This window comes from Acutalibacter sp. 1XD8-36, assembly GCF_009917525.1.
Taxonomy (GTDB): Bacteria; Bacillota; Clostridia; order Oscillospirales; family Acutalibacteraceae; genus Acutalibacter.
Genome location: NZ_QZDU01000007.1, coordinates 57,672 through 115,342, shown reverse-complemented (window position 1 = coordinate 115,342; position 57,671 = coordinate 57,672). Strand labels below are relative to the sequence as shown.

Below are 57,671 nucleotides of genomic sequence, written 5' to 3'. Positions count from 1 at the left end.
GATTAAAAAGCCGCTTAAATACCAACTAAGGAACCAACACCGCTGAATCCAAAATGCGAATAGACCAACAAAATAAGTAATTTCAAACATCAACATAATTCCCAAAGATGCGGACATTATGAATAACGCCAAATGAGTAAGATCCGGCAAAGAGTTAAACTGTATTAAAAAAAAGCTAATCGTAATAATTGGTAAAGCTCGGATTACCGCATTGTAGACGTTTTTCCCAAATAAATTTGCTAGAGTAAAAAGTTTATAAGAGATTGGACGCAATAATTCCACTGAAATTGATCCATCAATCATAGATGCCTCAATCATGTTAGCCACGTTTCCTTTGGTAAGTTCAATCATCACAGTATTAACAAGGACATAAATCAACATTTCAGAGAAATTAGTATGATTCTGTGTCCCGGCTCCTAACAGAGCATGCCAAAGAAAAATCTGAATTAAATATGTCAACAACGAACTGGTCATTCCTGTTATCGCAGCAGAATGGTATGCTGATTCCGATTTTAAGGATTTTTGAATTATAATTAAATATTTTTTCATAATATCACCATCACCCATCAAAAACACTTAACATAAAATCGAATGCGTCTTGTTAAAAAAAGTTTGGTTTATAGGTAGTGTTTAGTATATGTACATATACTAAAAAGAAATGTTTAAAGAAAATATAAACAAACAATCTTTAAAGATATGACAAAACTAACCGCAAAGCTTTTTTTACAACGAGAAAACCAGAAGTCGGTATCAAAAATGAAATAGCAAACATTATAGTCGTGTTTGGTTGTGATAATGACGAATCATTTCACTACTTCTTTTGTCTGATTCTATGTCCTTTATCCCAGAATATTTTACCACTATAGATAAACTTTGTCAAGCTCATCAAGCATAAAATCTCTGTCCTTCCAGCTTTGGAGCAAACTACAGAGTGTATGCGGCTGTTTGTTCCTAGAAAAGAATTCCCATATAGCCTCAACTTACAGGGTCACATTCACTCCTTCCTTTCCTGCATCCTATATAGCTAGTGGATTAGATGTGCGTCATCACATGAATCTAATACTATCTTCAGTCTTTCTAGATTTCCAAGATTTTCAAAATCGCCCTACTCGAACAACTTCATCCTTGATATAATGTTAATTGTAAAAGCCGCTCTTTTAATGTTTGGACATAACCCCCAGCATTCATTCCTTTCTTCTGGAACATGAACGAATACAAAAACATAGTTAATGCACCAACAATGCCCAGAAAGCACCCTAACACAATTTGTGGGCCGACCGCTCCGACAAGGTTATGACGCGAAAACGTTTTATCGTGTTCTCCTTAATCCTTTCTGCAAGCCAGTCTGGTACCAAAATCAAGTGACTTCTTTTATTACTTCATTTGTCCCGCTAAAACCCAAACAGTTGGGAAAAGGATATCTCATACCTTTCTCCTGACTGAAAACTTCCTTTGCGCTCATATCGCATCGGGAGAACCATGAGCGGGGCTTTGCGCCTCGTGGTCAAACGCCTGTTTTGACCATAGAATCGAAACAGGAACATGTGAACATGATCTCCGCCATTTCAGAAGAAGGTGCTGCACGATTTATGGCCTATGAGGACAGCATGACGCAGTAGCGTTTGCTCACATTTATGCATGCATCGGTTGATCTCCCGTTCATCGCACAAAATATTCCTGATTTTGGACAACCTGAAGGTTCATTGCGAGAAAATGGTTACGGCTTGGCTGGAGAAGCGCCAGGACAAAATTGAGGTGTTATATTTGCCCCCATATTCGCCCGAAATTGAATCCGGATGGGTACCTGAACCATGCCTTAAAACTTGACGTCCATTCTGGAAATCTTCCTGTTTCTGCGGCGGATATTGACCATAAGATACGTTCCTTTATGGCGCGCATTCAATTAAACACTGCGCAGGTTAAGGCTTTCTTTCGTCATCATGGAGTTTCCTATATTTCGCTGCGGTAGTAATATGAAGTGGGTTCACTCTTGCTCTGGTATGTAGTGTAGCTCTTGATCAGCGAACTCTCCTCTCGATCTGGCCAGAATGCGTTAAAATGGTCAACAACACCATGAGATCTATATTCATAATACCCCTAAAAATCAAGTATAGAATATGTATTCTTAGATTGTATAATATGTACGCCAAACAAGTGAAGGAACCGAATTGGTCCTTTCAGAATGTGGATTCCAAAAGATAAACCAGATGCTGAAAAACACTCACATAGTGTAATGAAAAGACTGTCGCGCTCATTTCACTCATCATCCCTTGTGCGGTATTCTTCGATGATCCCCTCTAGGTCCCGGAGCAGCGCATCCATCCCTTCCCTGTCCTCATCCTTAGCCATGGCAACCGCTTCCGCCTTGGCCATCTCGCCTATGGTAAGGCCGCCGCGCCTCCTCAGTTGGTTGTAGTACTCCGCCTTGGAAAACATCGGCCGCATCCGCCGGGAGCATCGGCTGCCCTTTTGCTTTAAGTCGGAAAACTTCAAGGCGCCTTTTTCTTCCATCGCATGGACAATCGCCCTCATGTAGTTGTCCTTCCATGTCTTTTCCTCTCCGTCCCAGTTTTCCAGCATTTCCTGGACGCTGAGGGCCTTTCCCTGTCTCCAGAGAAAAAGCATAACCTTCTCTTCGGTCTTTGTAAGTGCTGGAATCTTGTTCAATATCTCACCTTCCTTCTGCTCTGGATTGCTTGATTCAAGTAACGATGACTAAATCGTCATATGTTAGATCAAGTATATGATATAGCATTGCTTTTGTCAAGCGGATTTTTTGATTTTTTCGATTGTTTCCGTCTCAATTATTAGGCAAGATATCTCTTAAAGGTGTGCCATATCTCTCTAAGGGACGGTTGTATCATTCGTTTTGTAAAAATTCCAACGGCACCCCGTATTTATGAGGTCATAAGTATCGCATACACATTCTCTTCAGAGACAAACGGATACTCCCAAAACCTGGAATCCCAAGAGTTCCTCTCATTGTCCCCCAATAGATAGAGCTCCCCTGCTGGCACAGTCTTTTTTTCACCCCTATGCTCCACTATATTACCTTCCACCCTGGCAACCCGCTTCACCAGCAGCTTCTCCTCATGCCGGAACACCACAATATCCCCCACCTCCAGCTCGCCAAAAATCCGACTGCCGATAATAAAGCTTCCTTTGCGTAGGGTCGGCTCCATGGACTCGGTCGGCACATAGCCAATAAACAGCACAAATCGAAACATGAGCAATGACATCACCATTATAAAAAGGGGAACAACAATTTTTCTTTTGTGTTTTCTCATAGAGTTTTCCTCCAATACAAAAAAGCGGGGTACCGAGCTTCAACGCTCAGTACCCCGCAAAGTCTTATGCCGCGTACAACTCAAGCACTGCCGCCGACTGCGGCCTGCCCTTCAGGAACTTTCGTGCCTTAGATACCCAGGCGCTTACCAGATTATCTGTCGCACCCATTTTCTCACCGATTTCCCTGCAGGTGTACCCCTTGGCCATCAGAATCATGGCATCTATACCTTTCACCACATGGGGCGGGGCGACTTCTTTGGCATCCAGCAGCTCCCGAAACACATCCAAGTTCAGCTCAGCCTTCTGCTCCTCATCAACTATTACGTCAATAAACGAAAGCTCATTCTCGTCCAACACCTCCCTGTTCACCTGCTTGTTAGCTTTAACCAGCTCATCACATATTTCATGCCAAATCAGCCGGTAGGCGTATGTAGAGAACGTGCCGCCCTTATCGGTAGCCGCTGCCTTGCACAGCCCAATGCACCCAACCTGGAACAAATCCTCACGGGTATAGCTCCCCACGGCGGACTGCCCACGCAGCTTGTCCTTCAGCACCTGACCCACCAGGCCCATATTCTCCTCAACCTTAATCTGCTGCTCCCTCGTCAGTTTCATGACGCCCTCCTTTCTCCCGGGCCGTGCCGGGCCTGCGCCCCCAAGAGTTCCCTGCTATCCTGGATCACCTGCTTGCAGTAATATTCACCCAGATGACCGATATGCGCCTCGCTCATGGGCACACATATTCTGTCTGCCAGCCAACGGTAGGACTGTTCCCGGGTCATTCTTCCAGACTTATACAACTGGTCGAAGTAATAGTGTGCCGTCCGCCGAAGAGTGCGCAACTCCGGGTTCGCCAACGTTCCCATGGGGCGGTTCGTACCGGGGTGGGCTTTCACATAAGCATCGCACTTTGGATAATTACTGCAAACATAGAGCATGGTATTGTTCTTGTTCTCACGGTAAATACCGTCAGCGCTTCGCAGAATCACCGGGCTGCCACAGTACGGACACCGCATTTGCTGCTTCCTTTTTGTTGTTTTATGTTTCTTCATATCGCAATTCCTTTCGATGTAAGCTAAAAATGAAAATAAAAAAGCCGGAAGCCCGCAAAGAACATGAGGTTGCCCGGATAGCGGGGAAACCATTTCATGTCCTATTGCAGCCTTCCGGCCTTGTCTTCAAAACAGCAGTTACCTGCTGTGGTCTACGCTATTGGGGGCCTTCCTTTCTCTGGCCCGTCCCGGTATGCTATCCACCTGGGAGCCTGAACGTAGCGGTCTTAATATAAATAGTATAGCACATCACAGCCGCAAAGTCAAGCTATTTAGATATAAATATTTAACATTTTATCGATAAAGAGTGTTTATCGCCTATTCTTTTTCGAGCCAGTTCTACGGTCGCAAAACCGGTACCAGAAGAAGATGGCAGCCAGCAAACCTGCAAAGAACACGCACATCATGATGAGCGGCATGGTCAGGCTTCGGTCGTCGCCTGTCTTGGGAACATCAGTAGTCGGCGTCTTAGGCTTTTCGGGCACCAGGGTAACAGTCTGGTCTTTGTCGTTGATGTCTGCATGGGAGGCAATTTCTTTGTCACCCAGGTACAGAGTTTCAAACACGACAGTCTCAATCTTCTCCTTAAACCCGCTGGCATCGAACTTGAAACTTACGGTTACCTCACCATCGGGCTTCTCTGGAGTAAACGTAGTTTCTGCAGTGACCTCTTTCCCATCTACCAGAAGCTTCTCGCCGGTAGATTTGTCCATTAGCACACCCTTGACGGTATACTCCTTGCCGGGGGTCAGGCCGGTATAGGCAATCTTATCATCCAGCACGATTTCCTTGGAGATGGTAGCTTCTTTTTTGCCGCCGATAGTGGCGGTGGTCTTCAGCTTGGGGCCGTCCTTGATGGTGACCGTCTGGTCTTCGTCGTCAATGTCAGCATGAACTGCGACCTCAATATCCTTGTGGTACAGTGTTTCATAGGCTACGATGGATTTCCCGGCCAAGCCGGAAGCATTAAAGGTAAAGGACAGCTCTACGGAGCCTTCAGCCTTATCCGGTGTGAAGGTGGTCTCAGAGGTGACTTCTTTGCCGTCCACCAGCAGTTTCTTGCCGGTAGATTTGTCCATGAGCACACCCTTCACCTGGTACTCCTTGCCGGGGACTAGATTGGAGTATGTCACCTTGTCAATTAGGGTGATTTCCTCCAATGGGTCTGCCTCTTTCTCGCCGTTGACGGTGGCCTCGGTCTTGATTTTAGGCTTATCCGGTTCCTCAAAGGTAACGGTCTGATCCTCATCGTTGATGTCGGTGTGGGCAGTTACCTCTTTATCCTCATGATAGAGGGTTTCAAAGACGACCACCGATTTTCCAGCCAGAACTGAGGCATCAAAGGTAAAGGTGATTTCTTCAGTGCCGCTGGCTTTCTCAGGTGTGAACTCCTTTTCAGCAGTAACCTGGTTGCCATCAATCTCCAAAGGCTTTCCAGTCGCTTTATCCATAAGAATACCGGACAGCTTGTAGGTCTTGCCAGGAGTCAGACCGGTGTAGGAAACGGTGTCAACGATAGTAACCTCGCCCGCGGGCTCGGCTTTCTTTTCGCCGTTCACTGTGGCGGTGGTCTTGATCTCCGGCTCGTCAGGCTTCTCGAACTCTACAGTCTGGCCCTCATCCTTGATGTCGGCGTGAGACGTTACCTCTCTATCCTCATGATAGAGAGTTTCAAAGACGACCACCGATTTCCCTGGCAGGGCGGTGGCATCCAAGGTAAAGGTGATTTCTTCAGTGCCGGAGGCATTCTCGGGAGTAAACTCCTTTTCAGCAGTGATTTTCTGCCCGTCCACCAGGAGGGGCGCATTGCTGGCCTTATCCATGAGAACACCAGACAGCTTATAGGTCTTGCCAGGAGTCAGGCCGCTATAGGTAACAGTATCAACGATAGTAACCTCTCCCGCAGGTTCGGCTTTCTTTTCGTCGTTCACGGTGGCGGTGGTCTTGATCTCCGGTTTCTCGCTGAAAGTAACCGTCTGCTCTTTGTCCTCAATATCGGTATGGGCGCAGACTTCCAGCTTGTCCCGGTACAAGGTTTCAAAGGCCACCACAGTTTTACCGGCCAAAGCAGAGGCATCAAAGGTAAAGGGAATGTCGATGGTGCCCTCCGGCTTGCTGGCCCGGAACGTGGCCTCGGCAGTGACTTCTTTCCCATCCACCAGCAGTTTTTCGCCTGTGGCCTTGTCCATGAGCACACCCTTGACCGTATACTCTTTGCCCACAATCAGCTCGGAATAGGCTACAGTGTCGATGATGGTGATTTCGCCGATCGGCTCGGCGGTATGCTCGCCGTTAGCGGTGGCCGTGGTGCCGATTTTCGGCTCGGTAAAGGTGACAGTCTGGCCCTCATCCTCAATATCCGCATGGCTGGTGACTTTCTTCTCACCCTCGTACAAGTCCTCGAACACGACCACGGACTTCCCAGCCAGAGTGCTGGCATTGAAGGTGTAAGACAGTTCCACGGTGCCGCTGCTCTTGGTGGGGGTAAATTCTTTTTCCGCCGTGACCTGCTTACCGTCAACCTCCAGGGGCTTGCCGCTCTCCTTGTCCATGAGAACGCCAGACAGCTTATAGGTCTTGCCAGCGGTCAGGCCGGAATACCGCACAGTGTCAACGATTGTTACCTCGCTCAGAGGTTCGGCCAGTTTTTCATCGTTAACGGTAGCTGTAGTGCCGATTTCCGGATTCTCCTCCTCATGGTCATCGATAGTACCCAGCTCGATTACAGTGCTGTCACGGGAAATCGTGATGTTGGGAACCGTCACCAGCTCATAGCCTTTATTGCCCTCACAGCGCAGTTCTTCAAGGCAGTATGTGTCAAAGGGCAAAGCGCAAAGTCCGTCCTGGGTTTCCACGATCCAGCCCTCCGTGGTCAGACCGTACCAGGAGCCGGTCAGGTCGTCCCATTCCAGCTCGGGCTTCTCATCGTTGCCGTTGGTGTTGAGGCTGTGGGCGTTCCACTGGTTCTCGGTGCGCACTTCTCCGTTCTCGTCCGTGACAAGAATATGGCTCTCACCGGTAGTCTGGCTGGTCAGCTTAAAGGCCACGTTCGCAAAGCGGTGCATATTCTTTTCGCCCACCTTGACGAATTTCAAATCGCCGCGAATGACCTGATTGTAAGCTGCATCGCCTTCGCGGTACTCGGTAACCTCGCCATCCTTGCGCACAGTAAAGTCACGCACCTTCTTGTCTGTCCAAAGATAGCCCTTGCCGGGCTTGCTCTCCACCATGGAATAGGTTCCGTAGGGCAGAGCCCGCACGTCAGACTGGGCCACGCCATCCTTGACCTCGATGGTCAGGCAGACGGTATCGGGTTCATACAGAGCGCCGTCCACATAGACAGCCCGCTTGCTCTTATTGGTAATCTCGAACAGGGTGCCATCCAAACTCGCGCCGCCCAGCGGAGTCAGGAGCAAAGATTCCAGGTCGCGTTTCTCAATGAGCACACCGCCCCGCACCACCTCATTATCCATGTAGAACGGATACACCTTGAGGTGTTCGTCAATGGTGACAGGCTGGTCGGGAGCGGTGTTCAGCATGGATTCATTCGTGGTTTTTTCGTGGAGGATATAGGCTCCATAGGGCAGAGCGTCCGGAGCGGAACTGCACTTGCCCTCTGCATCGGTAGTCAGGGTCAGGGCTACTTCACCAGGAGCCACGCTCTTATCATTGACGATGACCGGGTTCCGGCTGTCGTTGATGACCTCAAAGACGATGCCCTCAAAGTCGGCATCGCCCTGGGGTGTGCTGCCGGTGATGGTGTCCCGCTTCTCAACAGAAATACCGCCCCGGACTACATCGTCCACGGCGGTAACAATATAGGTTTTCTTGTTTTCTGAAACTGTGACCTGCTGCTCCGGCCAGGTCAGCAGCATGGATTGATTGGTTTCTTTCTCTCTGACAGTATACCGGCCATAGGGGAGAGCGTCATCCGCAGTTTCAGCATGGCCGTTTTCGTCCGTAGTCATGGTGGCTACCACCGACCCGGGAGCGTAGGTCGTGTCTCCCACGACCACCGGGTTGGCGCTGCTGTTGATGATCTCGAACACAATACCTGCGAAGTCAGCGTTACCCTGGGGAACCTCGCCGGTCTTGCTGTCCCGCTTCTCAATGGCAATACCGCCACGCACCACATCGTTGTCTGCATAAAACGGATAAACCTTGCCATCCTCAGAAACAGTTACCGGAATTTCCTCCATAAAGGTCTTGAGCATGGAACTGTTGGAGGATTTTTCTCGGATAATGTAGTCACCGTAAGGCAGGCAGTTGGGGCCAGTAGTGGCAAAGCCCTGGGCGTTGGTAGTGATCTCCTTGGCCGCCTTGCCGGGAGCAACCTTCACGCCATCGACGTCCACAGTATTCGTGGAATCATTGATGATCTCAAACACGATACCTGCGAAGTTAGCGTCACCCTGGGGAACTTCCCCGGTCTTGCTGTCCCGTTTCTGCACCGAAACGCCGCCGCGTATGACCTCGTTGGTAACGGTTACAGTATTATCATTAAATTCCTCGTTGGAGCCAGCGGGGATCTCGCACAGGTCGGTGACTACGGTGCTGACCTTGTAGCCCTCACCAGCACTGATTTCTTTCAGCGTCCAATCTTCGCCAAAGGGATAATAGTCGGTAGTAAAGGTCAAATCCTCACCCACGGTGTACTCCTTGACGAGAGTGCCGCCCTGGTACACGCCAAACTTAGCGCCTTTCAGAGAGCCGTTGCCCTGGGCGGTAGAACCGGTCTTGCTGTCGGCTTTGGTGACCGTCACCCGCCAGCGCTTGAGTTTGTTCTCAAACTGGATGGAGGCTGTCTGACCCTCGGTAAGCTGGAAGGTTTGGGACTGCGGTTTGACATACCGATTTGGCACATTAAGCTCCGTGGCCGTGTAGGTGATCTTTGAACCGTCAGCGGCATAGATGGGCATACCCTCCAAGTCGATATTGCCGTTGGCGTCGGTAGTCTTGGTCACGCTGCTGCCGTCGCTGCCGGTGATCTGGAATTGGATGCCGGACACCTTACCGTCCTCGCTGGTCTTGACCAGACCAGCGCTGCCCACTGCATCCGTTTTGACCTTGATGTAGCAGCTTACAGGATCGCCGCCTGACACATTATAGGTAGCGAAGTTCTGTTGGGAACTATCACTAGTGCGCCAGACTGCTACAGCACCTTTGCCTCCCAGCATAGCACTGTCGCTATCCACTTTGTTTGACGTCTTGGGGTTGATGATCGCTTGAGTAGTAGAAAGCGTAAGAGTGTTCCCATTTGCTCGGATGGTCACGCCTGGAATTGAGTTCTCAAAATGATAATTTTTGAGAACCGCTCGAGAATCTGTGACCGTGGCACTATATCCGTTCCCATCCCATCTAAGAGTGATCGTTTCTGTTTTATCAGGTTCTTTACTGGCAAAGCTGGGTACCTTCATGTAGTCGTTGAGCCGCTTTTTCAGGTCCCGGTAATACTCCAGGAACTTCGTGGGGTTATAGGCATGGGGAGCGCATTTCTCCATATCCGCATCTACCGCCGCCTCTACGCCAAACAAGCCGTCTCCCTGCATAAAGGCGTGGCCGTTGATGGTTTCCCAGATCAGAAGTTGGGTCACGGCCCATTTATCGCCGTTATCGCTGGGGCCCACCCAAAAGTCCGGGGCGTTCCACTGGAAACCCAAGGCCATGATCGTACCTACCGTATCTTGAGCGTTCACGGACAAGTCCACCCAGGTATAGGGTGTTCCCCCGGTTGCGCCCTTCTCATGCTCAAGGCAGTACGCGGCCACATTCGTTCCGTTAATGAGCATAGTCTTGGCAGGCATCTGACTGACATACTCCCCCAAAGTGGTGAGAGTGCCTACATCGGACTTGAAACAATAATAGCCCATCTGCAGCACACCGCCTGTGCCAACCCCTGCCGCTGCCCTGGCTCTGGCTCGCTGAAGCGCGGGCCAGACCTGCTGAGCGTCCACTGAGGCCATTTCCGTATCGTAGATGCTTTCCGGTTCGTCTGCCGGCGCGGCGGACAGTTCCGGGGTCAGGGTAGGTTCGCTGCTTGGGCCTGGGGAGGGTTCCTCCGGAGCGGGGCTGCTGTCCGGTTTTGATGAGGACGCAATATTCGATTTCTCTGGTTCGGCAACGGCTTCAGAAGATTTACTGGTGACCTCGGCAGCAAAGACCGGGGCAGGCACCATACCAACGCACAGCACCAGTGTAAGGATCAGGGCAAGAAATCTCTTAATGTTTTTGGTCATGTAGCCATCCTTTCTTTTCTTAAAGTCATGGTTCGTTAAAAAAACTACCAGTGGGAGCCTTCAAGTGGCTCCCACTGGCAGCGCTGTAGTGTGGGTATCACGCTCCTTTTTCAGTGGATCTGATAGGGTTATCACCGCCTTTATGAATTAAATTATATTAGCCATACCACCTCCCTGGATTCTTATTGAATGTTGACATCACCCCCTTCCGTGGGAAACAGACAAGTGGGCATCACCCCCTTTCATAAAATTGGCATGAAAAAGGGCACCTGCTGTTTCCAGCAGATGCCCTCAACACTTGTAATGATTTAATCTGTGCGGGTATAGAATGTAGCCTTCCCTCGCCCATGTCGTTCGATCACTTTTTCCTGGATCAGCACGTTCAAAGCGTTCTCCACAGATGATTTGCCGATGGACGGTACCTGTTCCATGATTTCGCTCTTTGTAAACTTGCCGATGGTACTGGTGACAGCCTTCCTAACCAGTTCCAAAGACGAGAGCCGCTGGGCAAAAATATCCACACGGCTCTCGAAGTCCCGGTAGGCCGAAAGAATTATGCCAAGCAGGTACTTCACAAACGGCACCGGGTCATTCTCCCCCTCATGCCAGCCAATACCGCTCTGTTGCAGAGAAGAATAGTAGGTCTCCTTCGTCCTCTCGATTTTGCTCTCTATGCTGACATACCGGCCTACCACATAGCCACAGCGGTAGAGCAGCAAGGTCGTAAGCAGACGCGCCATGCGGTCGTTTCCATCGTTAAATGGGTGAATGCACAAAAAATCGTGGATAAAAATGGGAATCAGTATCAGCGGGTCGATAATGCAGTTGTCCACAGCCCGGTTAAAGCTGTCGCATATCTCATCAACTGCACCCGGCGTCGCATAGGGCTCCATCGGTATAAACAGCACTGTCCGGATGCCATCTGGCCTGGTTTCCGCAATAAAATTCTGCGTATTCTTGAACCGTCCCCCGATGGACTTTGCCGAATATTGGTACAAGTCCCTGTGCAATTGCAAGATGTAAGAGGAGCGTAGCGGGATGTATTCGTAACTTTCGTGAATGGTATTGAGCACATCCCGGTACCCCATGATCTCCTCCTCGTCCCGGTTACGGGGCGTGGTCTTCTCCAGGTACAATTCCTTGATCCGCATGCTGGTGGTCACAATGCCTTCGATTTTGTTTGAAGCCTCGGTGCTTTGAATTTTGGCGACCACCACTAGTTTGTCCAAGACTGCGGGCCTTTGTTTCAAGTAAAGCTCCTGCCGGCCCTTATATTCATGTATTTGTGCCACCAGATCCAAGACTTCGCCGTCCCACTGGCGGTCTTTCAGAAGTTCATAGTTAAACTGCCGCATTCGCCCACCTCTTTTCTTTACGCCTAATCCTATCATATTATTAGGCGCAAATCAATAGGGTATGTGCTAATTATGCCCACCCTGACTTATATTATAGGCGAATACGACAGAACAATCCATGTTGTCAACCGTAGAGCAGGAAGAAAACACCCGACTCTGGTTCGGTTATATAATACTCCGTGGTGTAAGGGTGCATATCGCAAAGATAATACTCAATTTTTTCTGCAACACCACGGGCCCCTCCGTATGCTTCCAAAGGAATGGGGCCGGCCCATCCGGCACCTTCATAGCAAAGCGAACGGGCAAGTTTCTTTGAATCCGGAAGTTTTAATGCTGCCTTAACCTCTTTAAGCCTTTGACTGTCTGGAACTTCCACGGGGTGGTAGTACAGGCAAAAGCATCCGTCTGCCACATCCGCAGTGATATAAAATCTGTCACTGGCGGTACGAGTAAGCATCTGAACAAATCCATTTGCCACTGCACTTGATCCCCGTATTTCATCTTCGACATTTTCCCAGCTACCAAGATATTTACGGCCGGTGTCATCGGCAGATGTTAGTGCAGGATCCCATTTTGCTGTAGTTCCATCATACGCAAAAGTCGGGTCATCATGTTTGCCGTACAGCACATAGTCCAAAAGCTTTTCCGGGTCTTGGTTGGGCTTGAGCTTGGCCCGTACTTCGTCTGTAATAAGAATTCTGGGTTCATCCGGGGCAGGCGAGGGAGGGGGGGTAGGCACAGGGGATGGAGTTGGGTCAACGGGTTTATTCCCGCTGCCTGCCAGCAGCTCCCGGCTGTTATAAAAAATCCGCGCCACCTGGGCCCTGGTAGCGGTGCCCTGGGGGTCCAGCTTTCCATCACTGCCGCTGAGCAGGCCATGTGTTATGGCCCACTCCATGGCATATTTGGCATAGCCGGAGGTCTTGCCCCCATCCGGGAACTTATCCAGCATCCCGGCCCGGACTGTCATGTCACAGTCTGTGAACTCCGCGTACTTATAGAGGATGACCGCCATTTGCTCGCGGGTCACGCTCTGGTCTGGACTAAAGCGGCCATTGCCCGTACCGTTGACGATCCCATTTTGCGCCGCCCACTCCACACAAGGAGCATACCAAGCGCCTTGTTTCACGTCAGAAAAGCTACTGGTTGGGTAATCCGCCGAATCAATCTGAGCTTTGTTTCCCAGCACCTTGACAAACATCCCACGGGTCATGGGGCTGTTTGGAGCAAAGGTGGTGGCAGAGGTACCGCTGAACAGGCCCTCCGTCACGGCGTAATCTACCGCCGTGTAATACCATGCACCCGGCTTCACGTCTGTGAAGTTTTCAGCCGCCGCGTATCCGGGCATAGCAAACATATTGACAGCCAGAACACAGACAGCAAACAATGCGAATAGCCTTTTAACTTTGCGCTTCATTTGGATCACTCCTATTTGTTTTTTGCACATCGTTTTGCTATTCGCAGCCAGCCGTCAGGAAACGCTACAGCCCATCGTCCTCGTCTTCATCCTCGCTGACGCGGCGTTTCTTCAGCACCGCCATGACGATCAGCGCTCCAATGGCGACGACCATTCCGCCGCCCAGTAAGCCTAACTGCCAGATGGGAATATCCGCCAGGGTGAACGCCGGGTCAACTGAGCCTGTTTCTGTGGCGGTGATTGTCGCCTGCGGCTGTGAACCCGGCTGCTGTTCTTCACCTGATTCAGCCTTACTGTCAGGTTGGTTTGTGAGAACAGCGGACGTAACCGGTTCAGGTGTAGGCTTTGGCGTTGGAACAGGCGCCTTTGAGGTAAGGCAGGTCAACTGATAGCTGGAACTGCCGCCAATTTCCAATCGCAGTACGCCGTCGTCCCCAACAGGTATCGTGCCTGGATATAGGCCGTGCTCCGTTTTGAGCTGGAACTCTACTCCAGCCCAAGCTGTGCCCAGTTGTACTTCCAACTGCTCCGGCGTGGCGATCTGCATCTCCGTACCGTCAGTGCCATCCCGTGCCTGAGCGGAAAGTGAAATCGTAAACAGCAAAAACAATGTGGTCGCCAAGCTGATCAACAGCCTGGCCTTTGATGCTTTTGAACTCATATATTTCCTCCTGAAAACTGGCAAGCAGCGGTCAGGATAGCATCTACCTATATTAGACCACTGCTTGTCGGAATTTACAACTGTTTTTTCAAAATTTTTTCAAAACCTCTTTCGGCCTCGCCTATGCAACGTGAAAGAATCTCCATGAACCGCTCATGGGTCAGTTCGGTGTCCAGCCATTGGGTGGCCCGGTAGGCGTAACAGCCGGTATCGCTGTTGATGGTATGGCAGCCCAGGATGCTGTGCAGGTTCATGTCGTTAGTGTCAAGGTACTGGGCGATGGCCGCTGGGGTCTTGATTTGCCTTGCCAGACAGATTACCATGAGCGGGTGGAGAGGTGAAAAGGACACCTGCACATACCACCCGCTAAGGTTGATAGACAGACACATCCCATCCTGGTACTCAATGGGCATGGATTCCAGCAGCATCTGGCGGGCGTGGGCGGCCAGATCGGCACGGCGGTTTTGTTCCTTTTTAGTGATGTTAGCTATACGCGCCGCCTCCTATCTCGCCGCCGCAATATGTGTAATGGCACCCCAAATCCGGTTAGACTCATGATTGATACCCAGAATCCTCACCGTGACCCGGGCGCCCCTGGGCGGCCTGCCGCGCTTGGGATAGCTGCACAGACAGTCAACGCCCCCGTCCAGCGCTACGAACACACCATTTACGTCCACCATGCTGACGGTACCCACATAGCAGCTGTCCACCGAGTACATCCGCAGGGCCTTCTCATATGGATTCTCCCCGGCCTGTTTAACCGAAGCGACCACACGCACGTTGTCCCGGCCGCTGCGTTCCACCTCCAGCACCTTGACCAGCACCCGCTGGCCAGGCTGGAAATACAGCCCCGCATCCATCCAGCGCTGGTAGCTCAGTTCACGCAGAGGAATATACACCTCCAGCCCGAACAGGTCAACAAAAATGCCTGCCCGGATAACAGATACAATGCGGGCTTCGGCGCAAACATCGGAGTAGATACGGTTGTTTCCGTCCCGGTCTGCGCCGAAATAGTAGGTCTTACGCTTGGCTGCCATAGCCTCAAGCCTACTGCCCACTGCCAAATTGGACTGCGGGTCCACGCCTTTCACGATGTAATCGACCTCCGCACCCAGGCGTTTGGTGAGCATATAGTGCAGAATTTCGTCCGGGGAGCGCCCGCGGGTATTGTCCGGCAGAACAACTGCCTCCTCGGCGGGAATGATCACCTTGAAAGCTCCATGATACAGGACTGCCAATGATTTGGTATCAGAGTTCGCAGCCCGTTCCACGCCTTGCAGCGTGCCTGTAAGTATGCGCCCGGTTTTCTGGGACTCCACCAGGTCTAACAGGTCGTTACGGGCTTTGTCCGCAGCGGTTTCCACAGTACGGCCCTCGTCGATTGGTATAACTGGAATTGTTTTGACAGATGAACGCCGCCGCACGCGTCTTCGGCTGGCGGAAGGCGTGCTTCCGGCGGCCTCTGTGTCAGACTGGTTTAAAACTGGAGCCGTCTTCCTGCGGGGACCGCGTCTTGCCGCAGGGTCTATGTCGGTTTGATGGGAAAAGCCTTCCGCCTCCGGAGCTGCGGTGGGATCGGAGCTTTCCAGAGTCGGTTCCGGGGAATCCTGTGGAACTGGCTCTTGATTGAACAATTCAGGCGCCTCAACGCGGACCTCTTCAGCGCTGAGCGCCATATCAGAATCGGTTTCACAGAGAGGAGCGTTTTCCTCCTCGCAGGGCCCCTGGATCGAAGGGGATACCTGATCGGGGGTTAATTCCATGTCGGTTATGTAGTTAATAAAAATTCCTCCTTTTTTATATGAGAAAAGCGCCCCTTAAAAAGAGGCGCTTTCGCTCTACATTATTCTTCCATTTTGCGGATCCTTCGCTCTGCTTCCTTGTACACTTCATCGTCATCCCGGACGGAAATCACAATGATCCGCATGACTTCGCCCTGTATGACCAACTGGTACACCACACGGTACCCGAGATTCTTCAGCTTGATCTTGTAGAACCCGCTGAGCTTGGAACTGGCATGGTTGCCCAGTGGCTTGCCGATCCCGTCTGGCGGTGGCAGCGGGCGCTCCGCAGTCTTACTGATGGCTTTCAGGATAAGCTTCTGATTGTAGGGGTCAAGGCGTTTCAGATCACGCAGCGCCTCTTTCAAATACTCCACCCGCCACTTCATTCTTCAATCTCCACATCGATTCCGTCAAGTTCGGCCTGAGTAATTCCCAGCGACTGCATGACATCATCCTGGGACAGAGTTTCAACCGATCCTTCACTAGCTAAGCGGCGTTCAGCCTCCTCCTGGAGAATGTAGTCGGAGAGCATCTCCATCAGGGATTCATATTTTTCGGGGGACATAAGCACGCAGGCAGGCCGGTTGTTCTTCATGACCACCTTCGTACCGCCTGACTGGACCTCCTCAAAAATCCGACTGGCCTCGCCCTTATTAAACCGGGTGATTGGTACAATAGACTTCATCACGCTGAGCACGGACATCTCTTCCATAGCGTATCCCTCCTGAATATAGCCTTTCTATCTATATTCATATTATACTGAAAAACGCCATTAATGTCAATCTTTATATCGATAAATAAATTGACACTTAAAAGTCTCCGGGCGGCTTTGCCGAGCTGTATAGGTTTGGCTTTGACTTGGCTTTTGGTTCAGCCTTCTTTGCATCTTTGGCCGGGGTAGAAACAACACTTACAACTGGCTCTGGTGTGGCTTTTGTCTGCTCAGACCGGTACTCCAAAATAGAAGTCCTCGCCATCTCCCCAGACATGGGGTGTCTGGTATAGTCCAATTTCCGCAGCTTGAGCACGTTGCACCCCCGTATGATGCACAGCAGCTCCTCATTGGGCATCCGCAGCACCTCATCCGGGGTCAGCAGCCTGCGCCGCCCCTGACCCTCGGTCTGGCGGTATTGGGGGATAAACTGGGCAACGGCCATGGTCTGCCGGGTGGTGGACGTGGAATCTACTCTGATGCTCATATCCCCGCTGCGGGCCGAGAAATACTGGGCTGTCACATCGTCGGTGCAGCCCAGCATGAGCTGAATGTCGCAGTTGCCGATGATTTCACTCCAGAGGTTGTTGGGATAGCGGTTCTGTAACTGGCCCAGGCTCTGTACCGCCAGCATGACCCGGATATCCCGGGAACGTATCACCGAGAGCGACCTGGCAAAATCCGAGCCGTCTGCCGCTCCGCCGATTCTGCCGACATTGTTGAACTCATCGAGAATCAGATTGACCGGCACGGTGCAGCGACCATTGGGTTGACTGTCAGCAAGCCGTGTCAGCCGTATGAATAGGAACGAGAAAAACAACGAGGACAAAAATGCCATCGTTGTGTCCTGGTCGCTCAGTATGATGTAGTAGGCGCACTTGCGCTGGCCCGGGGCCGTCAGGCTGATGTCTGACCGGGTGATGATGTTCCGCACAGACTGGTTCTGTAAGACCTGCAGCCGGGTACCCAGGCCCAGCACTATGCCAGAGCGCACTGTGTCGCTGGATTGGGAGAACAAGTTGTAAGGGGCACGGGCCGGATGGCCCAGGGGCAGTTTTTCAAACATGGCGGTCAACTGCCGCTCATTGTTCTGAGTGAGCATTTGGTAAACTGTGGCCAGGTTCTTCATGTTGGAATCCAGGGTGTTGTCCTGGTCGATGTAGAGGATGAGTGCCTTGAGGAGGTTGCCCTCGCCGTTGTCCCAGAAATGGTCGCTCTTGCCGGAGCTGGTATTGCCAATAATTACGTTTGTCAGCACCTGGGCCATGAGGGTATCGCCGTGGAGGTCTGCCATGCAATTCCAGGAATCACCGTGGGCAGGGTCTACCAGGTTGAACACTTTGACCTCGTAGCCATGCCTGCGGTATAACTCTGAAGTATCACCGAAAAGCTCGCCCTTGGGGTCAGTTATGACCACCGACTCGCCCCGCTTGATACTCTGGAACAGGGCGTTGCGTATGACTGCCCGGGACTTCATGGTGCCGGATGCCCCGAACACAGCGATGTGCCGGTTGAACCGGGTGTCTTCCGGCATACAGACAGCCTTGCCCCGGTGCTCGCCGAGGATGGTGCCTTTTGCTTTTGCGATGGGGGCGGTCTCCAGAACCACCCCCATCTCCTTCTCGCTCATCCAGCCTGCGGTACCGTAAGCCCCTGTGGAACTGGTTTTGAATCCGCGAGGGTCTTGGGACCTGCAGCCGTGCCGGCCTTGAAATTTGAAATAAACAACCAGCCCACCGACGATCAGCAGGATAGCTGCCATTCCCTTCAGACCGTTCACTGTGAAGGCCGCCGGAAAAACTGCCAGCGGATTCCAGTTGAATGAAATCATGACTGCCTGCCCATTCATACCGCCATCCGCCAGCCATATCTCATAGTTTGAGAGGAACTGGCCCAGCATCCCTCCCAGATATAGCAGCATCGTGACCGCCATGATGATACTGGTGATCACGGCCGCCCGGCGTTTGTTCAAAAGCATTCCTTCCTTGCTTTAATGTCCAATGCTGATTCTATCGCCTCCAATTCTATTGTTTTGATTGTCCCATTGCCTGCCAGGCACTCCCGCAAAAACTCCACTTGGTGGGGATAACACAGTACCTCGAAAGGGCCAGGTATCTGCCCCATGACTTCCCGGAACCGTATCAGCCGGTTCAGATCGCCGTCCAGGTGGGAGAAAACATAGCCGCCGTCCACGCAAGCGTCATACTCAAACCTCCCGCTTCCGTAGGACCGGGTTTCCGGCAGGAACAGCGCGTCAAGGATACGTTCCTTCCAGACGGGCGAGGCCATGATCCTCAGTTGCCGCACGCCGTTCTCATCCATGGGAATGAAATGCACGCAAGGGTAGACCGCATCAAACCGGAACTCCTTGCGGTGGGGGTGGGCCGCATCCAGCACAGTATCCAGGGCAACCTTCGGGGAATTGCCAAGGAGAATCGCGGAATCCACCCGGTCTATCCCCGCATTGAGCCGGATAATGTCGGTCAGGCTCTGGAGAGCTTTGAACTCTCCGCGGCCCTGCCACTTCATGACGGCACCGCGTGCGTTGTATACCACATAGGGACACTCCTCAGAAAAGGCAGCTCCTGTGATTCTTGTAAACTTGGTTTTATTTGCGTCATCCATACCCACGCTTTTCAAAGCCCTGCTCAGATACAGGACCGGCTCGCCGGGGACAATGTTCGCCCGGCTCTGGTTCTGCAGCTCAGGCAGCAAATATGGGCAGACCTGAAAGCCTGCCCGCATGAACATCGCCGCCATCTCTGCCACCCGGAAGTGGCGCTCACGGTGTCCATCGTCCCCGGGGAAGTGGTGCTGCCAGAACGCCTCCATATAATAGGAATACGCGTCGGGATGCACCCAGTCCAGGATATGTAACGCTTTCTTATAGAGCCGCACGGATTTTGCCTGCCCGCCCCCATTGAGGGTGAACAGGCGGCAGTCCATCTCCTCGCCTGTCTGGGAATTGACAAAGTGCTCCGGCTGGGTCAGCCTGACGATGAGCGCCTTGTAGACCCGCTCACTCCCCAAAAGCTCCAAAGACTGGAAGGGGAACTCCCCCACAAATGACAGAAGAGCCACCAGATTTGACACATGACTGCCGGGGCGGAACTGTACCATTCTACCTCATCTCCTTTGAGAGAAATCCCGACATCTCTACAACCCTCAACGTCGTTTTTTGTGCATTTGAGGGAGCAGAAAAGCCAGAAAATCCCAGAATCATAGCCTTGGCATGGGCTGTGTATTTTGAAAGCCTAAAAAATCAGCCCTTTTTACATATCGGTTTGCATGGCGAAAACTGCGGATAAATGTCCAGCCCTCCGCCGTTCGGATGATTTTTCTCGACATCAAGCCACAGCGGGAAGTCCTCTTTGGGCACCACATATACCTCCGTGCGTTCCTGATTTCCGGCGGCGCTGCAATAGTAGTGGGTGCAGACCGTGGGATTGTCGTCCGGCAGTGTGTAGAGAGCCACAATGTCTGTGACGATATTCACCTCGATGTTGTCGTGGTCCCGCCAGCGGCGCTCGGGCCTGTCCCGGGCGTAGACGTGTCGGAAAATCAGCACACAATCGGTATAGCACACTGGTGGATTTTTATTGAAGAACTCCTGCATGGCAGGGTAGAGAAAGCCACGGATAAACTCGGTGGAGCCGGTTTCCTTTTTGGGCAGGAGCATAGGCAGACGCAGGGTGAACCAGCCGTTTTTGGTAAATCCGATCTCCACTGGGTGAACCTTCTGGACGATCCTCTCCACCTCCCACTTGGCATTGGGATAGCCTGTATACGCCGGGAGCGCCCGGCCCAGGAGCGTGGCCCGCTCCAGATTGTCCTCCAGGGTCATGGCGTGCTGGTACGCCGCATCAAAGCGCCCGGAATTTGCCAGCCAGCGAGTGCTTTCCACCTGCTCCGTCATCTGCTTCAGCTTGGCGTCGATTTGGCCAAGCACCTCAAGAAATATGCTCATATATCTGTCCTTTCCGATAATCACGAATAGAATTTTACCTCCGGCACCTCACTGCCCTGGAACTCCACCGTGGTGAACAAGCAGGGGACAGGAGGCAGCCGAAGGCCCTCCGCCATAGAGATATGGGGCAGAACAATGATGTACTTCAAGTCATCCTGGGGCTGGAGCAGCCGCAGCTGGCTCTGCTCGCCCTCATACAGTACCACGATCTCATACCCAACATCTTCCTTCAGAAAGAAAATCTGGGAGGGGTACACCGCCGGGTAGTGGTCCAGCGGCCCCACCTGGTCAAGGAACTGCAACAGCACCCATACGGCTATAATCGTCCGCTGGTCTGGCTTGCACATGGGGTCTAGCCCCACATAGTACCCGCCGGAAATATCCTCAATCTGCCCCATTCGGCGCAAGCTGCGTAAAATCTTCTCGGCTGCACCCGCAGGTTTTCGCAGCATCCGGGCAACCTGCACCCTGGGCAGAGCCCCGTACTGGGACAGCCATTTCACCACATACCGCTCCTCCTGAAGCAGCATGGGCATCACCTCCTTGATATGTGCGTATTTTTTGGTCCAATACGTATAAAACTCAAAATGCGCTTTGCGTTTTACTCATTTTCCGAGTTGTGCGCATTCCGCTGTCTTTCCCTCAATATCGCCTCCAATTCTGCCCTGTCGGTGGTAATCATTTCCTGCTCCTCCCTGGAAGCCTTTATCACCACCGGCACCTTATTGTTGTTGGAATAGACCAGCGCTTCGCCCCGCTCAAATCGGGTAATGGAGCGCGTCTCCGTCTTTGTTAGTTTCAACACCTCCTGTACATACCGGGCCTCGTCCGGCTCCAGATTCAGAATTATCTTGTTCTTGGAGTTGTTGATGATGGCCCTCCCATACTTGCCGTCCTCCAAGCCAAAAAAGTCGGATAGGTCTTGGGTAGCTGAAATTGCCGCCCCTCCGAACCCACGGATAGTCTTAAAGATAGTCAGGCAGAAGTCAGCAGCCTGCTTATTGGAGGAAGCTCCCACAAGCTGCCATATCTCGTCTATCATAATGGCTTTTTTCTTAGTGCGGTCAGCCTTCACGTTGTCCCAGACGTAATCCAAGGCGATCATCATGCCCACCGGGAGCAGCTTGCCCTTCAGCTCGGATAGGTCCAGCACGATGTATTTGTTGCTCAAATCCACGTTAGTCTGCTGGTTGAACGACTGTGCCGACCCGGTTACGAACCGGCTGACGATGATAGCTACCCTTTTGGTCATGGGATTCTCCAACAGATTCTTGTGGAGGTCACCCAGGATGGGCATTTTCTTCATCTTAGGAGGGCTGCACTTGCTGTCAATGTAGAGTGAATCGTTATCGTGGGTAATGCCAAAGTCAGCGTAGGTCTTGATGAGCGCCTCGTCCAGCATTTGCTCCTCCTCGTTGGTCATGTCAGGAATCAAGAGCGAGAAGAAAATCATCAGCTGCTGGATCTTCCGTGCCAGCATGGAATCCTCCTCACCGCTGTCGCCGTCAATCAGCTCCATCTCTGGGGAAACCGTGTGGCGTATCTCCATGACGTTGATACAGTGGGGCGAGCCAGGAGCAATCTTAATATACTGCCCACCAATACGGTTGCACGCCCGCCGGAACTCGTGCCCCTTGATGGGAGCCAGTATATAGCACTGGATACCCCTCATCCTCATGCGCAGAGCCAAGAGTTGTAAGGTAAAGGTCTTTCCTGCCCCGCTGGTACCCAGAAGGTTGAGATTGGCATTTTTATTCTTTCGCGTGTCGAACAGGTCAACAATACACAGAGAGTTATTGTGCCGGTTGACCCCAAGCAGCACCCCGGTATCATCCGACATCTCAAAGCTGGTAAACATATAGGTGGACGCAGCCCCGCTGGTGAGCACATTCCGCTGGGATTTGCGCTCCAGTGAGCTGTCTAGGTGCAGAAACGGCATGACAGAGCGCAGCGCTTCCTCCTGCTGGAATCGACAATCGCTGACCTGCATATCCATGGACTTGAGCATATCTACCATCTGCTGTTTGCGCCAGAGAAGCTCGTCATAGGTCCGAGCTGATACTGTGATGAACACGGACATATAGAATAAGTCCTCGTTGTTGTTAGCAATGCCTTGTTTAATGAAGTACCCGGCCTGGATGGAGTTCGTCAGTTCCTCGTAGTCGGTGCTGGTGTCCTGCATACCCCTGAGCTTGGTGCGATTCAGCCTAATACGTTGGGCTACCTTGTCAATCGTCCTACTTCTGTTCTCCCGGCGCAGATGTACGTCCACGTCAATGCCCTCGCCAGCGTTAATCAGGGAGGACATCCACCCAGCCCGAACCGCCCCCGGAAAGCCGTTGCCCTTTATATATAGAAAGGCGTAGTACAGGCCATCCATGACGGTGTAGTTGAAGTGGGTCAGGTCAATCCCCCGTGGTGCCAGAAAGTGTGCCACATGGATTTTCGGCACCGGGTCAATTCCAATCACCTTATCCCGAGCCGCCATCGTGTCTAACACCACCCGGCTGACCCGTTCCGAAAACGGCTCGTCCACGCAGGACTGCCGGTTGAAAAACATATACAGTATTTCAGCGACAGTTTCATCCGGGTCTGCGGGCTGTACGATGGAGTTTCCGCACTGGAGAAAGTAAGCCCGGGCATTCTGCTCGGCGGTCTGTAAAGCTCCGTAGACCTGGCCCAAATCCTCCGAATCCCCCCGGCGCTGTTCCTCATACTGGAATATCAGGAAAAACCGGCGGGTCAAGGCTTCTCTGCTACCTACGTCCTTGATGAGCCGCACATAGCCCTCGCCCAGAGAGCGGCACTGGTCGTTCTCCTCAGTTTCAAGCTCTTTGCGCACCATAGCGACGTGCTTATCCGAATCCGCCTTGCGGGTGATACTCTTGAACTGTAACCGCATAGGTGAGATTTTGAGCCAGCTTGCGAATGTGGAAATGATGTTGAACTGCTCTTCATCCGAGCGCAGCATGAAATTGATAGGCTCAATCTCCAGAATCTTCAGAAACCTGCCGTCTGTTGTTTCCACCACGCCGCGCTCGATTTTTTTCACCGGCAGGAACCCCTGTGCGGTGAGCTTTCTTTGCTTTTCTCTTTTCTTGCTTTGGGTCATATCTGAAACCAACCCTCTTCATATGGATTTTTCTTCTGCATTTTGCGAACTTCAGTACATGGGCCAGGCACTGGAACAGGGAGTCGCCGTCTATTCCCATGACCGTTATCACTCCAAGAGGGAGCAGAGTAACGGTCATAATAACGATTTTGACCGTGCCTGTCACCGGGAGATACATAAGCTCCGGGTAGCCTGCCAAGAGCAGCAGAAACGCTGCCTCGACAGCGTTACGAAGCTCCAGCATACCGCCCAGTATCTTGCCAGAATCGGTGTAGTTCGCCGGGATAGCGAACACGTTATTGTAAGGCTTTTCGTCCATAAGCTATCTTCCTAATCTGTAAATTTGCGCTGTGGTCTTGAACCGTCCCAGCCGCAGTGCTTCATTGTGGTCGGGGACATAGATGTCAACCCGGCTTATATCGTTCTCAATGCCAGAGCCGCCTCTGTCCTCCACGGTGTACATGGTGCCGTTAATCATGATTTGCGTACCAAACGGGTAATGACTGGACATGGCGACCATCCCCTGTGACACCCGCTTTCCGCTGGCAGTGATTCCGGCGGCGTTCTCGCCACAGCAACGGGTGCAGGCGCAATAGTGTGTCACGTCTACCTCTAATGTAGAGATTGGCGTGCCGTAGCTCCCGCCGCCTGATACTGGCGCGTCAAAGTCAACTCCGCTGGGCCGACGCAGAGAAAGCGTGCCCTCATAGCTGGGTGTGTTGAGGATAACCCCCTCACCTCCAGATGAGTGAACCCACATTCTTTGCCCGCTCTCGCCGTAACCTGCGAACATAAGAACGTGCGTCCAGTCCTCCCGGCCGCCCAGGAATCCCAGATCACCTGGCTGCAGTTCCGCCGCCGTGACCGCAAAAGAGTTATCCCACTGGCTCCAGTTTGTGCCATACAGGCTCATGCCCACGGCGGTTTTGTAGACCCAATCGGTAAACCCCGAACAGTCAAGCCCGTATGGCTGAATCGTGCCGCTGGTGTGGTCGCCAGCCGCTGTCACCAGCCGGGGGGTATTCCAGGCGTCGTTCCACCCGGCCTCTGATTTGCCGCCCCAGAAGTAGGGCACCTTGCCTACCAGGGACAGCCCGGTAGAAAGAATGTGCTTGCGCATGGCACTGCAGTTCTGGCTGTTGACGAAAGCAATCAACTCCTCGTCCGTTAGCGGAACCGACGAACCAGCCACCACCGAACCGTACATTGTGCGCTTGAGGGCGTTTGCCATGTTCTCTATGGCCTGCCGGTATGTGATACCGAACTGAGCATATGGTGCGTCCAGGTCTATCCCAAACGCTGTGGCGATCACTGAGGTGTCGAAAGGATGAATGGTACATTTGACATATTTGACCGTCACGGCGGTCGGTACAGGTGTAGCTCCCGGTGACGGAGAGGGTGCTGGCGTGGCCGCAACTTCCTGCTCCACCTCGCCCTCGCCATCCTCCGTTACCGGGAACATAGAACCTGCCACGCTGTTCAGCTTGGCGGCCAAGTCGGTCTTGCTGGTGTCCTTTTGCTCTTTTGAGGCTGAGTATGCCGCCAAAATGTAGCAGACATCGTACCCGGCAGAGCTGTGTGCATAATTGGACAGCGCGTCCATCGAGAGCCTGTAGTCATACCCACCGGCCTCTATGATGGACTCCACCTCTGCAAGTGCTTGGTTGTACCCATCATCCACCGCCTGATTCACTACGTCTGCCATCTCGTTATACGTTCCCAACAAAGTAGCGCCGTCTTCTGGCTGAACACCGTCCAACCCGAAAATACCGTTGCTCACAATGCTGGGCAGCGACACGATCAGCACCACGAAAATCAGCAGCACCATGCAGCTGCACACCAGCACCTTAAACAGCGTGTGCCGGGAGGCCCAGGCCGCCGCCAGCAGCGCTCCCCACGGCCCGGCCGCCGAACCCGCCGCGATCTCCGCAGCCGCCCCGCTGGACGCTTGCGCCGTGCTGATCGCCGCATTGGCCGTCTGAGCAGCAGCTTGCGATGCCTGTCCCGCCGCCTGTATCTGCTTGGCAGCGTCGGCGATTTTCCCTGCGGCCTCACCGTAATTGTCCTGGCCGTCACCAATCTGTTGTTTCTGCGGCTCGCCCAATAGGCAGCACCCCCTTTCATGAAAATGGCCGGCTGTAAAGTCCAACCGGCGCGGTTATCTTTTTCTTCTGGGCGGCCTGATCTCCGTCAGCGTGCGGGCCTTTGGCTCAGCAAAGCGTGTAGGCTGGCTCTTGTAGCGCACTGTTTCCACCTGCACGGTTTTCACGTTCCCATTCTCATACACGGCCTTGCCGTTCTCATAGACCGGCTTGCGCTCCACCCCAGGCTGGCCGGGAATGGCATACCACTGACCGCCCTTGACATCCTCATAGACCTTGTAATCCCCGCGAGGAGCAGCGTAACGGGTGGTGTCGTAGAACATAGTGCCCGAGCCATTCTCGTGCCTTACCTCGAAGTGCCCGTCCTTGCGGGTGGAGCCGTCTACATTGGCAGCCTTCTGCTCAAACCCTGGCATGAAAGCCTGGAATTGGGCCTGATTGTACGCCAACGCGGATTCCCCGGCCTCGAACTCCGGGGCCTGAGCGTTCTGCTGCAGAGCGTACCAGTCCACGCCGTTAGCCGACTGCACCACCGAATGGGGAGCGTCCGGCTCGTCATAGTAGGCGCTGTTGTACCAGAGGGTGTTGCCCTCGGGCGTGCTGGCCTCCATAACGCCCTCGCCCACTGTGCGTAGCATAGTGCCGTTTTCCGCAGACGGGAACGCCTGGGCAACCTGCCCGGCCTCGCCCGTACTGCCTGTGAAATTGGGAGCGTCATAGAACGCACCCGCCTCAGCGCCGCTGGCCATCTGGTACCACTGACTGCCATCCGAAGCTGTCACTACGGAGTGCGGAGCGGATGGAGCATCAAACTGGGCCGCATTGAACATAGCAACCTCTGCCGACTTGCCGTTGGCTCCCACTGCTGTGGTATTGATCTGCCCGCCGGTGATAGTTGTGCCCCGCATCTGATACCCACCGAACTGGGGCATATAGTTCCCAAGGCTGCGGTCTGCGATCTCGCCGCCGATAGAACCGGAAACACCGGGCTGACGGCTTGCAACAGAGCTAATAGACTCCCCGGTAAGCGTAGCGCCATTTCTTGCCGCCATTCCACCAAAGGCCCGGCCCACGAAACCCATACCGCCTCCTGCGCCCATAGGCACGCCGCCGGTCACCACGGAATCACGCACATAGTTGTTGCCCTTGAACTTGTTGGCAAAGCCCGTTGCGAAGCTGGTGCCACCCGCAGCAGTTGCCGTTGCGGTTTTTCCAGCCGGGCCGGCACCGTTGAAAACCTTTCCAACAGTCTTGGAGCTGCCGGCAGCACCAGACAGCACCCTTGCGGCCATCATCAGCTCCATACCCATACTTGAACCTGTTTGGGCCACGTTAAGCCCCAGGCTGGAGAGATAGCTGTCGAACCGCTGGGCCGTCTTGAGGAAAGCCAGCGCACAGAACAACCACAGGAAAATGCTGCCGTTCCCGTTGGTGAGAGCGCCGCCGTTGCCAATGAACTGCCCCACCGAGGTTGAGAACCCCCGCAGGAACCACACGTTCATGGTAAGCAGGAGCAGCTGAGAACCCACCATCCTGCACCAGCTTTTGAACACTGGCGAGGTGGCCTTGGACGCCCCCATGGAGAACGCCAACGGCGAGGTGTAACAGAGCACGCCCACCACCACATAACGCTCTACCGTTTCCAGCAGGAGCTTGAAGTAGTTCCAACCCAAGGCTATCAGCAGAACAAGAATTAGGATCGTCCCCACCACCGATGTGATCGCCACAAAGTTCGCTATACCGTTGCTCAGGGTTTCCTCCACCCCGGCAAAAGTAAAATCTTCCTCCGTCATGGTAAGTTCCATGAGTGCCGTGTATGGCGCTCTGGCGATGTCCAGCGTGATGAGGAAGATCTCTTTTGAATAGGCGATGAGGACTGCAAAAAGTCCGTTCCGGGCAATCAGCGTCAGAGGGTTTTCTGCCTCCGTGATCGGCCCGCCGAACACCCGGAAAAGCTGCCAGACTGTAATAAGGAACAGCGTGGCCCAGGCGAAATACTGCATGACTGTGAAGGCTTTCGTCACAAAGGGGAAGTATTCCTCCATGGCGGTCATGTCGGTGCCCAGGGCATCCAGGAACAGTCCTGAAACGGTATCCATAAGCTCCGACGCCACGCTGCTTACCCACTTGACGATTCCCTCAAAGATCCAGTCAAGCATAGTCGGTCACTCCTTTCTTACGGCCCGGTATATTTTCCTCCGGCAATGAGCGGCTGCAGATACGCGACCACAAAGCCCAGCGAGTTGAGCACGATCCAGGTGACCACGATCCGTTTGAGCCAGCTTGTTGCCTCGTCCACCGAGCGCTGGTTGCGGGAGATCATCCTCACCAGCAGGGCGATAGCCGCGGCTGTGACTGCAACAATGGTGCTGATGGTCACCAACTGGCCGTACACGTCCTTCATGATGGTAGAAAACCGGTTCCAGATGGTGTCTGCGAACACCGGCTGCAGCGATACCATGACGGCTGTCCCGGCTCCCACCAGCGACCAGTAGGCTGTCACCAGCCGCTGGCCTTTCTTCTTTGGTTTTGTCATTTGTTCCTCCTTGAAAATTATTTTTGTGGTAACAAAAAAACCGTTTCAAGCGTCTGCTCAAAACGGCCTTGAGAGTTCGTTTTCAATCGAACTCTTCGCTACCCCCAATTTGGTACGATACAACTATACCACATTTTCAATCGTCTGTCATCGGCAAAAGACTTGCCAATTTTGCGCCACTTTTCTGCCATTTGCGATTTTTGGCTTGTTTTTGAGGAAAAATCTTGAAAGAATCTCAAAAAATTTCTTATAAAGTCCCCTCCAGCTCCTCCAAAAGTGCCAGCATATCCAGCACCAGCTCAATATCCGCAGAAGGGGCTGACCACAAACGCAATGAAAGAATGGAAATGGCCTGCTGACGAAGCCGATAATAGTGCCGGGAGGAAACGTCAAGCTGATAAAGCAGCTCAGTATGGGTGAATTTCTCCGGGCCTATGTAGGTCAGATAGATGAGCTTGTAGAGCTTTTTGCCGTTTCCGGGCTTCTGCTTGAGGACGGTCAGGGCGTCGTGTACCCTGTCCAGCAGGATCCGGGTTTTCTTGGCCCCCTCCAATCGGGTTTCCAGCTTGCGGTTACCCATAGCAAGCTGCAGATCCAACTGCTCCAGCAGCATATCCATGTTGGCGAGAGGCTGATCCAGCTCCTCCGCAACCGTTTCAGGAAAACATTCCATCACCCATAGCAAGGTACGGTAGTTCTGCAAAAGCAGCAGCGTGTTGTGATAGCTGTCCCGCCGTTTCCTCTGCTTGGCGGCGCGGGCTTTCTCGTCGCTGATGTTCTGGTCGGCTAGAATCCCACGCCTGGTGAGCATATTGATAAATGCCTGGGATTTCTCGCTCATCTGTGCTTCCTGCTGTTCGTATGTCAAATCTTTCCTGTTCTCCATAGTCAAAAAACTCCTTTGCCGTTTTCAAGAGGTCAATAGGCAGAATTTCCCTATTGCTCCTGTGATTCTCTATAACTGTAGGATTACTATAACAACAACCCTTGCAGTCATAATTACAGTTCTTACTATTCATGAGTGGAGAAATATACGCGCGTATTATAGGGGGCGAAAGTGCAACGCGGCTTTCTTGTGCCGGGGCGCTGGCAGGGAATTTCAACTTCCTGCTGAACCAGGCCACCAGCTTGCCAAAGCGCGATTGTCCCACGTTTCCCTTGTGCGTATTCGCGCCATAAAAACGTATTTCCTCAAAAATACGCACAACTTCACTCTGGTCGGGCAGTGAAACCTCCGTACCCGTTGGGTACGCTTTATTAAAAATGAGACAGCCATAGCTGCCGGGCAGACGGTACAGAGTGAAGGCATCCCCATGCTTCTTCAAGAACCTCCATACCTTGGTCTTCTCCCAGCCCCATCGTTGTCCCAGGGTTTCCAAAGTCAGGTTAGCGCCGTACTTGCCATATTGTACGGTGGGCGTTAAAAAGGAGAACCCGTTATCCGGGTCCTCCCATACTGTGTGACACCATAAATCGAGCCAGGCATCGGTTTCTTCAAATTTATAGTTTTGTTCTGCTAACCGTTCTGTGATGTTCCGGGGTAGGCACAGAAAGCCATAGCCATCTGTTGTATATACGGCCCCATCCATGCACTCCTTGCCGGAACACTTGACAACCCAATCGGCGATTTGGTAGGTTAGCTTCCTTGTTTCTTTGTCCAGTCCGTAGGTCAGATAGCCAAGTTGGGATAGCTTTTCCAGCGCTTCCAAAGCCTTAGTACGGCTCCTGACACCGAGGATAGCCTTTAGCCCCACAATTCCTCCTGCCCACATACCGGGCTCTACGGCATTCTCATAGCCGCAATAGTAAGCCTTGCCCTTACGGAACGCCGCACGGCTGGCGAGCTTCATCCACGCTCCCATGAGGCCCTTGCCCGTGGGCAGGGCGCTGCGGGGTAGCTTGACCCATTGGTATTTATGCAGACATTTCATGGCAGGACCTCCTTATTCAAATTTTCTATGACGAAAGCCGGGTACTGTATGCACCCGGCTTTAACCTAAAGGATAATTCAGTTTTTAATGCCTCACCCCAATTTCTAAGCTTGAACCCCCATTTTATAGACGTCTGATCCGGACAAAATCAGCAAAACCCCAGTAATCATGCGGGTTCCCAGGTTTTGTCCTATTATATCACAAGCGTCCTGCCGCCTAACGAGGACATTAACGTAATGTTCGATAAGGCCAGCTATGAGACTGTGCTCTCAAATATTGACCCGGAGCGGCAGGAGCTTTACAGCCTCTGTGAGAGCCAGGGCGTTGCTATCACCGTAATGAAGCCCTACGGCGGCGGGGCCCTGCTGAGCGCCGAGGCCTCCCCCTTTGGCGCGGCTATGAGCGTCGCCCAGTGCCTGCACTACTGCCTGACCCGGCCCGGCGTGGCGACGGTCCTGGCAGGGGCCGTCAATAAGGAGGAGCTGATGGAAGCGGTCGCCTACTGTGACGCCGGCGACGCGGAGAGGGATTACGCAAAGCTGCTCAGCAGCTGCCCTGCCCACCCCTTCACCGACAAGTGCATGTACTGCGGGCACTGTGCTCCCTGTACTGCGGGAATTGACATCGCCAGCGTGAACAAATTTGCAGATTTGTGCGAGGCCCAGCATATGGTGCCAGAGACAGTCCGGGAGCACTATAATGTGCTGAGCGTCAAAGCCGGCGCCTGTGTGAAGTGCGGCCAGTGCGAGACACGGTGCCCCTTTGGGGTGAAGATTGTGGAGCATATGCAGAAGGCTGTGGATATATTTGGAGAGTGAGGAAAGCCGGACATTCTTCAACCGTGTATAAGAAGAATTGTCAATATTAAGGCTATATTTGCCTAGAATCAGCCGCTCCGGAATGGGGCGGCCTTTTCCTATCCTAAAAGTCTCTCCATACTACCCAACCCAGTGAGTGTACAATAAACCTCAAAATCAGTATAATATGATAACGTCAGAAAAAATTGTTCCATAGCGGCTTCATATAATTTACAAAAAATTCATAAAAAGGGGTTGAATTTTTAAAATGAGTGCACATAATTATTTAGCACGCAAACTGCATTTATGATGAATCTACCCATCAAGTGACAAGTGTCGGTTCTGCCTATATTTGCGGCAGTCTGGTGTGGAATGAATCCATGCCTGCACCGTCAACGGCTTTTATCAGCCTTTCGTTACTGTATTTTGATGGCTCCGCCTGGAACCGGCTTCCGGCCTCCTTGACAATTCCAAGCGGTGTGGAGGCTGAGACTCCGGCGCTCTATCTCTCTGTTCCCGGAAGCAGGCTGATAAATGACGGCATGCTTATCTGCGCCATTGGAATCCGAAACTATGGCTCAATCGAGGGCAGCGGCACAGTAAACGCCTCTGGGCAAACCCGGCAGGTTTATAGAAGAGTCTAACAGGCACGATAAGTTTACAGCCTATGGAGACGCCATTTTCCATGCTGGGTTCACTACAATCGGCACGACTGATACCAATGGTATCACCACAAAAAGTGAAATCATCATACCTGCCGGAACATCTCTCACCATTCCGAAAAATGTAACATTGGACGCTACGGCAAAGAGAACGATTACCAAGGACACGCTGGCTGAATACTACACAAATAACGGAACCTTGGTAGTGAACGGAGCGGCTATATTCCCTGATGATACCGACCTCAGCAAGCTGGGTGCCATCACCGGCACAGGTCAAATCCTTATTGGCAGCAGCACAGCCTACCCTGTCACCGTCCTGCTTACCATATACGCCAAGTGGCAAAGGATTCTCCCCGACCCGCCCGCTGATAAGGACAGAATCAATTCCAGCTTGTCATGGATACAGGTATCAGCAAAGTACCCACCGAGCTGGACAGCCTCTATAAAAACCCCAGCAAGCTGGAGAATGCCATGCGGGTGAAAATCACCCTGGACAACCTGAGGTAGCTATCGACGGCAGGTTTAGGGACATCAGGCTCGGGAGCTGATACGCCAAAGCTGTGAGCTGGGCCGCCGGCAAGGGGGTTGTCAGCGGCTATAGCGACGGACGCTTTGGCCCCGGTGACCCTATAACCCGGGAACAGCTGGCTGCTATGCTCTGGCGGTATGCGGGCAGCCCTGAGCCGGACGCTGAGCTCGGGTTTAATGATGCCAGCAAGGCCAGCAAGTACGCAAGGAACGCCCTGCGGTGGGCGGTGGAGCATGAGATTATAAGCGGGAAGCCCGGAAATCTCCTGGACCCCAAGGGGTTTGCCACCAGGGCTGAGACGGCGATGATAGTGAAGAATTATCTGACGGAAGCTTAAAAAGTGCGTTAGTCAAAGTAAAAACTCGGGCAAAAGTAAAATCCCGCCTTGGGTTAAAGGAGGGATTTTCGCTTTCTGAAGTTGTATTAATTTACAATAAGATGACTAAAAACTCTAGTTATGCTTTCCCTAAGCCCCGCCCTGCACTAAAATCCTGTCCACCACCAGCTTACGGAACTCCGGTGTCAGCGAACAGAAGTAGGCTGTGAATCCGGTGACGCGCACCACCAGGTCGGGGTATTTATCCGGGTCCTTGTCCGCCTCCAGTATCTGCCTGCTGTCGATGATGTTGATGTTCAGCAGCGTTCCTCCCTGCTGAAACAGTGTCAGGATGTAGTCTGCGATTTTCTGCACAGCTTCCTCTCCCCTGCCCATGCCTGGGTCCAGCTCCAGCTGGACGGGAGCCGTGTTGCCGTAGCCTGGCTGGATGGCGCAAATGGAGTTGCTCATTGCTGTGAGCGCCCCATCCCTGCGGAAGCCGGGGTGGGGATTGGCCCCATGGTTTATGGGCTCGAAGGCGTGGCGTCCGTTGGGTGTGGCTCCGACCTGCTTGCCCAGCACAATAGTGTTGGACCAGCTAAACCATCCGGGGATGAACTCACATCCCGGATATCTCCCGCTGACACTGCGTACCTGCCCGGCGTAGGACTCCGAAAGCTTCTGGGCCCAGCGGTCGCTTATGGTGTCCCCGCCGCCGTATCGCGGGCTGGAGGCCAGCATTCGCCTGACTATCTCTCCCCCCTCTTCTCGGAAGTCGGTCTTCAAGTGCCTGTAAAGCTCCTGCCAGCCCAGCCTTCCTTCCTTTTCCACCCGCTGCTGAAGGGCACCGAAGGAGTCGGCTACGGTAGCGATTGCCGTGCCGTCCATGCACATATTGTAGTACATCGCCCCGCCGCAGGTCATGTCAAGCCCCTTCTCCACCGGTCCGTGGCTTATTAGATTCAACATAAGCTCAGGCTCATTATACTGCTGGTACTTCAGATGGAAGGCTATCCCCTCAGCGGTAACCTCCACCGCCCGGAGCATGTGCCTCTCGTAAAGCCCCCAAAGCCTTTCTGTGGAATACGGTCCCTCGCCGCCCATCATCTCATCAAGGGCAATCTCAAACACCTTGGCGCAGTTTATTTTCACGCAGTCGTTAAGGCAGTACTCAAGCCCCGGCAGGCTCATCCAGTGGCACCCAACTGCAATCCGTTTCCTGGCAAGGCTCTCCGGGTAGCCCAGCCGCATAAATCCCTCATTCAATGCCTCGTCGCCGGAGAAGCGGGGCCAGCCGTTTCGGTTTTTAAAGAGATAATCCACTGCTCTGTGCAGAAAGTCCCGGTCTATGTTCCTGTCCACCCGCACAGTGATATTGCAGGCCGAATCCAGCATATCAGCGCCCTCCAGCACCATATCGCTGAACTCGCTGAGAAGTGAATTGCCCTGTCCGTCTGTGCCGCCTATCTGGTAGTAGTGCGGGTCGTTTAAAAGCAGGCAGGCGATATAGAAAACCGCCTCCTCCCGGGTTATGCGCCCTGTTGCCAGGTCTGCGTCGTAGTAGCGCTTTAACACCTGGTCCAGCTGGAAACCGGCTCCGTCCCGGTTGTAGGTACGGCTTGCCATATTAAACCAGCAGACCCACTGGCAAGCCTCCCGCATGGTCTGCGGAGCTCCGCTGACAATATTCCTGTTGACCTTAACCATCTGCAATAAATTGTCTTTGAGAACAGGATGCTGCTCTATTTCCGCCAGCCGCTCGGCCTCATCTATAGCTCTGTTCATCCAGTTCTGTATGCCGTGTATCACCAGCTCTTCGGCGTCGTAGAACGCCCTATGCTCCGGGTTCTTCTCCCTGTAGACCGCCAGCTTATCCAGCAGTCCTCCCCAGCCCAGGGACAGGCCCAGCTCATAGTCGCCTCCAAAGTGGGCGTCAGAGCCTATTCCGGGCACTATACCGTAAAGCTCCTGTTCTGGCTTCAGGTAGTCGTAGGAGTAATCCGGATTCCAGTTAAGCCCCTTTTCCGGTGACTTTTCATCAAACCATATCATGCTGTACATCCACCGGCATGAGAACGCGTCCACCGAGTCGATATATACCGGGTGCTCGCTCATCAGCTTATGGAAGTTTCTGCTCCAGCCCTCATAGCCATACCAGGAGCCGTTTTCATGGTTTGGGATACACTTAAACTCGTAATCCTCCGGGGCCGGAACGCTGCCATAGTCGTCGCCGTCCTGGTATACTTTCATCTTCGATTTAATTTTCGTCTCCTCCAGCTTGCGCTGTCTGAGTATCTTTATCCTGCGCCCATAATCCATCAGCTCGTCCGGACTAAAGATATTTACCCTGTTTTCCATACTGCACATCCTTTCTATAATGTGACGCTTCCATAAGTTCAGCCCACCCGCACAGGCATGCCCGAGCGCTCCTCAGCTATTTGCTTCAGCCTGTCCGCGGTCTTAACGGGCGACGGGCTGGCTCCCTCAAAGTGATTGTCCGTCTGCAGCGCCTGATATTTGCTCTCACCCAGAGGGTTGAACAGCAGCAGCTCGTAATACTGCGCGCCCCCTAGACTGCCTGCAAACTCAGCGATATTGCCAATCTCCTCCTGTGAGTCATTGACCCCGGGTATAACAGGAGTCCTGACAAGAAAATCCTTCCCTGTCTTTGCAAGTTTCCGGGCATTTTCCAGAACCCTTTCGTTACTTACCCCGGTCCATTTCCTATGGGCCTCGCAGTCAAAAATTTTAATGTCGAACATAACCAGGTCCACTAGGGGCAGCAGGCTTTCATATACATGCCAGGGGGCGTGCATATTCGTCTCAAGGGCCGTGGATATCCCCTCCGCCTTTACTGTCTCAAGCAGCGCCCTGGCAAACTCGGGCTGTGTCGTCAGCTCCCCGCCGGAGAGGGTAACTCCGCCGCCGGAATTTTTATAATACGCCCTGTCCTGAAGGATTTCCTCCATCACCTCCTCCACTGTCATCTCTCTGCCGGAGAGAATGAGCGCCCCTGTAAAGCAGTCATTGGCACAGGCCCCACAGCCTGTGCAGATGGCACGGCTGTAGTGCAGAGCTCCGTCCTTAATAGTTCTTGCCCCAGACGGACAGACCCTTACGCAGGCTCCGCAGCCCAGGCATTTCTCCGGATAGACCATAAGCTGGGGCTTTATCTGCAGGGTCTCCGGGTTATGGCACCATTTACAGGCCATATTGCAGCCCTTTAAGAATACCGTTGTGCGTATACCGGGGCCGTCACGCAGTGAAAACCTTTCGATTTCAGTAATTATTCCTTTCATGTCTTCTCCCTTATTTTAAAGATATGGTGCGGCAGATAAGCCGCACCAAGGTATTTTACTCACTCAGCTCGTCAAAACGCACCTCTCTGCCAAGCTTTGCGGACTTATAGAACGCCTCGATTATCGACACCACGTTCATGACCTCCTCCTGCCGGATTGGGTACTCCTCCATTGTCATCTCACCGTCCAGAACCTTCAGGATATACTTGAGCTCATGTATATGCCCGGTAAAGTCCGAGATAGCCGAATACTCGTCAGGGAACACCCTTGGAGTCACGTCTGTCTGGTATGCCCCCTGGGTAGTCAGCAGCCGCAGGCCGTCGTCACCAATAGACAGGCCGCCCTTATCGCCGCAAATACTCACAGTGTTGCAGTTGGGCAGGTTCAGCGCCCAGGATATCTTGAAGGTGACTGTCATGCCGTTGTCCAGCCGGATATAGCCGTTGGAGAACTCCTCCACATCAAATTCCTTCATCCGGAACTTTCTGGGGGTGAAAAGTCCTGTCGGCGCGCCGCTCTCCGCATTTGAAAAGGTGACATTCTCCTCATGATTTACAATCCTTGTTACAGCGCTACCGCTTACTGCCGTCATCCTTGGGTTGCCGGAGATATACATGAGGTAGTCGCACATATGCACGCCCAAATCGCAAAAGGAGCCGCCTACATTCTCACTGGCCATATGGAACATTCCCCAGCGGGGAACGCCCCTACGCCGCACCAGATTTAGGTCTGCATAGTAAATATCCCCCAGGCAGCCGCTTTGGGCAATCCCTGCTGCGGCTGCAAAGTTCCCGATAAACCGCAGTGACTGTATCACAAAAAGCCTCATACCAGCAGTTTTTGCCGCCTCAAACATCTCTCTGGCGTCTGCCCTGCTCATAGCCACCGGCTTCTCGCAGACTACATGGCACCCGGCCTTAAAGCCCATAAGTGTGTAGTGCTTATGGTAGGCATTGGGGGTACAGACTGAGATAATGTCCGGCTTTACCTCCTCCAGCATTTTTGCCGGGTCCGTATAGTACCTGGAAATGCCGTGACGCTGGGCCGTCTCCCGGGCCGCCTCCTCGCGGATGTCAGCCACCGCCGCCAGCTCTATCCTGTCCCCCATAGACTTGTAAGCTGGGATATGGGCGGCATTGCATATCATTCCGTTGCCGATAATGGCAACCTTGTATGTTTTCATATAATGCTCTCCTCTTTAGTATTCTCCTGCCAGGCATAGCCTGAGATGGTCCAGCGCCTGCCTGTTATAGCGGCGGGGGTTGTCGGTAAACTCTAGCTCCACAGACAGATTGCCGGTATAGCCCACATTTTTCAGCGCCGCTATGACCGCCGTATAGTCCGTGATACCGCAGCCGGCGGGAATATTACTCCTGGACACGGCGTCGCAGTCCTTACAGTGCACATTGAAAATATGCTCCCCGCCGAGGACATATATGGACCACTCCGGGTCTATATGCTGGGCCACCAGATGGTTTGTGTCCAGCTGGATACCGAATTCCGGGTCGTCCACGTCCTCAAGCATTTTCAGCATGGCGTGGGGTGTGGAGACTATGGAGCCGGGGAAGCACTCGACCGACATGCGCAGGCCGTGCTTTTTGGCGATGGCAAGGCATTTGCGGTAGCTGTCCATCAAGTTATTCCAGTCATTTTTGTAGCAATAGCCTGAGGGCATACGGTAACTCTGCTTTATAGCCGGGGCCGCAGGGTTAAACTGCCAGCCGGCAGTGCCCCAGGGCAGCGGTACTAGTGTCGAGACTATCCTACAGCCGATATTTACAGCTGTCTGAGCCGCTTTCTCAAAATGGGCCAGACAGTCAGCCTGCCGGACGCTGTTGGGGTCATTCCAGCCGGCTTCCTGGAAGACGAACACATTTGGCTCAAGTCCTATGGTGCGGGAATGCTCCCCCAGAGACTTCGCCGCCTTTTCGGTAAAGAACTGGTCCAGCGCCTCGGGAGTTCCCAGATAATCCACGCCCTCAAAGCCCAGGCTGCGGATTTGGCTGGCAATATTGATAAGTGAATCCCCCTCGGGCATATCCTCCGGTATGGGCGTCCAGCCCCAGGCAACATTAGCTAGCTTCATTTTTCTCCTCCTATCAGTGCCTGTCAGCCGATGGTCCAACAGGCGTTTTTTATATTTTCCATTTTCAGGGAACGGCTGGAGCGCAAGCCTGCGTCCAGCATGGCGGCAGACAAGATATTGTTCCGAAGGTCCATCGTATAGTGGATGGGCTCACCTGTCTCCAGGTGATAGAACACTTCCTTTGCAAGGTCATCCCTGCCCTCGGGCAATGGGTAGTCGTCTGAGCAGTAGACCTCGCTGGGTGTTGTGGAGTAGCGGTCATGGTATACGCACACATTGGCATGAGCTCCGTGGTCGCCGCCGTTTTCCACTATCAAAGCACCCTTCTCGCCCCATACTATTGGCCCTGAGGGGTAGCCACTGCTGACAGTGTTCCAGGTACCCTCAAGGATGGAAACTGCCTCGGGATAGCGCACGGTGATTGATGCATAGTCCTCTGCATCCCCGAAACGATGGTTAAAGTTGGCCTTCAGTCCGTAGACCCCCTGTGGCTCCTGGCCTAAGTACCAGTTTGAAAGTATTGTACCGTAGCAGCAGTAGTCAAGCATACTCCCCCCGCCTGCCGCCTCCTGGTGCCACCACTCTTTGCCGAGCTGACGGCCGGTCATCACCTGTCCGTAGGAGAAGGGGCCCATGGAGTCCGGGTTGCGGAACTGGAAACGGTAGACCTTGCCGACGGCACCCTCACTCACCAGCCTCTGGCCCAGGCGTATGCTTGCCTGCCAGGTGGTGGGCCAGTTTATCATACACTTGCCGCCTCCTATGCGGGAGGCTCGTTCTATAGCCATGGCATGGGCTGTGGAGTAGGCCAGAGGCTTCTCCACTACCACGTGGATGCCTCTCATCAGTATCTCTGGTATCACTGTGCCATGAAAGGCGTTTTCACAGTTTACCAGTACCAGGTCTGGCTTCTGCTCCAAAAGCTGGATATAGTCTTCGTATACTTTTTCAAAGCCGCACTGTTTCCGGCACAGCTCCAGGTTCATACTGCGGCTGGAGCTTTCAAAATACTCTGGCTCTACCAGGGGCTTTATATCCGCCGCGCCTATCCACTCCACACGCTCCGGCATAGCCAGGAACGGCTTTATCTGGTCCAGCACGTGCATATGGGCGAAGCCCACCAGCCCTATGCGGTATTTCTTCTTCATTTAAGCTTACCTCTCTTTCTTTGTTTTAGCTCAAAACGTGGTGTGCAGGGGCACTATGCTGCAGGTCTCTATGGCCTCGGGTATTGTACACATGATGTCCACAACATGGCGGGCGTGCTCGGGGGGCAGGCCCACCGGGCGGTCTTCCTCAATGGCATGTATCAGGTCCTGCACCACCATGCACTGGAAAAAGTTCTGTTCGCTGGCAGGGATATCCCACTCCATCGGCTGCAGCCAGCCTCTAATCCCCCGCTCCGGTGCGTCCAGATAGATGTCAAGGGGCATCCAGCTGCCGTTTTCCACAAAGGAGATTGTGCCCTTTGTGCCGAATATCTCCATCTGCGGGGCCCTGCTGTTCTTCTGGCAGAATCCCGACTCCACCACAGCCATTGTGCGGTCGCCATAGTCCAGGGTGATGATATAGTTGTCATACAGCTGGTTTGCCTGAATCTGCATACCATCGAAGCTGCCCGAACGCACCGTGCGGACCGGTTCGGATATTTTCGCCATACACCCCACTGCCTTTGCCGGGCCTAATATACCGGTCGTCATAGTGAGGCCGTGCACACCCATATCGTACAGTGCTCCGCTGCCGGGCCGGTGGAACCATGTGGGGTCGGCGGTGCGGTACTGGAAATACTCGGGCCCGCCGTGGCACACATTGGTATGCACCTTCATAATTTCACCGATGCAGCCCCCGGCAATAAGCTTTTTTGCGAAACGGATATCGTCCCGCAGCATATGTATTGGAGAAGCCGTATACTTTACCCCCGCCGCTTCAGCCGCCTCTATCTGTTCCGTTACCTCCTCCACAGTAAGGCCCACAGGCTTTTGGGAATAGAGATGTTTGCCCGCTTTCAGGGCCTTCATGTTTATCTCATGATGGGCCGGGATTGATGTGGTGTTCATGAGTATCTCAAAATCGCATTTCTCCAGCAGCTCGTCAATGCTGGTATACCAGGCGGGCACGGCGAACTTTTCAGAATAGTCCCTAGCCCTCTCCGGGATAGTGTCACACACCGCCACCATGTCCGCCTCTGGAATATCCTTTATCCTGGGCAGATATGTATTGTCTGCTATAGAGCCACAGCCAATCAGCGCAACCTTCCATTTTTTCATTAAGTCTTTCCTCCTTGATAAAATTAAATATTTTATGATAAGCTATACTCTCTGTACAGCGTTCATCCCTTCAGTCCGGCTGTGGCAATGCCCTGCACAAAAAATTTCTGGGTGAACATGAAGAAACCGATTACCGGGAAGGATAGGAGCACCACCCCTGCCAGGGTCAGGTTTTCCTGCTGGAAATGCTCGTTATTCACCGTCTGCAGGCCCACCACAAGCACATACTTGTCAGGGGAACTGATAAATGTGGACGGCACAAGGTATGAGTTCCAGGTGCCCGTAAAATTAAAGATGGCAATGGTAGCAAGCAGCACCCCCGATATTGGGAGCACTATTCGGAAATAGGTACCAAACCGCCCCAGGCCGTCAATGCGCGCCGCCTCCTCCAGCTCCTCAGGTATGCCGTAAAAAAACTGCCGGGACATGAATATAAACATGGACTGTGACAGGTAGGGCAGGATAATTGCCCATAGGGTGTCCACCATCCCTGCCTTCGCCATCATGATGTACTGGGGCAGCAGCACAAGCTGGCCGGGAATCATCATTGAGAGCATAAGACAAAGGAAGATGGTCTTCCTGCCGGGGAAGCGCAGCCTTGCCAGAGCGTACCCTGCAAGGGGTGTGAAGAAGATGTTGCCTACAACCACCGCTATAGTTGAGATGGCTGTATTGCCGTACCACTGCATTATGGGGAACTCTGAGAATAGCTCCTTATAGTTGTCGAAACTCCAGACACTGGGCGGCACAAAGCTGCCGATGTAGCGCTTTGGCAGCAGGGAATTATAGAACACGTAGAACACCGGCACCAGGAATATAAGCGCCAAACAAATCAGGAACAGGTAAATAAGGCTCTTTGCCATGCGTTTTTTAATCATTTCAGTCCGACCTCCTTCCGGCAGTTTCCCTTACAGCTGACAGAGAGAATATAATTAGGAAAAGCACTACCGCCGCCGCGCTGCCGTACCCCATGTCCATATAGCTGAAGGACTGCTGATACAGGAAGGTCACCAGCGTGCTGGTGGCTCCCGAAGGGGAACCCAGAGGCGACTGCTTGGACATGGCGGCTATCTGGTCAAATATTTGGAAGGCGTTTATCATGCCGAAGGTCAGCACCAAATAGGTGGTGTTCTTTATCATGGGCACCGTTATCTTTGTCAGCCGCTGCCAGGCGTTGGCGCCGTCCACCTTTGCCGCTTCGTACAGCTCCATGGGCACCTCCTGCAGCGCTCCAATAAATATCACCATATAGAAGCCCACCTGCTGCCAGACGTAAACAATCATCAGGAAGGCCATGGCATACTTGGTGCTGGCAAACCAGCTCACGTTTTCCATCCCCAATAGGGCGAAAAATGATGACGCAGGCCCGCCCTTTACGAAGAAGTACATGAAGAATATCGTCACCGCCATAGCAGATATGACGTATGGGATATAACAGCTTGAGCGGTAAAATCCCTTTAACCGTATGGGCCCGTTTAGCAGTACCGCAATGGCAAATGACAGTATTGTCTGCAAAGGCACGACTATAGCCACCATCAGAAAGCTGTGGCCCATGGCCGTGAAGAACTTTGGGTCCTGGAACAGACGGACGTAGTTAGCCAGGCCTATGAAGGTGTTTGTCTCAGGCGTGGCATAGTTATACTGGAAAAAGCTTATGGAGATTGCCTTTAGGGCCGGGTACAGAAACCATATCAGCCAAAACAGCACTGCCGGCAGCACAAATATCCAGCCTGCAACCGCCTCCTGCCTTCTCATTTTACTAGTTTTCTTTTTCTTACCTCCTGTGTTATCAGCCGTCATCTTTATATAAGCCCCTTTCTTATATATGGAATCTCCCCACCGGACGCAGCCGGCAGGGAGACCACACCACATCTTTTGAACCCTTTACATGATTCAAATTTTATTCGCCATATTCCTCCTGCAGTTCCTTCACAATCTGAGAACCGGTTACAGTGGAATCCGAGTTGAAAAGAGCCTCTTCCATCTTGGATATAAGGGCGTCGGCAAACTTCTTTCCGGCAGGGGGATAACCGAAGCCGTTGGACTTGGATACCGCGTCGACCAAGCCGGCAAGCTCTGGCTGCCTCTCTTTAAACGTATCAAACAAGTCGGAGTTGACGGGGATATAGCCTATATCAATCAGTGCTTCGTCATGGCTGTCATTCATCATATAGTTAATTGCCATGGCTGCTTCCTTTTCATGGGCGCCACCCTTGAGCAGCGCGTAGCACGGCGCATGGAATGTACCGGAAACGTCGTCCTTGCCCTCGGCATGGGGAATGGTCAGGTACTTCACCTCCACATCGGGAGCGTTTTTCTTAAAGTCGTTTACATACCAGGTGCCGCCGGTGGACATTGCTGCATCGCCTGACATAACTACATTGCCGTCGTAGCCGACGCCCAGTTCCTTGGGCGTTACCACATAGCCCTGGTGGTAGGCGTTAATTATGAACTGTAATGCCGCCGCATTCTCGGGAGTGTCTATGGTCTTGCCCAGTCCCCAGCCGCCGCCAAAGGACAGGCAATACTGTGTGAAGTGGAACTCCTGGGTGTTGAAGCAGAGCCCTGTCATACCAAGCTCGTCCTTAAAGACCCTGCATACGTCCAGCACATCATCCCAAGTCTCGGGAAAATCTGCCTCTGTGAGCCCGGCCTCGTTCCATAGGTCCATGTTCACCGCGAACACCGCGGGAGTCTGATAGAAGGGAATGCCGTAAACCTCTCCGTCTATGGTCCAGATATCTTTCACATTATCGCCTATACTATCCCAGCAGGTTATGGTGCCGTCGTCAATATATTTGCTTATTGGAATAATCAGCCCATCGTTGATATACGGCAGATACAGCTCGTTGCTTAGGGCGATAAACTCAGGCGCCGTCTTTGCGGCAATCTGAGCTGGCAGGTTATCCCAGAAGGCAGCGTCGGTAGGGTACTTCTGAAACTCCACCTTTACGCCAATGGCCTCCTCCATGCCCACAGTACCCGGCTCGTGCTCATCTGCAAAGTTTCCCCAGCCGCCCATGCGGATGGTAACTGTATCGCCGGTGGAAGCCTGGCTTTCATCCGCGGCGCCGGAGATGCTGCTATTGTCCGTGCCGCTGGATGGAGTTGAGGACTCTTTTCCGTCCTGTCCGCAGGCAGCCAATGCTGAGACCATCAATAATGCCAATAACAATGCTAATACTTTTTTCATTTTCTTTACCTCGATTCAATATTTTTTATTCGAGCCTGTCCCTTGTGTCACCTCCATCTGCCGGATTTTTTCCATATCCCATGGTAGTTATAGTATAATGTAACTATGGCATTTATTTCAATAAACCTCATTGCTGCTTTTTTATAGATATTGACCAACATAAGATATGCCTAGTGCCTCAGCCCATTGCGGTACTCCACCGGCGTGCAGTTCATTATCTTCTTGAACACAATATTGAAATGCGTGGAGCTGTTGAATCCGGTGAGCTCTGCAATCTCGTAAATTTTCAGGTGGAAGTCGCTGAGATATTCCTTAGCCTTTTCAATGCGTATGTTGTGCATATAATGCTGCACGGATATTCCTAGCTTTTTCTGGAACAGGCGGCAAAGGTAAGATTTGCTTATCATCAGGTAGTCAGCTATCTCCCCCAGGGAGATGTCCCCACGGCTTAGGTTCTGCTGAATATACTCCTCTGCCGCGCGTATAAGATAGTGATTCTGGCCCCCGTCGTCAGACTGCAGCTCCTTCTGGAACTCCTGAAAAAATTCTTCGGTCTCTGCCAGGCTGCCGCAGTTTTGAAGCTTCCGCACAGAGGCCTCGGCTGTCTTGCCCTCCTGTACCAGCACAGCCTCCACCGCCTCCCTAAGGAACCGGTGGACTCCGTCTACATCAAGATTACCGCTCCCATGCCGCCGCAGCCACTGCAGCGCCTCGTGCAGGCCGGCGAAAAGCTGTGGATAGTTTTTCTGGGACGCGGCGTCTTTGGCAGCCTGGGCAAGCCTGCTGAAGCCCGGGTCATTCATAGTATCCCCGGCGCTGCGGATTTCCTGTATTACTGTCTCCCCAGGGCGCAGGTAGTGGAGCTTCTGTGAATATACCGCCTGCCCAAAGGCCTTAGGCAGGGCTGAGAAGCTCTGTATCACACCGCTAACACCAAACTGCACCTCTACATTCAGGTAGTTTTTCAGCACAGACGCCATCTGCTCCAGCAGTGAGAAAACCTCCTCCCTCCTGGGCTCGCCGCTGAGCAGTAGCACATACTGGTTTTCCTTGAGCACGAACAGCTCCAGCTCTGTTGTCCGCTGCCTCAGCACCTCCTTTGACAGGTTTACCACCCCATGCTCCAGGGTAAACGGATAACCCTCGTCATACCGCTGTATCACCTGCTGATAGTGGGTAACGGCAAACACCACGCAGTACAACTCCTTCTCCTGGACTGCCAGCCAGCGCACCTGAGAGGCGTGTTCACTGGCGCCGCTTCGACCGGCAATAAGCCGCTTTAAGCTGGCATATTTGTCAGAGTAGCTCTCCCAGTTTCCGGGCTGCTCGCCGGTCACGCTCCGCTCCTGCAGTGACCGGCATATTTCATCCAGTACACTTAGAAGGTTATCGCTGTTTATTTCGCTTTTGCGCAGGTAGTCGCACGCTCCGTTTTTCATGGCCTCCTTCACCAGGTGGAAATCATCGTGGCAGCTGAGGATAACCGCTTTCGTGCGTACTCCCGCCTGCTGCATAAGCTTCAGGACCTCTATGCCGTCCATTACAGGCATACTGATATCCAAAAACACAATGTCCGGCTGCTCACGCTGTATCATCTCCCAGCCAGCCTGGCCGTTGTCCGCCTCGCCCACCACCTCATATCCGTGCTGGGTCCATCCCACTGAGGAGCAGATTCCCAGGCGTATCAGGCTGTCGTCATCAATCACCGCAATTCTAATCCTATTCATTGCTCCTCCTTACAGGCCCGGGCCGGTATCTCTACCAGCACCCGGGTGTATTCCCCCATCCTGCTGTCAATACTGATACCGTACTGGCTGCCGAAGGTATACTGTATCCTTGTGTGCACATTATATAGGCCAATCTTATTAAAGGACATGGAATTAGCCGGGTACTCTGACTCCAGCGCCCTGCGGGCCTGCTCCTCAGTCATACCCTTCCCGTTGTCTTTCACCTCATACAATATCCTATCCCCCTCCCTTCGTATATCAATGGAGATTGCCGCATCCTTGTTGGGCTGCTTGAACTCGCTGAAGCCGTGGCAGATAGCGTTTTCCACAATAGGCTGTAGAAGGAAGCGCAGTGTCCCGCAGTCCTCTGTGTCCGGCCCCATTCTGATATCTGTCTGTATCTTGTCGAAATACTTTAGGTTTATCAGGTTTAGGTAGTCCCGGATAAACAGCACCTCATCTCGGATAGACACGATGTCGCTGCCGCTTTTGGATGAGAATTGCATTAGCTTTATCAGTGAATCCAGAGCCGTCACCATGCGCTTTGAGCCCTGCATCTCCGCCATCCACTTAATGGAGCTCAGGGTGTTGTACACAAAATGTGGGTTTATCTGAAACTGCAGGGCCAGAAGCTCGGTTTTCCTCAGCCTTGTCTGGGTCTCATAGTTGTGCATAGTCAGGTGGTTTATCTCGTCTATCATGCTGTTGTAGCTGTTGGACAGTCCCCTTACCTCTACCTGGTTTTCATGAAAATCCTCGCCGTTTTTCTGGGCCTCAAACCAGCGCAGCTTTGTGTACAGCTCCTGCAGCGGGCGGGTTATGGCTTTGGAAAGGAAGTGGGCCATAACCACCGCCAGCCCGATAAGCAGCAGGGCTAAAACGACGGAGATATACGGCATGGCTGCTATCTCCCGGTTCAGCTTACTGCGCATAATCAGCCGTACCCCCTTCCATCCGGGGTTTGAGGACTCCGATACCAATATATCGCAAAGGGCCCCATCTACCCGGGCCGTAGTGACTCCCCCGCTTAGCTGGGGCATAAAGAAGGTTGTGCCCACCTCTCTCCGTATATCGCTGCACACCACCTGTGCCCGGCTGTCCAATAGGTAAAACCGCTCCTGTGGGTCGGCTTGGCGCTGGGGCCAGAGCTTTTCAAGGTCCTGCACATTGACGTTTATCAGGATGACTCCCAGCAGCTGGGAACTTCTGGGCGAGTGAAGGCTCCGCCCAAGGGTCACACAGTATTCCTTCTCCTGGGCAGACTCCGGAAGGATTAGCTCGTTCTCGTGCACGCCAATAAGCGTGAGGGCCCCCTCATTATCCACTATCTGCCGGTACCAGTCCTCGGCTTTTACATCGTAGCCGGGATTTATTGTGCGCTTGGTGCAGTAGTAGAACATATCGCTGTTTTCAGGAAACACTGCGATGGTGTCTATCCTGTTATCCAGATAGTAGCCGTTGCGGTAAAGGGCGTCTTCTATTTTCTGCTTGTCCTGATAGTTCAGCACCTTGGCCTTTGGCCCGGAATAGGTGCGCTCCAGGGCCTCTGTAAGCTGCCCATTCATCAGCATGGAGTCGGATATCTTCTCCAGGGAGAGGAAAAAGCTGTCCATAACGTATATTGTCTGGCTGTTATGCTGCAGCTTGCTCTGCCGGATGTCAGACAGCAGTATTTGCTTGAAATAGCCGTAGCAGAAGCTACCCAGTAAAAGGATTGGCAGCACGGCAATGCCAATCATTGTCAGCATCAGTTTCTTCTTCAAAGACATATTCAGCCATCCTTTCCGGAAAACATCCAGGCTTAAAATTGGTATTCCCAGCCTTCACGCTGTACCTAACCCTTGAGGCTGACCAGCTTCCCTGTCTCAGCCGACTGAAGTGCCGCCTCCACAGCCTTCAGGACCCGTCGCACCTGCCAGGGCTGCACAGAAAGCCTTCCGCTGAGGTCCATAACATCCCGCAGGTTGCCGTAGTATGCTGCCAAAGGGCCGGCTGTCTCCTCCGGCTCCGGTGGCAGAAGCTCCCCTTCACCTGTCTCTGTACCGGGCTCCAGCGGGATTACCCTGCCCTCCCCTGCTGTGCCTCCCAGGAAGGCTGCCGCCTTGTTACCAAGTACCGTCCAGCGGGGGGATACCTGCGGGGAGCGGCGGTCAAGCTCTATCTGCACTACGCCTCCGCTCTCCAGATTGAAGCTCAAAAAACAGTAATCGTCTGTGCCAGCCGGACCCATACTGCATGTTCTGCAAAACACTCCGGTAAAGTCGTCGTAGCCCAGCAGCCACATAAGCTGGTCGATAACATGTATTCCCCAGCTGAATAAAATGCCGCCATCTTCAGAGCCGTCAGGCCAGCCATACTTGTCCCCACAGCTATGCAGCCGGACCTGTATGGAATAAACCTTCCCCATCCTGCCGGTATTCAGCAGCTTTTTTACCGTGCAAAAATCTCCGTCCAGACGGTGGCTCTGGCAGACTGCTAATACCCTGTCGCTCCGCCCTACGGCTGCAATTATCCGGTCCAGGTCCCAGGCGCTCAGCGCGGCAGGTGCCGCACAGGCCACATGCTTCCCGGCCCTGGCTGCCGCCGCACACAGCTCCTTATGGCGGCTGACCGGCGCTGAAATCAGCACAGTGTTTATTTCTCTGCACCCCAGCAGTGCCTTTAAAGAGCCGAACCTGCGGATACCGTTTGCCTTTGCAGCATCCTGGCGGGCCGGGTCAATATCATAGGCCCCTATTACAGTAACTCCCTCTACCTTCTCAGCCTGTTTATGGTGCAGCTCCCCTGTGCTTCCATATCCGACTATTCCCAGAGTTATCCCCATATCAACACCCTCCTTTTCTCAGCCTTTTATCAAACTCTTTCATATTCTTTAGCTATATTATACATTTGCACAAAGGCATTTTCAATAAATATGATTACCAATTATCATGATATAATCAACAATTTGGCGGTCCATAGGCAGGCTTTGCCGCTCCGAGAGAGCTGATATATCTGCCTCAGAACAAAAGGAAAAAGGGCCTGCCGCCTGCTCCTCACAGACAGCACACCCTTTTGTGCCCTTGAAAATTTCTCACCTGCTATGCGCTCCGTTGAATAAAAAACCGGCTGCAGTTTTACCCACAGCCGGTTTTGTTTTAACTATATTTTCTGAGCCAGGAACCTTTGCACCTCGTCCATATCCGGAATTGATGTCTGCGCCCCCTTGCGGGTCACTACTATCTCTGAAACGCATATGGCAAGCTCCAGCGCCTCATGCAGCTCCCGGCCCTCCGAGAGGCCGTAGGCCAGGGCTGCGGTAAAGCTGTCCCCGGCGGCGGTGGTGTCAACCGCGCGCAGGCTGGTGTTTGCGGGGAAAGAGCGGGTGCTCCCCTTACTGTCCAGCAGGAACGCCCCCTTGCTGCCAAGGGTAACCACCACGTTCTTTACCCCTCTCTCCTGCAAAAGAGCTGCGGATTCCTCAAGATGGCTCTCGGCCCCGCCGTCCCCGATAAGCATACCCAGCTCCACCTCGTTGGGCTTGATATAGTCCACACAGCCGTAGAGCTCCCGGGGTATATCCGAGCGGGCGGGGGCCGGGTCCAGTACCACCGTCTTGCCCAGCTCCTTCGCCCTTTTAGCCGAGTATACCACTGTCTCCATAGGTATCTCCATCTGGAGCAGCACTATATCCGAGGCCGCTAAAACATCGTCGTTGGCCTTAATATACGGCACATCCACCGTCCCGTTTGCCCCCTGCACCACGATAATGCTGTTGCCGCCGGAGCTGTCCACGGTGATAAATGCCGTCCCGGTGCTCTCGCCTTCGGCGCACTTCAGCCGGGACACATCCACGCCCACGCCTTTAAGGTTCTCCCGCAGCATTGAGCCCGGCCCGTCATTACCTACCGCGCCCAGCATTGTCACCGCGCCGCCCAGCTTTCCCAGGGCATAGGCCTGATTTGCCCCCTTGCCGCCGGGTATCATCTCAAAGCCGTCACAGAGAAGGGTCTCCCCTATCTGGGGCATTTTCTGCACATTTATCACATAGTCGCAATTAAGGCTGCCTATTACAAGAACTTTCTCCATGCCTCAACCATGCCCCCTTACGGACAGGCTTCCATAGAGGCAGTGGCTGCCGCCCCGCACTGACACCCCCACCGAGCCGGTGAGCAGGGGAGAGTCTGTGTCCCGGTGCTCCAGAAGCTTCACGCCGTCCACTGACACCTGTAACATGTCGCCGCAGGCAGAGACTTCAACCTTATACTCCCTGCCGGGCTCAACGGCAAACTCCCTGTCACATAGGGTGCTGTAGCCGTAATAGTTCTTGTCCAGCACCAGCCGCCCCTTGGAGAAGCCCGCCGCATAGGAGCGCATGGCCCCCTGCACCCGGACGTTCAGGAAACAGTCTTCGCCGGTCAGCGGCTTTAAGGTCCCCTCAAAGCTGTAGTCCGTCCAGTTATAGTGCCCCGTGTACATCTCACCGAAGTCGCCGCAGGACAGGCTCAGCCAGCCGTCCTCAAGATAGGTATGGCCCTTGAGCCGCGCAAACTGGTGTACGTCCTGGTGGAGGTTATGCCAGACAGCCATCCTCTCCCTGTTAAAGTCAATTTTATAGTCCGACTGTCCGTCGTAGTAGAGGTCGTCAAGATAGGCCGTGATGGGGTCCATTGCAAAGCCTTTAGCCGTGCAGGAGAGTATCACGCCGGTCTCGTCCACCCTGTCTGAAAGCCCTGCGGGTATGGTAAGGGAGAGCTCCTTCCAGCCGGGCTCAGCGGCGCTGACCTTTTCGCCCCGGAGAATCTCACCGCTTATACCCAGCTTCACATAGGGCTGGGCAAAGACCTCCACGCCGTTTTTCCCCTGCTCCAGCATAACGCTCATATGCACCGTCTGTCCCGGATAGCAGAGGGGCGAGAAGAATGGGTCGTACCTGGAGTCGTCAAAGTCCTCAGGGCCGTAGTAGGTCTGCTTATAGAAATAGTGCTCTGAGCCGGGCCTGCCGTTGAATACGGTTATTTTCAGGGAGCGGGAGCCGGTGTTGGCCTGTTCGTCTGTATTGAGTATATGGAAGCGGCTCTGGCTCCTGCCCCGGATGGCGTGGGTGCTGGCCGGGTACTCAAAGTGGCAGCTGTCTATGCGGTCATTAAGTATACCCTGCCACTCCTTTGGAGGCTCCTCACCTGCCAGCATATAGCCAAGCTTTGCGAAATAGCTTGCCCCAAAGGGCAGGTCGGTGGCGTTCAGAGAGCCGATAACGCTTGAGGAAGCCAAGAAGTCGTTTATGGGCGCGGCGTATTTCTCATAGTCTATGCCCTCTATGCCCACAAGCACGCCCATAATGCACCCGGCGTTGCCCACGTTGCAGTCGGTGTCCCAGCCGCACATATTGCAGATATTTATAGTGTCTGAATAGCTTCCCCTGCCGTAGAGCAGAGACAGGGCAATAACTCCGGCGTTGGGTATGATATGGCAGTTGCCGGGGTATTTGTCATAGCCGAAGTTGTCGTGCAGGAAGTCAAAGCAGGCCCGCCAGTTGTCGGGGTTTCTGTCGTAGAAGTCCATAACTGCCCTGACGACCTTAGTGTACTCACAGTCGGCAGGGATAAAGCCAAGGGCCTTCTCCATCACCGTGCGCACGTCCTTTTCCACGAAGGCCAGGCTCACACAGCAGGCGATGAACACGCCGCCGTACACCCCGTTGCCTCCGTGGGTAACGCTTGCGGCCTTCTCCGCCAGCTTTGCCGCCAGCTCTGGGTTGCCCGGGGCCACAAGGCCCCAGGGGTCGATAAATATCTGGCCGCCAATCTGCTCGGCCATGGTGGAGCCGTTCTGCTCTATGCTCCCGCTCCTTGGGGCCGGAATGCCGTTCCTAAGGTTGAGATAGGCGGTATGCTCTGTGGAGACCCCATAGCCTCCCCACCAGAAAAAGCCGTGCTCAAAGGGGGCGTAATTCAAAAGCGCGTTTGCAACGTCCTGGGCGTCGAACCTGCCTATATCCCCGCAGTCCTCCAGCGCCCGGATGAAGAAGAGCGGGCCGTTGCTGTCGTCGTCCGCGGCGAAGTTTTTGTAGCTGGCGGGGTAGCCGTTCAGCTCCCCGAAGGTGTTCCTTATCATCTCATAGGACCAGCCCTCAATAGGCGCGCCCAGGCGTATCCCGATGACCTTCCCAAGCCATCCGGCGTATACCCGCCTAAGATAATCCTGAGGTATTTTCATGATATTGCTCCTTTCTCTTAAAAATGTTTATTGTTTTACTCCTTCAGTCCGCTCATAACTATTCCCTGGACAAAGTATTTCTGTGCGAAGATATACAGTATCAGCACCGGCACCATAGTTATCAGCGCCCCCGCCATCATCTGGTTCCACTGGGTCACATATGTGCCCTGGAACTTGGCAAGGCCCATTGACAGCGTCCAGAGGGAGTCGTCGTTCAGGAATATCAGCGGACGCTGGAAGTCGTTCCAGGTGTTCATGAAGGTGAACACCACCAGGGTTATAATGGCGGGCTTTGAGTTCTTGATGACTATCTCCCAGAATATCCTGGGGTATCCGCAGCCGTCTATCTTGGCGGCCTCCTCCAGCTCCCTTGGGATTGTCAGGAAGAACTGGCGCAGCAGGAATGTGCCGAAGGCGTTGAATATGCCCGGGACTATCAGCGACCAGTGGGTATTTACCAGCCCCAGCAGCTTCACTATCTTGAACTGGGGTATCATGACGACCTGGAAGGGTATCATCATCGTGCCGAGGTATATAAGGAAGATGAGGTTGCGCCCCTTGAAGCGCAGGCGTGCAAAGGCATAGGCCGCCATGCTGCAGGTGACGAGCTGCCCTATAATAGTCAGCACCGAGATAAAGAAGGTGTTGGCGAAATACTTAAACCACGGCGCGGCCTGGAGCATATAGGTATAGTTCTCCCAGGCCACATACCTTGGTATCCATGTGGGCGGGGAGGCGAACATCTCCTGGGTTGTCTTCAGCGAGCTTGAAATCATCCACAGGAACGGGACCAGCATGGTAAGGGACAGTATAATAAGGATGATGTGTATGGCGGTCTTATAGACGATTTTCTTTGTTTTACCCTGATGCATGACCGTCCCCCCTTTCAAATCTCACTGTTCTTTTCGCTGACCTTCAGCTGTATGACGCTGGCAGCGAAAATGATTATGAACAGTATATAGGCCATAGCCGAGGCGTATCCCTGTTTAAAATACTGGAAGGCGTTCATATAGATAAGGTAGCACACCACCTCGGTAGCGCGCCCGGGCCCGCCGCTTGTCATAATATATATCTGGTCGAAGGCCTGGAGCGCGCCTATCATGCTTGTGAGCAGCACGAACATCATGGTGGGGCGTATCATGGGCAGGGTAATGCGGGTGAAGCGCTGAAAGGCGCTGGCGCCGTCTATCTCAGCCGCCTCATACAGGGAAGTGGATATCCCCTGGAGCCCTGCCAGCAGTATGACGCCGTTATACCCCAGGCCCTTCCATATGGTCATGATTATCACCGAGGGCATTGCCAGCTCCTCTGTCGCCAGCCAGCCGGGCTGCGGAAGCCCCAGTGCCCCTAAGACGGAGTTAATCAGTCCATAATCCTGATTATACATCCATTGCCATACCATTGCAATAGCAACATAGGAAACTATGCAGGGGATGAAGAAGGCTGAGCGGTAGAGGCTCTGGGCCTTTATCTTCTGGTTTAAAAGTATCGCCACCAGAAGGGCCAGAAAAGCCCCCAGCGGCACGGTGCCTATGGTAAAGTATACCGAGTTTAATAGCGCGTGCCCGAACTCGCCATTTTGAAACAGGTCGATATAGTTGCTGAGCCCTACGAATTTCGGGGCGGTTATGCCGTCGTAGTTTGTCAGGCTGTAGTATAGGGATACTACTACTGGCACCGCCGTAAAGACCAGAAAGCCTATTATGACAGGGGCCAGGAACACATACCCCCAAAAGGTCTCATTGGTGCCCAGCGGCTTTCTCGGTTTTCTTGCGGCATTTGCGGAATTCAACATTGAAAACCCTCCTTAAAAGCGGAGGGGGAGCCTCTCCTTTGAGCCTCCCCTCTCACATAAAAAATCCATCAGCCAGCCAGGATTTTGTTTATCTGGGATATCAGCTCCTGCTGTGTCTCCTCCGGGCTGCGCTTGCCGATGAGCATCTCGTCGATGGTCTTGCCGAGGGCGGTATTGACCTCGGTGCGGTAGACAGAGAGCTCGTCCACCAGGTCGCAGTCGTCCACAGAGGCGATGAAAGCCTCCACGTTGTCGCAGACCTTCGCGTCGCGCACTATCTGCAGCGCCTCCTCGTCGGTGCTGCCGGGCAGGGCCATGTTTGCCTTTGCCACTATCTTCTGTCCCTCGGGACCGACCAGGTACTTGAGCAGCTCCCAGGCCTCGTCCTTATGCTTGCTGGAAGCGGATATGCCCCAGTTGAGCACGCCGGCCTTTACCTTCTGGCTTTTGTTCTTGGGGAAGCGAACCACGTCCCACTCAAAGTCCAGGCCCTCCGCCTGATACTGTGGGAGCAGCCAGAGGCCCGCGGCCTGCATGGCAACCTGCTGGTTCTGGAACATAGAGTCGGCGGTCTTGCCCATAGAGGTGAGCTCTGCAGGGTTGGGGGACACCTTGTCCTCCACTACCATCTTGTAGAGGAAGTTCAGGGCGTCCAGTGCCTCGGGGGTCTCCAGGCCCTTCTGCTCGGTGCCGCTGATATCGAAGGTAACGCCGGCGGTGGCTATCCAGTTAAGGTCCTGGTCGGCCCAGTTGCCGGGATGGCGGTAGCCGTATACCTTCTTCTCAGGGTTTGTAAGCGCCTTGGCTGCCTCATAGAAATCGTCCCAGGTCCAGTCGTCAGTGGGCAGGGGCACTCCGGCATCCTCGAACATGGTCTTATTGTAGTACATGCAGTAGGGGGATATCTCCTGGGGGAAGGCGTAGAGCTTGTCCTCAAAGCGCAGAGGGGTCAGAAGGGACTCGGGGTAAACCGAGGTGTCGAAGCTGTCCCGCTCTACATACCCGTCCAGGGGCTCCAGGGCGCCCTTATTGGCGAACACGTAGGTCCACTCGTTCAGGTAGATAATGTCGGGGGCGGTGCCGGAGCCGATAAGGGTCATCAGCTTCTGGGCGCGCTCGCTGCCGATGTCAACAGGCTCCACCTTGATGTTCGGGTGCTCCTTCATGAAGCCGTCGAACTTCTCCTGGTGGATATCCAGCTCCTGGGCGCTGCCGCTTACGGCGATTTGGATGGTGACGGTCTCCCCGCTGTCCTTATTGCCGGCAGTTGAGGAGGTCTTGCCCTCATTTGAGCCTGAGCTCTGGTCGGCGCTGCCTCCTGTATTGCCGCATGCAGCCAGAGTCAGCAGCAGCGCAAGGACCAGCAGCAGTGATGTAATTTTCTTCATTAATCTCGTCCTCCTTTATTTTGTGTAGGGTCTGTATATGAGTGAACGGGTGTATCGCCCGATACCTCCTGGCCGGTATGCCCTGAGTTTATGTGAAACTCCAGGGTCGGCAGGTCTATCATCCCCGCACAGGCCCCCAGCTTCACTGTTGAGAAGCCCGCCGCGAAGTTTGCATTACGTATTGCCGTCTCCATCTGCTCGCCCCTTATCAGGCAGGCTACAAGGGCCGCGGCAAAGGCGTCGGCGGCTCCGGTGGTGTCCACCGCGCTGAAGCTGGCGGCTTTAAAGTACTGGGACCTTACACCGTCGCTCCAGTAGCATCCCCTGTTGCCCAGGGTAATTATTACATTCTTTACCCCTTTTTTTAGGAAATACCCGGCCTTGTCCTCGTAGGTGTCCCCGCCGGGGCAGAGCCGTCCTATCTCGTTCTCATTTGGCAGGAATATGAATACCTTTTGCAGCAGGCTGTCGGGAACAGAGTCTATAGCCGAGGGCTTCAGCAGTATTTTCACGTGCTCGTTATAGGCAAGCCTTGCGGCGTACTCCACCGCGTCCATGCTGACCTCCGTCTGCAAAAGGCAGAAGCTTGCTATCTGAAAGACGAAAATGTTCTGGGAAATATCGTGGGCTGTTAGCATGTCGTTGGCACCCCGGTATATGGCTATGCCTCCCTCGCCGTCCCCCTGGATGTGTATATACGCCCGGCCGGTGCTGGACTTTGAGGTGTGGGAGACCCCTTCCGTGCTCACATGCTGGTCCTTGAGATAGTTGAAGGCGTCTGCCCCGTCGTAGTCCTTGCCTATCTTCGCTATAAGATAAGCCTCAAGCCCAAGCCTTGATATGCCCACCGCCTGGTTCAGGCCCTTCCCCCCTGGCATAACCGCCACGCTCTGCACAAGGTTGGTTTCACCCATCTGGGGAAATCTCTCCAGGGATATCAGGGTGTCCACATTTACCGAGCCCACTACCACCACTTTTTTCTTCTGGAAGTCGAAGGGCATGTCCACGCTCTGGCCGTCTATCACTTTTGGCTTTGTGGCAAAGGCCGCCTCTACCGCCCTGAAGCCATCCATATCCGCCGTAAGCCTATAGCAGACGTTTGCGGAGAGCTCTTTATAGGGGAGCAGCACCGAGGTCAGCCCGGGCTGTAGATAATTGTCCCTGTCGCTGCCACGCACGCCCATGACCGAGAGGTATTTTGGCACCCGGCGGTTTTTCAGGGTGGAGACTTCATACAGGTACGCCGCCATATCCTCCGAGAAGCATACAGCCCCGGTGCTGCCCAGCAGCAGCCTTCCCGGCACCTCACCGTCCTGCTCCTCCAGCACGCATATCATACTCTCGTTGGCGGCAATGCCCCTGTTTAAGCAGGCCATCTGAAACCCCTGGAAAAAGCGGCTCTCGGGATACCCCCGCCGCCTTGCTAAGCAGAACAGCGAGTTGTGCTTTCTCTCAATAAGGTACTGGGCGGCGGTATAGCCCACCTGCCAGTAATCAATGCAGGAGTTGTTCGGCGAGGGCGGCGCGTGGGAGTCTATAAGGTGGAAGCTCATATTCCCCGCCCTTATCATCTCAAGGCAGCCCTCCATGGAGTCCTCCCTCTTGTCCCACACCAGGCCGTCGGGGTTATAGCCGCACATGGCGGTCAGGTTCCTGAACTCCTCCTCCGCGCTCCCCGAGCGGCATACAAGGGTCGAGTACCCCTCCCGCCGGAAGTCCTCCATGAGCAGCGAGCCCAGATACTCGTGGTCCTGTGAGGCGTCAAGGGCTATTGCAACCAGGAAGGTCTTCCCCTCCCGCCGCTTTGCCACGCCGGCATATGGCGTATAGTTGTACTCCTTGACTATCTTCAGGACCCTACGCCGGGTATCCTCGCTGATGTTCTGGTCCTTCTTGTTTATAACCTTTGACACTGTGGCAACCGATACTCCGGCTAGCTTGGCAATCTCTCTAATGTTCATAAGTTTTCTCTTTCCGCAGGCCGGATATTATCCTAATGAGCAGGGAAAATGTTTCGCAAACCGTTTTGGCGGCTACATTATACACAAAATCATTAACTTGTCAAGCCTACATCCTAAATTATTTTATATTTTTCTGCAAAAATACGCCTAAAAAGCTTTAAAATCAAGAAAATCTTTAGGGAAAACTGTTTCCCTGTCTGCATCGGTAAAAACCCGTTGAGCCTGCCTCAAATTTGTGCTATTATAATACTGCTATATCCGCCGTAAGCCCATATGATTCTCAGGAGGAAACATAATGATAAAAGCAGCGTTTTTTGATATTGACGGAACTCTTCTCGACCACTCCGGCGAGCGGAGCGTATTCCCAAAGTCCACAAAGGCGGCTTTAACCGCCCTGCAGCGCAGGGGGATTAAGGTCTTCATATCCACAGGCCGCTCCCCCGCCATGCTCGGCAGCGTCGGGAGGGACCTGCCTGCCGTGCGGGACCTCTTCCCCTTTGACGGCTTCTGCACCTTCAACGGACAGCTTGTTTTAGAGCGTAACGGCTCAGTTATACACCGCCTGGCCCATGACCCGCAGGAGGTGCTGAGGTTTATTACCCTTGCAAAGCAGCATGGGCTTAAATGCTTTGTACTTGAGGACGAGCTGAGCTTCCCCATAACAGACTGCCCGGAGATACGGCAGCACTATGAGTGGATGGGCGTCCCATGCCCGCCCTTTTACGACAGCTCCAGGCTTATGGAGCACCCAGTAATACAGTTTAACATATTCCTTCCGCTGGAAAAGGGCATGAAAATCCTGGCTCCGCTGGAGCATATTGAAATAACCAGCTCAGGCTTTGACGTTCTGGATATAATCCCAAAGGGCGGCGGAAAGGAGACCGGACTCAGCGCCGTGGCGAAGCATTACGGCATCCTTCAGGAGGAAACTATCGCATTTGGGGACGGCCTCAATGACGTGGGAATGCTGCGCTGGGCTGGCGTTGGGGTCGCCATGGGCAACGCACTGGACGAGGTGAAGAGGGAAGCCGACTATGTTACCACACCGGTTTCGGATGACGGGGTAAAGAACGCGTTGATTGGGCTGGGGGTGCTTGATGAGGGGGATTTTTGCCTTGAGTCTTGAAAGCTGATTTTTACTCTTTAAGAATACAAAGAAGTGACGCATTGCAGCGGCTGCAATGCGTCACTTCTTTGTTGGGCTGTATTTTGGTTTATAATGCTTATACTCAGTAGGTAGTCTGCTTGATGATTTAGACTGTAAAATAAGTAACCTAAAAAGAGCAGCGCGAGTCGGATA

46 protein-coding genes and 1 pseudogene (1 of these 47 only partly in view) are annotated in these 57,671 nt (G+C 53.3%); 5 read left to right on the top strand and 42 right to left on the bottom strand.

All coding sequences use genetic code 11. The features are described from left to right. Positions 1 to 567, bottom strand: partial view of an ABC transporter permease gene (locus tag D5270_RS11825; RefSeq protein WP_166544293.1) — the 5' portion only. 240 nt of this gene lie to the left of the window's left edge; the window shows 567 of its 807 coding nt (coding positions 1–567); it begins with the start codon at positions 565 to 567; its stop codon lies off the left edge, out of view. Positions 568 to 1,641: 1,074 nt separating this feature from the next. Between D5270_RS11825 and D5270_RS17280 the strand changes: the two are divergent. Further along, positions 1,642 to 1,805: pseudogene (locus D5270_RS17280) on the top strand (transposase); the annotation flags it as partial. A 451-nt stretch (positions 1,806 to 2,256) separates the two neighbouring features. On the opposite strand, the gene D5270_RS11815 reads toward D5270_RS17280, so the two are convergent. The 23 genes from D5270_RS11815 to D5270_RS16845 form a co-directional block, all read right to left on the bottom strand. Then, entirely contained in the window at positions 2,257 to 2,667 is a 411-nt protein-coding gene (locus tag D5270_RS11815; protein ID WP_166544291.1) for a BlaI/MecI/CopY family transcriptional regulator, read from the bottom strand. 230 nt (positions 2,668 to 2,897) lie between these two features. Further along, the gene (lepB, locus tag D5270_RS11810; RefSeq protein ID WP_166544290.1) at positions 2,898 to 3,287 is read right to left on the bottom strand and encodes a signal peptidase I; all 390 of its coding nucleotides are present in this window, start codon (positions 3,285 to 3,287) and stop codon (positions 2,898 to 2,900) included. A gap of 64 nt (positions 3,288 to 3,351) precedes the next feature. Further along, on the bottom strand, positions 3,352 to 3,903 hold the full coding sequence (locus D5270_RS11805; protein WP_166544289.1) for a sigma-70 family RNA polymerase sigma factor: 552 nt from the start codon (positions 3,901 to 3,903) through the stop codon (positions 3,352 to 3,354). Next, on the bottom strand, positions 3,900 to 4,304 hold the full coding sequence (locus D5270_RS11800) for a DUF3268 family zinc-finger domain-containing protein (protein ID WP_243150345.1): 405 nt from the start codon (positions 4,302 to 4,304) through the stop codon (positions 3,900 to 3,902). The genes D5270_RS11805 and D5270_RS11800 overlap by 4 nt, the downstream gene beginning before the upstream one ends. A 347-nt stretch (positions 4,305 to 4,651) precedes the next feature. After that, entirely contained in the window at positions 4,652 to 10,576 is a 5,925-nt protein-coding gene (locus tag D5270_RS11795) for a VaFE repeat-containing surface-anchored protein (RefSeq protein WP_166544287.1), read from the bottom strand. Positions 10,577 to 10,884: 308 nt separating this feature from the next. Continuing rightward, positions 10,885 to 11,931, bottom strand: a complete 1,047-nt coding sequence (locus D5270_RS11790; RefSeq protein WP_166544286.1) for a Fic family protein — start codon at positions 11,929 to 11,931, stop codon at positions 10,885 to 10,887. Positions 11,932 to 12,055: 124 nt separating this feature from the next. Continuing rightward, positions 12,056 to 13,348 (bottom strand): S-layer homology domain-containing protein, encoded by a 1,293-nt coding sequence (locus tag D5270_RS11785; RefSeq protein WP_166544285.1) that lies wholly within the window; start codon positions 13,346 to 13,348, stop codon positions 12,056 to 12,058. 64 nt (positions 13,349 to 13,412) lie between these two features. Further along, positions 13,413 to 13,871 carry a hypothetical protein gene (locus D5270_RS11780; protein WP_166544284.1) on the bottom strand — a complete coding sequence of 153 codons (459 nt, stop codon included), beginning with the start codon at positions 13,869 to 13,871 and terminating at the stop codon, positions 13,413 to 13,415. Between the two features lie 212 nt (positions 13,872 to 14,083). Continuing rightward, positions 14,084 to 14,437, bottom strand: coding sequence for a hypothetical protein (locus D5270_RS11775; RefSeq protein WP_166544283.1), 354 nt, complete (start codon positions 14,435 to 14,437; stop codon positions 14,084 to 14,086). 75 nt (positions 14,438 to 14,512) lie between these two features. After that, positions 14,513 to 15,772, bottom strand: coding sequence for a S1 RNA-binding domain-containing protein (locus D5270_RS11770; protein ID WP_166544282.1), 1,260 nt, complete (start codon positions 15,770 to 15,772; stop codon positions 14,513 to 14,515). A gap of 80 nt (positions 15,773 to 15,852) precedes the next feature. After that, a complete protein-coding gene (locus tag D5270_RS11765; RefSeq protein ID WP_166544281.1) occupies positions 15,853 to 16,179 on the bottom strand; it encodes a type II toxin-antitoxin system RelE family toxin in 327 nt (108 codons plus the stop codon). Then, positions 16,176 to 16,505, bottom strand: a complete 330-nt coding sequence (locus D5270_RS11760) for a type II toxin-antitoxin system Phd/YefM family antitoxin (protein WP_166544280.1) — start codon at positions 16,503 to 16,505, stop codon at positions 16,176 to 16,178. The genes D5270_RS11765 and D5270_RS11760 overlap by 4 nt, the downstream gene beginning before the upstream one ends. Positions 16,506 to 16,602: 97 nt before the next feature. Continuing rightward, positions 16,603 to 18,483, bottom strand: coding sequence for a VirD4-like conjugal transfer protein, CD1115 family (locus D5270_RS11755; protein ID WP_166544279.1), 1,881 nt, complete (start codon positions 18,481 to 18,483; stop codon positions 16,603 to 16,605). Continuing rightward, positions 18,474 to 19,625 carry a hypothetical protein gene (locus D5270_RS11750; protein WP_166544278.1) on the bottom strand — a complete coding sequence of 384 codons (1,152 nt, stop codon included), beginning with the start codon at positions 19,623 to 19,625 and terminating at the stop codon, positions 18,474 to 18,476. The genes D5270_RS11755 and D5270_RS11750 overlap by 10 nt, the downstream gene beginning before the upstream one ends. A 142-nt stretch (positions 19,626 to 19,767) precedes the next feature. After that, positions 19,768 to 20,472 (bottom strand): DUF6100 family protein, encoded by a 705-nt coding sequence (locus D5270_RS11745; RefSeq protein WP_207709376.1) that lies wholly within the window; start codon positions 20,470 to 20,472, stop codon positions 19,768 to 19,770. Positions 20,473 to 20,492: 20 nt separating this feature from the next. After that, positions 20,493 to 21,002 carry a DUF5697 family protein gene (locus tag D5270_RS11740; RefSeq protein ID WP_166544277.1) on the bottom strand — a complete coding sequence of 170 codons (510 nt, stop codon included), beginning with the start codon at positions 21,000 to 21,002 and terminating at the stop codon, positions 20,493 to 20,495. Positions 21,003 to 21,073: 71 nt separating this feature from the next. Further along, the gene (locus D5270_RS11735; RefSeq protein ID WP_330587525.1) at positions 21,074 to 23,524 is read right to left on the bottom strand and encodes a VirB4 family type IV secretion system protein; all 2,451 of its coding nucleotides are present in this window, start codon (positions 23,522 to 23,524) and stop codon (positions 21,074 to 21,076) included. Next, on the bottom strand, positions 23,457 to 23,903 hold the full coding sequence (locus D5270_RS17140) for a hypothetical protein (protein WP_330587524.1): 447 nt from the start codon (positions 23,901 to 23,903) through the stop codon (positions 23,457 to 23,459). The genes D5270_RS11735 and D5270_RS17140 overlap by 68 nt, the downstream gene beginning before the upstream one ends. Positions 23,904 to 23,906: 3 nt before the next feature. After that, the gene (locus tag D5270_RS11730) at positions 23,907 to 25,688 is read right to left on the bottom strand and encodes a C40 family peptidase (protein WP_166544276.1); all 1,782 of its coding nucleotides are present in this window, start codon (positions 25,686 to 25,688) and stop codon (positions 23,907 to 23,909) included. Positions 25,689 to 25,742: 54 nt separating this feature from the next. Next, positions 25,743 to 27,845, bottom strand: a complete 2,103-nt coding sequence (locus tag D5270_RS11725; RefSeq protein WP_166544275.1) for a hypothetical protein — start codon at positions 27,843 to 27,845, stop codon at positions 25,743 to 25,745. A gap of 17 nt (positions 27,846 to 27,862) precedes the next feature. Then, positions 27,863 to 28,222 carry a hypothetical protein gene (locus D5270_RS11720; protein WP_166544274.1) on the bottom strand — a complete coding sequence of 120 codons (360 nt, stop codon included), beginning with the start codon at positions 28,220 to 28,222 and terminating at the stop codon, positions 27,863 to 27,865. Positions 28,223 to 28,469: 247 nt separating this feature from the next. Then, entirely contained in the window at positions 28,470 to 28,841 is a 372-nt protein-coding gene (locus tag D5270_RS16850) for a hypothetical protein (protein ID WP_243150344.1), read from the bottom strand. 37 nt (positions 28,842 to 28,878) lie between these two features. Beyond that, positions 28,879 to 30,153 carry a hypothetical protein gene (locus tag D5270_RS16845; protein WP_243150343.1) on the bottom strand — a complete coding sequence of 425 codons (1,275 nt, stop codon included), beginning with the start codon at positions 30,151 to 30,153 and terminating at the stop codon, positions 28,879 to 28,881. A gap of 185 nt (positions 30,154 to 30,338) precedes the next feature. Between D5270_RS16845 and D5270_RS11705 the strand changes: the two genes are divergently transcribed. The 3 genes from D5270_RS11705 to D5270_RS11695 all read left to right on the top strand — a co-directional run bounded on the left by D5270_RS11705 (position 30,339) and on the right by D5270_RS11695 (position 32,478). Next, positions 30,339 to 30,971 (top strand): 4Fe-4S dicluster domain-containing protein, encoded by a 633-nt coding sequence (locus D5270_RS11705; RefSeq protein WP_166544272.1) that lies wholly within the window; start codon positions 30,339 to 30,341, stop codon positions 30,969 to 30,971. A 440-nt stretch (positions 30,972 to 31,411) separates the two neighbouring features. After that, positions 31,412 to 31,594, top strand: a complete 183-nt coding sequence (locus D5270_RS11700) for a hypothetical protein (protein ID WP_166544271.1) — start codon at positions 31,412 to 31,414, stop codon at positions 31,592 to 31,594. A 578-nt stretch (positions 31,595 to 32,172) separates the two neighbouring features. Continuing rightward, positions 32,173 to 32,478: an S-layer homology domain-containing protein gene (locus D5270_RS11695; RefSeq protein ID WP_166544270.1), complete on the top strand. Its 306-nt coding sequence runs from the start codon at positions 32,173 to 32,175 to the stop codon at positions 32,476 to 32,478. Between the two features lie 129 nt (positions 32,479 to 32,607). Here D5270_RS11695 and D5270_RS11690 read toward each other — a convergent pair whose 3' ends face one another. The 18 genes from D5270_RS11690 to D5270_RS11605 all read right to left on the bottom strand — a co-directional run bounded on the left by D5270_RS11690 (position 32,608) and on the right by D5270_RS11605 (position 56,371). Then, the gene (locus D5270_RS11690; RefSeq protein ID WP_166544269.1) at positions 32,608 to 34,815 is read right to left on the bottom strand and encodes a pyruvate formate lyase family protein; all 2,208 of its coding nucleotides are present in this window, start codon (positions 34,813 to 34,815) and stop codon (positions 32,608 to 32,610) included. A 38-nt stretch (positions 34,816 to 34,853) separates the two neighbouring features. Continuing rightward, entirely contained in the window at positions 34,854 to 35,756 is a 903-nt protein-coding gene (locus D5270_RS11685) for a glycyl-radical enzyme activating protein (RefSeq protein WP_166544268.1), read from the bottom strand. A gap of 55 nt (positions 35,757 to 35,811) precedes the next feature. Further along, on the bottom strand, positions 35,812 to 36,939 hold the full coding sequence (locus D5270_RS11680; RefSeq protein ID WP_166544267.1) for a Gfo/Idh/MocA family protein: 1,128 nt from the start codon (positions 36,937 to 36,939) through the stop codon (positions 35,812 to 35,814). A 15-nt stretch (positions 36,940 to 36,954) separates the two neighbouring features. Beyond that, entirely contained in the window at positions 36,955 to 37,842 is an 888-nt protein-coding gene (locus D5270_RS11675) for a sugar phosphate isomerase/epimerase family protein (protein ID WP_166544266.1), read from the bottom strand. A 23-nt stretch (positions 37,843 to 37,865) separates the two neighbouring features. Further along, positions 37,866 to 38,990, bottom strand: coding sequence for a Gfo/Idh/MocA family protein (locus D5270_RS11670; protein ID WP_166544265.1), 1,125 nt, complete (start codon positions 38,988 to 38,990; stop codon positions 37,866 to 37,868). 30 nt (positions 38,991 to 39,020) lie between these two features. Then, the gene (locus D5270_RS11665) at positions 39,021 to 40,109 is read right to left on the bottom strand and encodes a Gfo/Idh/MocA family protein (protein ID WP_166544264.1); all 1,089 of its coding nucleotides are present in this window, start codon (positions 40,107 to 40,109) and stop codon (positions 39,021 to 39,023) included. Between the two features lie 62 nt (positions 40,110 to 40,171). Beyond that, positions 40,172 to 40,987 (bottom strand): carbohydrate ABC transporter permease, encoded by an 816-nt coding sequence (locus D5270_RS11660; protein ID WP_166544263.1) that lies wholly within the window; start codon positions 40,985 to 40,987, stop codon positions 40,172 to 40,174. Between the two features lies 1 nt (position 40,988). Continuing rightward, positions 40,989 to 41,864 (bottom strand): carbohydrate ABC transporter permease, encoded by an 876-nt coding sequence (locus tag D5270_RS11655; protein WP_243150342.1) that lies wholly within the window; start codon positions 41,862 to 41,864, stop codon positions 40,989 to 40,991. 145 nt (positions 41,865 to 42,009) lie between these two features. Beyond that, entirely contained in the window at positions 42,010 to 43,266 is a 1,257-nt protein-coding gene (locus D5270_RS11650; protein WP_166544262.1) for an ABC transporter substrate-binding protein, read from the bottom strand. Positions 43,267 to 43,472: 206 nt separating this feature from the next. Further along, entirely contained in the window at positions 43,473 to 45,029 is a 1,557-nt protein-coding gene (locus D5270_RS11645) for a response regulator transcription factor (protein ID WP_166544261.1), read from the bottom strand. Next, positions 45,026 to 46,798 (bottom strand): cache domain-containing sensor histidine kinase, encoded by a 1,773-nt coding sequence (locus tag D5270_RS11640; RefSeq protein ID WP_166544260.1) that lies wholly within the window; start codon positions 46,796 to 46,798, stop codon positions 45,026 to 45,028. The genes D5270_RS11645 and D5270_RS11640 overlap by 4 nt, the downstream gene beginning before the upstream one ends. A gap of 65 nt (positions 46,799 to 46,863) precedes the next feature. Continuing rightward, entirely contained in the window at positions 46,864 to 47,853 is a 990-nt protein-coding gene (locus D5270_RS11635) for a Gfo/Idh/MocA family protein (RefSeq protein WP_166544259.1), read from the bottom strand. A 317-nt stretch (positions 47,854 to 48,170) separates the two neighbouring features. Next, positions 48,171 to 49,097, bottom strand: a complete 927-nt coding sequence (gene rbsK / locus D5270_RS11630; protein WP_166544258.1) for a ribokinase — start codon at positions 49,095 to 49,097, stop codon at positions 48,171 to 48,173. Between the two features lie 3 nt (positions 49,098 to 49,100). Then, on the bottom strand, positions 49,101 to 51,227 hold the full coding sequence (locus D5270_RS11625; RefSeq protein WP_166544257.1) for an ADP-ribosylglycohydrolase family protein: 2,127 nt from the start codon (positions 51,225 to 51,227) through the stop codon (positions 49,101 to 49,103). Between the two features lie 35 nt (positions 51,228 to 51,262). Next, on the bottom strand, positions 51,263 to 52,099 hold the full coding sequence (locus D5270_RS11620) for a carbohydrate ABC transporter permease (RefSeq protein WP_166544256.1): 837 nt from the start codon (positions 52,097 to 52,099) through the stop codon (positions 51,263 to 51,265). 14 nt (positions 52,100 to 52,113) lie between these two features. After that, complete coding sequence (locus tag D5270_RS11615; RefSeq protein ID WP_166544255.1) at positions 52,114 to 53,022, bottom strand: carbohydrate ABC transporter permease; 909 nt, start codon at positions 53,020 to 53,022, stop codon at positions 52,114 to 52,116. Positions 53,023 to 53,090: 68 nt separating this feature from the next. Beyond that, on the bottom strand, positions 53,091 to 54,410 hold the full coding sequence (locus D5270_RS11610; protein WP_166544254.1) for an ABC transporter substrate-binding protein: 1,320 nt from the start codon (positions 54,408 to 54,410) through the stop codon (positions 53,091 to 53,093). Continuing rightward, positions 54,410 to 56,371 carry a PfkB family carbohydrate kinase gene (locus D5270_RS11605; RefSeq protein ID WP_166544253.1) on the bottom strand — a complete coding sequence of 654 codons (1,962 nt, stop codon included), beginning with the start codon at positions 56,369 to 56,371 and terminating at the stop codon, positions 54,410 to 54,412. Before D5270_RS11605 ends, D5270_RS11610 begins: the two co-directional genes overlap by 1 nt. Positions 56,372 to 56,666: 295 nt before the next feature. Between D5270_RS11605 and D5270_RS11600 the strand changes: the two genes are divergently transcribed. Further along, positions 56,667 to 57,497 (top strand): HAD family hydrolase, encoded by an 831-nt coding sequence (locus D5270_RS11600; RefSeq protein ID WP_166544252.1) that lies wholly within the window; start codon positions 56,667 to 56,669, stop codon positions 57,495 to 57,497. Positions 57,498 to 57,671 lie beyond the last annotated feature (174 nt).

Bases quoted from the DNA above. Each gene is read 5' to 3' on its own strand.
- D5270_RS11640 (WP_166544260.1), bottom strand. From the start codon at position 46,798: ATGTCTTTGAAGAAGAAACTGATGCTGACAATGATTGGCATTGCCGTG.
- D5270_RS11775 (WP_166544283.1), bottom strand. From the start codon at position 14,437: ATGCTGCTGGAATCCATGCCCATTGAGTACCAGGATGGGATGTGTCTG.
- D5270_RS11605 (WP_166544253.1), bottom strand. From the start codon at position 56,371: ATGAACATTAGAGAGATTGCCAAGCTAGCCGGAGTATCGGTTGCCACA.
- lepB (WP_166544290.1), bottom strand. From the start codon at position 3,287: ATGAGAAAACACAAAAGAAAAATTGTTGTTCCCCTTTTTATAATGGTG.
- D5270_RS11770 (WP_166544282.1), bottom strand. From the start codon at position 15,772: ATGGAATTAACCCCCGATCAGGTATCCCCTTCGATCCAGGGGCCCTGC.
- D5270_RS11645 (WP_166544261.1), bottom strand. From the start codon at position 45,029: ATGAATAGGATTAGAATTGCGGTGATTGATGACGACAGCCTGATACGC.
- D5270_RS11795 (WP_166544287.1), bottom strand. From the start codon at position 10,576: ATGACCAAAAACATTAAGAGATTTCTTGCCCTGATCCTTACACTGGTG.
- D5270_RS11670 (WP_166544265.1), bottom strand. From the start codon at position 38,990: ATGAAGAAGAAATACCGCATAGGGCTGGTGGGCTTCGCCCATATGCAC.
- D5270_RS11765 (WP_166544281.1), bottom strand. From the start codon at position 16,179: ATGAAGTGGCGGGTGGAGTATTTGAAAGAGGCGCTGCGTGATCTGAAA.
- D5270_RS11665 (WP_166544264.1), bottom strand. From the start codon at position 40,109: ATGAAAAAATGGAAGGTTGCGCTGATTGGCTGTGGCTCTATAGCAGAC.
- D5270_RS11805 (WP_166544289.1), bottom strand. From the start codon at position 3,903: ATGAAACTGACGAGGGAGCAGCAGATTAAGGTTGAGGAGAATATGGGC.
- D5270_RS11725 (WP_166544275.1), bottom strand. From the start codon at position 27,845: ATGCTTGACTGGATCTTTGAGGGAATCGTCAAGTGGGTAAGCAGCGTG.
- D5270_RS11685 (WP_166544268.1), bottom strand. From the start codon at position 35,756: ATGAAAGGAATAATTACTGAAATCGAAAGGTTTTCACTGCGTGACGGC.
- D5270_RS11690 (WP_166544269.1), bottom strand. From the start codon at position 34,815: ATGGAAAACAGGGTAAATATCTTTAGTCCGGACGAGCTGATGGATTAT.
- D5270_RS11750 (WP_166544278.1), bottom strand. From the start codon at position 19,625: ATGGTACAGTTCCGCCCCGGCAGTCATGTGTCAAATCTGGTGGCTCTT.
- D5270_RS11740 (WP_166544277.1), bottom strand. From the start codon at position 21,002: ATGCTGCTTCAGGAGGAGCGGTATGTGGTGAAATGGCTGTCCCAGTAC.
- D5270_RS11745 (WP_207709376.1), bottom strand. From the start codon at position 20,472: ATGAGCATATTTCTTGAGGTGCTTGGCCAAATCGACGCCAAGCTGAAG.
- D5270_RS16850 (WP_243150344.1), bottom strand. From the start codon at position 28,841: ATGGATATGCTGCTGGAGCAGTTGGATCTGCAGCTTGCTATGGGTAAC.
- D5270_RS11720 (WP_166544274.1), bottom strand. From the start codon at position 28,222: ATGACAAAACCAAAGAAGAAAGGCCAGCGGCTGGTGACAGCCTACTGG.
- rbsK (WP_166544258.1), bottom strand. From the start codon at position 49,097: ATGGAGAAAGTTCTTGTAATAGGCAGCCTTAATTGCGACTATGTGATA.
- D5270_RS16845 (WP_243150343.1), bottom strand. From the start codon at position 30,153: ATGAAATGTCTGCATAAATACCAATGGGTCAAGCTACCCCGCAGCGCC.
- D5270_RS11650 (WP_166544262.1), bottom strand. From the start codon at position 43,266: ATGGTCTCAGCATTGGCTGCCTGCGGACAGGACGGAAAAGAGTCCTCA.
- D5270_RS11785 (WP_166544285.1), bottom strand. From the start codon at position 13,348: ATGAAGCGCAAAGTTAAAAGGCTATTCGCATTGTTTGCTGTCTGTGTT.
- D5270_RS11755 (WP_166544279.1), bottom strand. From the start codon at position 18,483: ATGCTTTTGAACAAACGCCGGGCGGCCGTGATCACCAGTATCATCATG.
- D5270_RS17140 (WP_330587524.1), bottom strand. From the start codon at position 23,903: ATGGACGAAAAGCCTTACAATAACGTGTTCGCTATCCCGGCGAACTAC.
- D5270_RS11600 (WP_166544252.1), top strand. From the start codon at position 56,667: ATGATAAAAGCAGCGTTTTTTGATATTGACGGAACTCTTCTCGACCAC.
- D5270_RS11760 (WP_166544280.1), bottom strand. From the start codon at position 16,505: ATGGAAGAGATGTCCGTGCTCAGCGTGATGAAGTCTATTGTACCAATC.
- D5270_RS11625 (WP_166544257.1), bottom strand. From the start codon at position 51,227: ATGAAAATACCTCAGGATTATCTTAGGCGGGTATACGCCGGATGGCTT.
- D5270_RS11635 (WP_166544259.1), bottom strand. From the start codon at position 47,853: ATGGGGATAACTCTGGGAATAGTCGGATATGGAAGCACAGGGGAGCTG.
- D5270_RS11660 (WP_166544263.1), bottom strand. From the start codon at position 40,987: ATGATTAAAAAACGCATGGCAAAGAGCCTTATTTACCTGTTCCTGATT.
- D5270_RS11615 (WP_166544255.1), bottom strand. From the start codon at position 53,022: ATGTTGAATTCCGCAAATGCCGCAAGAAAACCGAGAAAGCCGCTGGGC.
- D5270_RS11620 (WP_166544256.1), bottom strand. From the start codon at position 52,099: ATGCATCAGGGTAAAACAAAGAAAATCGTCTATAAGACCGCCATACAC.
- D5270_RS11675 (WP_166544266.1), bottom strand. From the start codon at position 37,842: ATGAAGCTAGCTAATGTTGCCTGGGGCTGGACGCCCATACCGGAGGAT.
- D5270_RS11610 (WP_166544254.1), bottom strand. From the start codon at position 54,410: ATGAAGAAAATTACATCACTGCTGCTGGTCCTTGCGCTGCTGCTGACT.
- D5270_RS11655 (WP_243150342.1), bottom strand. From the start codon at position 41,864: ATGAGAAGGCAGGAGGCGGTTGCAGGCTGGATATTTGTGCTGCCGGCA.
- D5270_RS11680 (WP_166544267.1), bottom strand. From the start codon at position 36,939: ATGAAAACATACAAGGTTGCCATTATCGGCAACGGAATGATATGCAAT.
- D5270_RS11800 (WP_243150345.1), bottom strand. From the start codon at position 4,304: ATGCGGTGTCCGTACTGTGGCAGCCCGGTGATTCTGCGAAGCGCTGAC.
- D5270_RS11790 (WP_166544286.1), bottom strand. From the start codon at position 11,931: ATGCGGCAGTTTAACTATGAACTTCTGAAAGACCGCCAGTGGGACGGC.